This window comes from Pseudonocardia sp. GCM10023141 (assembly GCF_042653605.1).
The window spans coordinates 56,129-113,799 of record NZ_JBHSIR010000065.1 but is presented as its reverse complement, the minus strand read 5'-3'; the positions used below and the strand labels follow the sequence as shown (position 1 = coordinate 113,799).

General features: G+C 68.0%; 41 protein-coding genes and 1 pseudogene (1 of these 42 cut by a window edge). 27 read left to right on the top strand and 15 right to left on the bottom strand.

Translation table 11 applies throughout. From position 1 onward, the window contains the following. Positions 1–223: 223 nt before the first annotated feature. Positions 224–445, top strand: a complete 222-nt coding sequence (locus ACFPFQ_RS37050; RefSeq protein ID WP_379627454.1) for a chorismate-binding protein — start codon at positions 224–226, stop codon at positions 443–445. Here ACFPFQ_RS37050 and ACFPFQ_RS37045 read toward each other — a convergent pair. The 7 genes from ACFPFQ_RS37045 to ACFPFQ_RS37015 all read right to left on the bottom strand — a co-directional run bounded on the left by ACFPFQ_RS37045 (position 442) and on the right by ACFPFQ_RS37015 (position 7,943). Beyond that, positions 442–765 (bottom strand): YciI family protein, encoded by a 324-nt coding sequence (locus tag ACFPFQ_RS37045; RefSeq protein WP_379627452.1) that lies wholly within the window; start codon positions 763–765, stop codon positions 442–444. The genes ACFPFQ_RS37050 and ACFPFQ_RS37045 overlap by 4 nt on opposite strands. 33 nt (positions 766–798) lie before the next feature. Continuing rightward, positions 799–1,611 (bottom strand): fumarylacetoacetate hydrolase family protein, encoded by an 813-nt coding sequence (locus ACFPFQ_RS37040; protein ID WP_379627450.1) that lies wholly within the window; start codon positions 1,609–1,611, stop codon positions 799–801. Between the two features lie 109 nt (positions 1,612–1,720). Then, a complete protein-coding gene (locus ACFPFQ_RS37035; RefSeq protein ID WP_379627448.1) occupies positions 1,721–3,241 on the bottom strand; it encodes an aldehyde dehydrogenase (NADP(+)) in 1,521 nt (506 codons plus the stop codon). A gap of 50 nt (positions 3,242–3,291) precedes the next feature. Next, complete coding sequence (locus tag ACFPFQ_RS37030) at positions 3,292–4,482, bottom strand: enolase C-terminal domain-like protein (RefSeq protein WP_379627446.1); 1,191 nt, start codon at positions 4,480–4,482, stop codon at positions 3,292–3,294. After that, the gene (locus ACFPFQ_RS37025; protein ID WP_379627444.1) at positions 4,479–5,789 is read right to left on the bottom strand and encodes an MFS transporter; all 1,311 of its coding nucleotides are present in this window, start codon (positions 5,787–5,789) and stop codon (positions 4,479–4,481) included. The genes ACFPFQ_RS37030 and ACFPFQ_RS37025 overlap by 4 nt, the downstream gene beginning before the upstream one ends. A 47-nt stretch (positions 5,790–5,836) precedes the next feature. Next, complete coding sequence (locus tag ACFPFQ_RS37020) at positions 5,837–6,862, bottom strand: LacI family DNA-binding transcriptional regulator (protein WP_379627442.1); 1,026 nt, start codon at positions 6,860–6,862, stop codon at positions 5,837–5,839. A 169-nt stretch (positions 6,863–7,031) separates the two neighbouring features. Further along, entirely contained in the window at positions 7,032–7,943 is a 912-nt protein-coding gene (locus tag ACFPFQ_RS37015; protein WP_379627441.1) for an IclR family transcriptional regulator, read from the bottom strand. 180 nt (positions 7,944–8,123) lie between these two features. Between ACFPFQ_RS37015 and ACFPFQ_RS37010 the strand changes: the two genes are divergently transcribed. The 11 genes from ACFPFQ_RS37010 to ACFPFQ_RS36960 all read left to right on the top strand — a co-directional run bounded on the left by ACFPFQ_RS37010 (position 8,124) and on the right by ACFPFQ_RS36960 (position 20,122). Then, entirely contained in the window at positions 8,124–9,092 is a 969-nt protein-coding gene (locus ACFPFQ_RS37010) for an ABC transporter permease (RefSeq protein ID WP_379627439.1), read from the top strand. Further along, positions 9,073–10,653, top strand: coding sequence for an ABC transporter substrate-binding protein (locus ACFPFQ_RS37005; RefSeq protein WP_379627437.1), 1,581 nt, complete (start codon positions 9,073–9,075; stop codon positions 10,651–10,653). Before ACFPFQ_RS37010 ends, ACFPFQ_RS37005 begins: the two co-directional genes overlap by 20 nt. A gap of 9 nt (positions 10,654–10,662) precedes the next feature. Beyond that, complete coding sequence (locus ACFPFQ_RS37000) at positions 10,663–11,685, top strand: ABC transporter permease (protein ID WP_379627435.1); 1,023 nt, start codon at positions 10,663–10,665, stop codon at positions 11,683–11,685. Beyond that, positions 11,682–13,583, top strand: coding sequence for a dipeptide ABC transporter ATP-binding protein (locus ACFPFQ_RS36995; protein ID WP_379627433.1), 1,902 nt, complete (start codon positions 11,682–11,684; stop codon positions 13,581–13,583). Before ACFPFQ_RS37000 ends, ACFPFQ_RS36995 begins: the two co-directional genes overlap by 4 nt. Next, positions 13,574–14,860, top strand: coding sequence for a 3-isopropylmalate dehydratase large subunit (locus ACFPFQ_RS36990; protein ID WP_379627431.1), 1,287 nt, complete (start codon positions 13,574–13,576; stop codon positions 14,858–14,860). Before ACFPFQ_RS36995 ends, ACFPFQ_RS36990 begins: the two co-directional genes overlap by 10 nt. Position 14,861: 1 nt before the next feature. Next, positions 14,862–15,386 carry a 3-isopropylmalate dehydratase gene (locus ACFPFQ_RS36985; protein ID WP_379627429.1) on the top strand — a complete coding sequence of 175 codons (525 nt, stop codon included), beginning with the start codon at positions 14,862–14,864 and terminating at the stop codon, positions 15,384–15,386. Continuing rightward, the gene (locus ACFPFQ_RS36980; RefSeq protein WP_379627427.1) at positions 15,383–16,174 is read left to right on the top strand and encodes a fumarylacetoacetate hydrolase family protein; all 792 of its coding nucleotides are present in this window, start codon (positions 15,383–15,385) and stop codon (positions 16,172–16,174) included. Before ACFPFQ_RS36985 ends, ACFPFQ_RS36980 begins: the two co-directional genes overlap by 4 nt. Next, a complete protein-coding gene (locus ACFPFQ_RS36975; RefSeq protein ID WP_379627425.1) occupies positions 16,171–18,132 on the top strand; it encodes an aconitate hydratase in 1,962 nt (653 codons plus the stop codon). The genes ACFPFQ_RS36980 and ACFPFQ_RS36975 overlap by 4 nt, the downstream gene beginning before the upstream one ends. Continuing rightward, positions 18,129–19,046, top strand: coding sequence for a dihydrodipicolinate synthase family protein (locus tag ACFPFQ_RS36970; RefSeq protein WP_379627423.1), 918 nt, complete (start codon positions 18,129–18,131; stop codon positions 19,044–19,046). Before ACFPFQ_RS36975 ends, ACFPFQ_RS36970 begins: the two co-directional genes overlap by 4 nt. Before the next feature lie 714 nt (positions 19,047–19,760). Continuing rightward, on the top strand, positions 19,761–19,961 hold the full coding sequence (locus ACFPFQ_RS36965; RefSeq protein ID WP_379627421.1) for a hypothetical protein: 201 nt from the start codon (positions 19,761–19,763) through the stop codon (positions 19,959–19,961). A 2-nt stretch (positions 19,962–19,963) separates the two neighbouring features. Beyond that, the gene (locus tag ACFPFQ_RS36960) at positions 19,964–20,122 is read left to right on the top strand and encodes a hypothetical protein (protein WP_379627419.1); all 159 of its coding nucleotides are present in this window, start codon (positions 19,964–19,966) and stop codon (positions 20,120–20,122) included. Between the two features lie 3 nt (positions 20,123–20,125). Here ACFPFQ_RS36960 and ACFPFQ_RS36955 read toward each other — a convergent pair whose 3' ends face one another. The 3 genes from ACFPFQ_RS36955 to ACFPFQ_RS36945 all read right to left on the bottom strand — a co-directional run bounded on the left by ACFPFQ_RS36955 (position 20,126) and on the right by ACFPFQ_RS36945 (position 22,334). Continuing rightward, complete coding sequence (locus tag ACFPFQ_RS36955; protein WP_379627417.1) at positions 20,126–21,031, bottom strand: LysR family transcriptional regulator; 906 nt, start codon at positions 21,029–21,031, stop codon at positions 20,126–20,128. A 119-nt stretch (positions 21,032–21,150) separates the two neighbouring features. Then, entirely contained in the window at positions 21,151–21,981 is an 831-nt protein-coding gene (locus ACFPFQ_RS36950) for an ISAs1 family transposase (protein WP_379627534.1), read from the bottom strand. An 8-nt stretch (positions 21,982–21,989) separates the two neighbouring features. Next, positions 21,990–22,334, bottom strand: a complete 345-nt coding sequence (locus ACFPFQ_RS36945; protein ID WP_379627415.1) for a transposase family protein — start codon at positions 22,332–22,334, stop codon at positions 21,990–21,992. Here ACFPFQ_RS36945 and ACFPFQ_RS36940 point away from each other — a divergent pair. From ACFPFQ_RS36940 to ACFPFQ_RS36915, 6 genes are all read left to right on the top strand, one after another. Then, a complete protein-coding gene (locus ACFPFQ_RS36940; protein WP_379627413.1) occupies positions 22,305–22,694 on the top strand; it encodes a recombinase family protein in 390 nt (129 codons plus the stop codon). The genes ACFPFQ_RS36945 and ACFPFQ_RS36940 overlap by 30 nt on opposite strands. Then, positions 22,654–23,019, top strand: coding sequence for a recombinase family protein (locus tag ACFPFQ_RS36935; protein WP_379627532.1), 366 nt, complete (start codon positions 22,654–22,656; stop codon positions 23,017–23,019). The genes ACFPFQ_RS36940 and ACFPFQ_RS36935 overlap by 41 nt, the downstream gene beginning before the upstream one ends. A 171-nt stretch (positions 23,020–23,190) precedes the next feature. Further along, positions 23,191–23,406 (top strand): hypothetical protein, encoded by a 216-nt coding sequence (locus tag ACFPFQ_RS36930; protein ID WP_379627411.1) that lies wholly within the window; start codon positions 23,191–23,193, stop codon positions 23,404–23,406. Between the two features lie 548 nt (positions 23,407–23,954). Then, positions 23,955–26,231 (top strand): FHA domain-containing protein, encoded by a 2,277-nt coding sequence (locus ACFPFQ_RS36925; RefSeq protein ID WP_379627409.1) that lies wholly within the window; start codon positions 23,955–23,957, stop codon positions 26,229–26,231. 225 nt (positions 26,232–26,456) lie between these two features. Continuing rightward, entirely contained in the window at positions 26,457–28,988 is a 2,532-nt protein-coding gene (locus tag ACFPFQ_RS36920) for a DUF6777 domain-containing protein (RefSeq protein ID WP_379627407.1), read from the top strand. A 252-nt stretch (positions 28,989–29,240) separates the two neighbouring features. Continuing rightward, positions 29,241–32,336 (top strand): protein kinase domain-containing protein, encoded by a 3,096-nt coding sequence (locus tag ACFPFQ_RS36915; protein ID WP_379627405.1) that lies wholly within the window; start codon positions 29,241–29,243, stop codon positions 32,334–32,336. Here the strand turns inward: ACFPFQ_RS36915 and ACFPFQ_RS36910 are convergent. Then, on the bottom strand, positions 32,305–32,574 hold the full coding sequence (locus ACFPFQ_RS36910) for a hypothetical protein (protein WP_379627403.1): 270 nt from the start codon (positions 32,572–32,574) through the stop codon (positions 32,305–32,307). The genes ACFPFQ_RS36915 and ACFPFQ_RS36910 overlap by 32 nt on opposite strands. A gap of 241 nt (positions 32,575–32,815) precedes the next feature. Here ACFPFQ_RS36910 and ACFPFQ_RS36905 point away from each other — a divergent pair, with 241 nt between their 5' ends. The 3 genes and pseudogenes from ACFPFQ_RS36905 to ACFPFQ_RS36895 all read left to right on the top strand — a co-directional run. Beyond that, positions 32,816–33,649 carry a vWA domain-containing protein gene (locus tag ACFPFQ_RS36905; protein WP_379627402.1) on the top strand — a complete coding sequence of 278 codons (834 nt, stop codon included), beginning with the start codon at positions 32,816–32,818 and terminating at the stop codon, positions 33,647–33,649. Beyond that, on the top strand, positions 33,646–34,620 hold the full coding sequence (locus tag ACFPFQ_RS36900; protein WP_379627400.1) for a hypothetical protein: 975 nt from the start codon (positions 33,646–33,648) through the stop codon (positions 34,618–34,620). The genes ACFPFQ_RS36905 and ACFPFQ_RS36900 overlap by 4 nt, the downstream gene beginning before the upstream one ends. Positions 34,621–34,760: 140 nt before the next feature. Beyond that, positions 34,761–35,303, top strand: a pseudogene (locus tag ACFPFQ_RS36895) (class I SAM-dependent methyltransferase); the annotation flags it as partial. 295 nt (positions 35,304–35,598) lie between these two features. Here the strand turns inward: ACFPFQ_RS36895 and ACFPFQ_RS36890 are convergent. Beyond that, positions 35,599–35,754, bottom strand: a complete 156-nt coding sequence (locus ACFPFQ_RS36890; RefSeq protein ID WP_379627540.1) for a hypothetical protein — start codon at positions 35,752–35,754, stop codon at positions 35,599–35,601. 9 nt (positions 35,755–35,763) lie between these two features. Then, positions 35,764–36,009 carry a hypothetical protein gene (locus ACFPFQ_RS36885; RefSeq protein WP_379627398.1) on the bottom strand — a complete coding sequence of 82 codons (246 nt, stop codon included), beginning with the start codon at positions 36,007–36,009 and terminating at the stop codon, positions 35,764–35,766. Positions 36,010–36,173: 164 nt separating this feature from the next. Between ACFPFQ_RS36885 and ACFPFQ_RS36880 the strand changes: the two genes are divergently transcribed. The 6 genes from ACFPFQ_RS36880 to ACFPFQ_RS36855 all read left to right on the top strand — a co-directional run bounded on the left by ACFPFQ_RS36880 (position 36,174) and on the right by ACFPFQ_RS36855 (position 54,903). Continuing rightward, entirely contained in the window at positions 36,174–36,722 is a 549-nt protein-coding gene (locus tag ACFPFQ_RS36880) for a hypothetical protein (protein WP_379627396.1), read from the top strand. A 76-nt stretch (positions 36,723–36,798) separates the two neighbouring features. After that, the gene (locus ACFPFQ_RS36875; protein ID WP_379627394.1) at positions 36,799–37,863 is read left to right on the top strand and encodes a serine/threonine-protein kinase; all 1,065 of its coding nucleotides are present in this window, start codon (positions 36,799–36,801) and stop codon (positions 37,861–37,863) included. Positions 37,864–37,905: 42 nt separating this feature from the next. Further along, positions 37,906–40,758, top strand: a complete 2,853-nt coding sequence (locus tag ACFPFQ_RS36870; protein WP_379627392.1) for an SNF2-related protein — start codon at positions 37,906–37,908, stop codon at positions 40,756–40,758. Further along, positions 40,755–46,022, top strand: coding sequence for a class I SAM-dependent DNA methyltransferase (locus tag ACFPFQ_RS36865; protein ID WP_379627390.1), 5,268 nt, complete (start codon positions 40,755–40,757; stop codon positions 46,020–46,022). The genes ACFPFQ_RS36870 and ACFPFQ_RS36865 overlap by 4 nt, the downstream gene beginning before the upstream one ends. Further along, the gene (locus tag ACFPFQ_RS36860; protein ID WP_379627388.1) at positions 46,019–52,630 is read left to right on the top strand and encodes a DEAD/DEAH box helicase; all 6,612 of its coding nucleotides are present in this window, start codon (positions 46,019–46,021) and stop codon (positions 52,628–52,630) included. The genes ACFPFQ_RS36865 and ACFPFQ_RS36860 overlap by 4 nt, the downstream gene beginning before the upstream one ends. Then, complete coding sequence (locus ACFPFQ_RS36855; protein WP_379627386.1) at positions 52,627–54,903, top strand: UvrD-helicase domain-containing protein; 2,277 nt, start codon at positions 52,627–52,629, stop codon at positions 54,901–54,903. Before ACFPFQ_RS36860 ends, ACFPFQ_RS36855 begins: the two co-directional genes overlap by 4 nt. Here the strand turns inward: ACFPFQ_RS36855 and ACFPFQ_RS36850 are convergent. Together ACFPFQ_RS36850 and ACFPFQ_RS36845 are read right to left on the bottom strand one after the other, a co-directional pair. Then, positions 54,861–55,247: an SDR family oxidoreductase gene (locus ACFPFQ_RS36850; protein ID WP_379627384.1), complete on the bottom strand. Its 387-nt coding sequence runs from the start codon at positions 55,245–55,247 to the stop codon at positions 54,861–54,863. The genes ACFPFQ_RS36855 and ACFPFQ_RS36850 overlap by 43 nt on opposite strands. Positions 55,248–56,270: 1,023 nt before the next feature. After that, positions 56,271–57,671, bottom strand: partial view of a Z1 domain-containing protein gene (locus tag ACFPFQ_RS36845; protein WP_379627382.1) — the end only. 1,560 nt of this gene lie beyond the right edge of the window; 1,401 of the gene's 2,961 nt are visible here — the last part of the coding sequence; its start codon lies beyond the right edge, outside the window — the gene reads right to left on this strand; it ends in the stop codon at positions 56,271–56,273.

The window sequence follows — 57,671 nt, the reverse complement described above, 5'->3', positions numbered from 1 at the left end:
TCGCGTGAACCTCTTGTCGGGTGGTCAAGCGGCAACGTCTGCGTGGTACGTCCGTTGAAGGGTGGGCTATCTCCCTCGGCGGGCGGTGAGCGGAGCTCCGCGTTTGGTCACGGCAACGCCACCCGACACGGCACAGCGGCACGCTCACCCCCGGCTGACACCGTCAGCGGAACGCCGGAAGCACCTCTTTGCCGAACAGCTCAATCTGGGCGACGGCGCGGGCATGGTCGCGATGCGCGGCATCGCCGAGGGCGAGCAGCGCCCCCACGGCGTCTACTGCGGAGCCGTCGGCTACCTCGCCCCCGGCCCGAACACCGAGGCCCGGTTCTCCGTCGCCATCCGCACCGTGACCCACGACCCAGCACACCGATACCTACGACGCACTCCTCGCCCGCGACAGCTTCACCGTGTTCATGGCGGCGACCCGGCGCACCGACCTCGCTAACGGGCGGGCTGCTGCGCGGCGTTGACACCGTGTGCCGCTAGCGTTCGCAGGACCTCGGGCGCACCTCCGGCGGGGTGAACCTCCAGCACCTCGTAGGTGGCCAGGCCAGCGGTGGCGAAGGGATCGCTCGCGGCGATCCGTTCGATTTCCCCCCGATCACCGTCCGCAACAAGGATGAACGCACCCTCGCGCGGCACCCGCCTGCCGTAGAGCAGGAATCGTCCCGAGTCGCGGTGTTCGTCGACCCAGACGCGGTGCTCTTCCATCATGGCGTCGATCTGCGCGAGCGGAACCCGGTAGGTGGGGAGTAGTACGAACACTGAGAACCTTTCGATCAAACCGGGTGGGCGAGTTCAGCTACCGAACGCGGCAGCACCGCGGAGGACCGGGTTGGCGAGCGTGCCGATGCCGTCGATGTCGATCACCACCCGATCGCCCTCGATCAGGGTCACCTCGTCGGTCGGCACCGCGGAGGTACCGGTGGCGAGCACGACACCACGCGGGTACACGTCACCGCGGAACAGGTATTCGGTGAGCTCATCGAGTTTGCGGTGCAACCGGGCGGTCGAAGTCTCCCCGCGCCACAGCACCTGGGAGTCGCGTTCGATCCTCACCCGGATGCCCAGCTGGTACGGGTCCTCGACCGCGGTCGCCAGCCGGATCCACGGCCCCACCGCACACCCGCCGCGGAACATCTTCGCCTGCGGGAGGTACAACGGGTTCTCGCCTTCGATGCTGCGCGAGCTGACGTCGTTGCACACGGTGTAGCCGACGATGGCTGCCGCGGCATTGCACACCACGCCCAGTTCCGGTTCCGGGACGTCCCAGACGGAGTCTTCGCGCACGCCGATCGGATCATCGAGGCCCGCTACCCGCCAGCCGATCGACTTGAAGAACAGTTCGGGCCGCGCGGCGTCGTAAACCTTGTCATACATAGCCGAATCGGCGCTTTCGTGCATGCGGGCCTGCCGGGACACCTCGTAGGTGACCCCGGCCGCCCACACCTCGGTGTCGTCATCGACGGGGGCGACCAGCTGCAGCGCGGCAGCGGGGGCGCGCGGGATGTCGGCAAGCCGTTCGGTCAGCTCGTCCGCGCTCAGCGCCAGCAGGGACCCCAGATTGGTGCGCAGCGGCAGCAGGCCGAGGCCGCCGTCGTCGTCGAGCACGACCCACACCGGTGGCCCCTCCGTCTGCAGCACCTTCGCCAGCAGGGTAGGCGCGGTGGTGGTGGAGGTCATGGATCTCCTTTCAGGACAGGAACTCGGGCGGGACGGATCAGGCGAGTTCGAACTTGCCGTCGACCCGGCGGGGTAGCCCAGCCGGACCGTCCTCTCGCAACTCGGCCGGTAACACGGCAGGCGGCGCGGATTGGTAGGTGACCGGACGGAGCCACCGGCGGATCGCACCGGAGCCGACCGACGTGTGATCGGCGGAGGTGGCAGCGGGATACGGGCCGCCGTGCTGCATCGCCCAGCTGACGGCGACCCCGGTCGGGTAGCCGTTCCACAGGATCCGGCCTGCCAGCCGGCGCATCCGGGAGAACAGCGCCGAGGTCAGCTCGGGCTCGGTTTCGGTGCCGTGCACGGTCGCGGTCAGCGCGCCGGGCAGCTTTTCCAGCGCTGCCAGCAGGTCTTGCTCACCGGCGTAGCGCACGATGATCGCGAAGGGGCCGAACTGTTCTTCCAGCAGCCCATCCTCGCCAAGTCGATCCGTACCGACCTGCAAGAGAACCGGACCGGTCGCGGCTTCGCCCGTCAGCCCGGCGCGTGCCTCGAGCACCTCGACTCCCGGCAGACCGGCGAGCCGAGCGGTGCCTTCACGGAACGCCGCTCTGATGCCGGCGGTGAGCAACGCTCCCGAGGCCGCGACGCCGACGCCGGCGGCAAGTGCCGAGACGACCACGTCGCCGTTCTCACCTGCAGGCACGAACAGCAGGCCCGGTTTGGTGCAGAACTGCCCCATCCCCAGCAGCATGCTTCCCGCAGCGCCCTTGCCGATTTCCTCCGCCCGTTCGGCAGCCGCGCCCGGGGTGACTACCAGCGGGTTGACGCTGCCCAGCTCGCCGTAGAACGGGATCGGCTCGGGCCGGGACGCGGCCAGGTCGAACAGGGCGCGCCCGCCCCGCGTCGAACCAGTGAAGCCGACCGCACGGACCCGCGGGTCGGTGACCAGGGCGGCGCCCGCCTCCTGGCCGTGTACCAGGGTGAACACCCCGCTCGGCGCTTCGGCGGCCCGCAAGGCCCGCTCGATGGCGGCGGCACACAGGATCGCGGTTTCGGGGTGTGCCGGGTGTGCCTTCACCAGCACCGGGCAGCCTGCCGCCAGTGCGGAGGCGGTGTCCCCGCCGGGGACACTGAACGCCAGCGGGAAGTTGCTTGCGCCGAACACCGAGACCGGGCCGATCGGCACCAGCAGGCGCCGGAGGTCCGGGAGCGGCGGCGTCGAGCTGGGATCCGCATGGTCGATGATCACTTCGAGGTAGCCGCCGTCGCGCAGTACCTCGCCGAAGAACCGCAGCTGAAAGCAGGTCCGGGCGAGTTCCCCGGTCAGCCGCGCCGTGCCGAGCGCCGATTCGCGGTCAGCCACCGCGATGATCGTCTCGCCGTCTGCTTCCAGCTCGGCCGCTATCGCGTCGAGCAGGACGGCACGCCCGGCGCGGCCGAGTCCGTCGAGCCAGCCGGCGGCTTCGGCCGCGTCATGCGTCAGCTTCAGTACCTCGGCGGGCTCGGTTTCCTCGGCCACCGGGCCTTCGGCCACTCCGGTGCGGGGGTTCATCGACATCACGTCGGCGGTCACGCGCGATTCTCCTTGTGAGGCAGCGGATCTGACGGTCGAGTGGGACGGGGCTACCAGCGCGGCAGCAGCACCGGGCGCCCGCCAGGTTCGTCCCAGGACAGGAATCCGGTCTCCTGCCAGCGGTTGTGCAGTCGCTCGAGTTGGCCGGTGTCCACCTCCACGCCGAGGCCGGGGCCGGTGGGCACCTGCATCCGTCCGCCGGTGATCGGCAGCGGGTCGCCGGCGAGCACGTCGTCTTGCAGGTAGAGGTAGTGGCTGTCGGAGGCGTAAGGGAGGTTCGCCAGGCAGGCGGCCATTTGGAGCTGGGCCGACTGGGAGATCGCCGACTCCATGCTGCTGTGCACGCCGACATCGCGACCGAGCAGCTCGGCCATCCGGGCGGCCGAGAGGGCGGCGCGGAACCCGCCGTACCAGTTGAGGTCGATCAGCGGAACGTCGATCGCCCCGAAGGCCTGGTCCAGCGCCATGGTCTCCGGCGAAGCCACCGCCTGGTTGCTGGCCAGCGCCACACCAGGGGTCAGCTCACGGATCCGCGCGATCTTGGCCAGGTTGGCCGCCGGGTCCTCGGCGTACTCGATGCCGATCTCCCGCGCGGCGGCGAGCACCCGCACGCTGGTGCCGACTCCCCATGCACCGTTGGGATCGAGCCGGAGGCGGCAGTCAGGGAACTCCTCGCGCAACCGGGCGAGGGTGCGGATCTCCGCTTCCGGCTCCAGCACGCCGCATTTGTACTTGAGTGTGGTGAAGCCGTAGCGGTTCACCACATCGCGCGCGGAGGCGAGGAGGCGATCCGCGGCCTCTCCGTCCGGGGTCCCGCCGAAGTAGTACAGGTAGCCAGCGATCTCGATCTCTTCCCGGACGCGGCCGCCGAACAGATCGGTGACCGGTCGCCCGGTGGACTTCCCGATCAGGTCGAGACAAGCCATCTCGATCGCCGAGTAGGCCTGTACCGCGACCGTGCCGGAGAACAGTTCCACCAATCCTTGCGGAGCCATCCGCCAGCGCAGTGTCTCCAGCTGGTATGGATCGGTTCCGACAAGGCTTTCGGCAAGATCGGAGAGCAGGGTGTAACGCAGCAGGTCGCCACGGCACTCGCCATACCCGATCAGGCCGTCCGTTGTGGACAGTTCCACGACGATGCGCTGGAACGCGCCGACTCGGCCCTGGGTGTATCGGAGGGCATTCGCGATCGGCAGGGTCAGCGGCAGTACGCGGACCCGATCAATCCGCAGCCCGGTCATGCGAGCAACGTGCTGCTGCCGGCGACGATCTTCTCGGTGCTATGGCGTTCACGGACGAACGTGGTGAGCACGGCGGCCAGTGCCAAACTTCCCACCAGCACGTAGATCCCGGAGGTGAACGAACCTGTCGCGTTCTGCACGTAGCCCATCAAGTAGGGCCCGATGAAACTGCCGATGTTGCCGATGAGCGAGATCATCCCGATCGCCGCACCGACCAGATGCGGGGGCAGTGTCTCCATCGGGATGGACCAGAACGGAGCGTGCATGGCGAAGAGGAAGAACCCTGCAATGACAATGAAGGTGAGCGCCGCTGTGTGGTTTCCGCTGAAGACGGTGGAGATCAGCAGGAAGAGCGAGAAGGCCGCGAGGTCGAGACCGACGAAGAGCTTGCGACGCCGGGTCCGGTCGGCGAACTTGCCGATGACGACCAACCCGATCAGCGCCGTGACATAGGGGAGGGCCGAGAGGAACCCGGTGCCAGTTACACCGGCCGAGGAAATCTGCTTCATGATGGCCGGCACCCACGTGAAGAAGCCGACCGCGCCGAGCAACCAGAACAGGTAGATGGCCGACAGCAGCAGTACCTGCGGATGCAGGATCACCTGCCGGTAGCCGGTGACCTTCACGCGTTCCGCGGCGCCCGCCTGCCCGCTCAGGATGTGCTTTCGCTCGGCCTCGGGGAGCCAGGGTGCGCTCTGCGGCTTCGCCGCACTGAATGCCAGCACCACGAACGCGAACACCACCGCGGGAATGCCTTCGATGATGAACAGCCAGCGCCAGTCGGTGGCTTGCAGGATCAGGCCCGAGACCGGGCCCATGATCACGAACGAAAGCGGTAGGCAGACCAGCCAGATCGAGTTGGCGGTGGCCCGCTCACGGTCGGTGAACCACCGGGCGAGCACGACGAGGATCGCCGGCCACACCGCACCTTCGGCCAAACCCAGCACGAAACGCAGGGCGAGCAGCTGCGGCAGGTTTTGGGCGAGGCCGGTGGCGGCAGCGAGTACACCCCAGCTGATGGAGAGGGTCACAAGCAGCTTCTTCACGTCGAAACGTTCAGCGAGAATGCCGCCGGGAATCTGCAGGATCAGGTAACCGAGGTAGAAGACCCCGCCGGCGAGGCCCGCTTCGGCGTTGTCGATGTGCAGATCGGCGTTCATCCCGCCGATGACCGCGAAGCCGATGTTGTTGCGGTCGATGAAATTGGTCATATAGAGGAACAACAGCGGGATCAGGATACGCGCCCACCGCTTACCGGTGATGTGGACGGCGGCGTTGTTGAACGATGTCGACATGTCGGATGACATGGATTACCTCTTCGTTGGGGTGATATACGTCGGGAAGGTGATGCGGATCAGCCGGGTGGCGGCACAATCGAGTGGCGGTGCAGCAGCTGGCTGGCGACGACGTGCTGTCCGGTGGTGACCGGGTTGCCGTCAATGAGATCGAGGACGAGCTCCGCGGCGAGCTTCCCCATGGCTTCGACCGGTTGCCGTACCACGGTGATGGGTGGCTGGTAGAACTCCATCCACGCCGCATCGGTGAAACCGACCAGAGAAAGGTCGTGCGGGCAGGTCTTTCCTTCGTCCCGCATACCGGCGAGGATGCCCTCGGTCACCGGGGCGTTGAACCCGATGGCCCCGGTGATGCCGGGATGAGAGCGCAAGGCCTGCTTGATCGCATGGCGCGCGCCGACCCCGGTCTGGTCGGTGTAGTAGATCAGCGGCTCGCAGCCGGCGGCGGCCATCGTCTCTCGGTAGCCCGACTCGCGCCGTTTCGTGGTGGAGGCCGCGGCGGGTCCGAGCACGGCGACGATCTGGCGGTGCCCCGCGTCGAGGAGTGCGGTGGTGGCTTCGCCCATGGATTCGAGCTCGTTGGTGACGACCGACGGCACGTCAAGACCGGGAAGGGTGCGGCTTACCAGTACGGAGCTGCCGAACGCGGCGAGATCCGCCGTCTTCAGCGAGCTGTGCACGGCGGGCGCGACGAGCAGCCCGCTGGGCCGGTACGAACTCACCAGTTCCAGCTGTTGCCGTTCGGTCTCCGGGTCGTCGTCCGAGTTCAGCAGCATCAGCGTCAGCCCGCGTTTGCGGAAGACGGCTTCGATCGACTTGTGCAGGCTGGCGTAGAAGGGGTTGGTGATGTCGGTGATCAGCAACCCCACCATCGGTGTGCGGGTCGCACGGAGGCTGCGGCCGACGGCGTTCGGGCGGTAGCCCACGGCTTGCACCGCCGTGAGCACTTTTTCCCGGGTCTCCGCGCTGACATAGCCGGTGCCGCGGAGTACGCGCGAGACCGTCTGGGCGCTGACCCCGGCATGTGCGGCAACGGTCTTCACGGTGATGCTGGGCGGCTCTACACCGTCGGTTAACGTTGCCATAAGTTAACGTTGACACACTCGAACTCGGCGCGCAAGACCCGCACACCTCAGGTTGGCCAGACAGTGGTCAGACCACCATCGAGGGCCGCGCGAAGGACCTCATCGACCGCGGCGCTGAGAAGTCAACGCCGAGGCTGGGTGGTAGCCGTCGAGGCCCGCGTGGAGTCTTTCAGCCGGAGAAGCCGAGGCGGTGTGACAGATCCTGCGCTCCGGCCCGGACCTGTTGCTCCCACTGCTTCTCGAGCTCCGCCGTACGCCTGCTCACCGGTACCGAGATGCTCATGGCTGCCACCACGGCCCCCGTGTGGTCGCGGACCGGCGCCGCGACGCAGCCGACTTCAGGATCGACCTCGCGATCGACGTGCGCGAGCCCCTCTGCTCGGATCTCGCGCAAGACACACCGCAGGTGCGCGGGATCGGTGATGCTGTTCTCGGTCCTTCCAGGTAGTGGCGTGCCCAACGGGAACATGGCGTCGAGCTCTTCATCGGTGCATGACGCGAGCAGCATCTTTCCGACCGCCGTCAGGTGGGCGGGGAGTCGCCTGCCGACCGCGGAGACCGTTCGAACTCCACGGGTGCTGTCGATCTTCGCCACGTAGAGGACGTCCATGCCGTCGAGCGTGGCGACATGGACGGTCTCCTCGCACTGCGCCGCTACCCGCCGGGCGGCCTCTTGCCCCTCGTGTCCCAGATCGAGCCTCGCCTGGTAGCCGTAGCCGAGACGGAGCAGGGCCGGACCGAGGTCGAATCGTCGCTGGGCGCCGTCGACGACAGTGAGGTACGAGCGAGCCACGAGCGTCGTCAGGAGCTCGTGGACGGTGGTGCGCGGAAGGCCGAGCTCGCTCGCGACGTCGGTCGCGGTTACCGGGCCGTGCGCCTCGAGCACGAGTTCGAGGATGTCGCAGGCGCGAGTGACAGCCGGAACGTGCCCCGGCCGCTTCACCGGTCCGGTGGCGGCGTCGTTCAGTGGCCGCTGTCTGGTCGAGCGTGTCATGTGGTTACCCCTCGCCAACGTTGTACCGCCGACCACGGCGCGTAGCCCGTTCTGCATCTTCCCCTGTTGACGCGTGACGCAGGTCATGGCTACCGTTGTTCAGCATACCGGATGCCGTTCGATATTTCGAACAGCGCCGGAGATCTTCTCTCCGACCGGCACAACCTGCCGGGCGCGATTCCGTCGCCGACCGATCAACCGGGCGCCAACAGCATCCCGATCGCTCGGCACCCACATGCCCGTCTGACGACCCGGAGGAGGTCCGCCGTGCGCAAGATCGGGCTCGTCGGTACCCGCGGACGGTGGAGCACCGTCCTGCCGGCCTGCTTCCTGTTGTTGCTGGTCGTCGCCGCGGTCTTCGCCCCGCTCGTCGCACCGCACGACCCGGCGGGCATCAATGTCGCCCTGCGCAACAACCCCCCGGGCACGTCAGGAGCGGGTCTGACCTACCTGCTCGGCACCGACGCACTCGGCCGCGACGAGCTCAGCAGGCTGATCTTCGGAGCTCGGATCTCGCTCACGGTCAGCGCGCTCAGCGTCCTGTTGTCCGGCCTGATCGGTGTCGCGCTCGGTCTGGTGGCGGGCTTCTACCGCGGCTGGCGCGACACCGTCATCATGCGAGCAGTCGACCTGCAGATGGGGCTGCCCTCCCTGCTGCTGGCACTGCTTGTGCTCTACGTGCTGGGGCCGGGTTTCCAGAACGTGGTGCTGGTGCTGGCGCTGACGCGGTGGATGATCTACGCGCGGCTCGTACGCGGGATCATGCTGTCGCTGCGCGAACGGCAGTTCTTCGAAGCGGTGCAGCAACTCGGTGCGAGTGACGCCCGTGTCCTGCTCCGGCACGCGCTGCCCAACGTCATCCGTCCGGTGGCGGTGCTGGCAGTGCTGGAAATGGCCACCGTGATGCTGGTCGAGTCCTCGCTGGACTTCCTCGGACTCGGCATCCAGTCACCGGAGGCGTCCTGGGGGCTGATGCTCGCCGAGGGCAAGAACTACATGACGATCGCCTGGTGGCAGGTCACGCTGCCCGGACTGGCGATCATGCTGACGGCCTTGAGCCTGAACCTCGTCGCGGGCCAGCTCGGTCCCCGACCCAACCGGGTCGTCCGCATCGGCGGCCCCCGGTTGCCACGCCCGGGGTCTCGCCGCCACCGCGCCGCAGATGCGGTCGACGCGTCCCCAGCCACCGCACTCGCGGAAGACAGGAGGCATCGAGATGTCCGCACGGACAGATGACGATCATGGTTGGTGGGCCTTCGCGGCCCGCCGGACCCGGTACTTGCCCCTCGCGATCGTCGCGGCCTCGGCCATGCTGGTCGCGGCCTGCGGAGGCGGTCCCACCGGGAGCGGCTCGGCCCCGAGCGACGCGGTGGGCATCGTGCTGGCCCAGGAGCCACGCTCGATGGGCAGCTGGACGGCGTACTCCCAGGAGGGCGCGCCGTGGATCTTCAACATTGAGGAGTCACTGGTCACCCGCGACGGGAAGACCAATGCGCTGGTCGGGCTGCTGGCGACGGACTGGAAGCAGACCGACGACCACACGTGGCAGTTCAACCTGCGCCAGGGCGTCACGTTCCAGGACGGCACGCCCTTCGACGCGACCGCGGCTGCGACGGCCCTCAACTACTCTTGGTCCGAGAAGAACAACTTCGGCGTGCGGCAGTTCATGGGCCCGCAGATCACCGCGAGCGCGGTGAGTCCCTTCGTACTGGACGTGACCACGGCCAGCCCGGACCCAATCCTGCCCGCACGGCTGTACTTCAGCCCGATCTTCTCACCCAAGGTGCTCACCGACGGCACCTACGAGACGACGCCGGTCGGCACCGGGCCCTACTCGTTCTTGCAGTGGCAGCGGGGACAGAGTCTCGACCTGCAGCGCAACCCGTCGTGGTGGGGGAACAAGCCGGACAGCGGCCAGCAGCCGGCGACCATCGAGAAGGTGCACTTCAGCTTCAACTCCGAGTCCGCCGTCCGCTCGTCGTCGGTCCAGGCAGGTGAGGCGGCCGTCGCCGTCTTCGTCGAACAGAGCCAGTGCCTCCCTGCCTGCGCGACGTCGACATCCGTCCAGACGGTGTTCCTGAGACTCGACGCGGCCACCAACCCCGCGCTCAAGGACGTCCGCGTCCGCCAGGCCATCGCGCTGGGCATCGACACGCAGTCGCTGGTGAAGAACTTCATGTCGAACGGAACCCAGGCGACGCAGCTGGTGGCCACCGGGGCCACCGGTTTCGTGCCGAGCCTCAAGCCCTACCCGTACGACCCGGACCAGGCCAAGCGGCTGCTCGCCGAGGCCAAGGCCGCCGGCGTCCCGACCAACGTGAACCTGACGGTGATGGGGCGACAGGCGTACGTGCCCCTCGGCGACCAGATCGTCCAGGCCATCCAGGCGCAGCTGACCGCGATCGGCCTCACCGTCAACTCCCAGATGCAGGAGAACTCCCTGCTGCAGACCGGCCTGCGGCAGAAGCCTGCGCCGGCCGACCGAGGCTGGCTGTTGCTGTACATGCACGGGAACCAGCTCGGTGACCTCTCCGGCACCACCGCCACCTACTACCTCTGCGACGGCAGCGCCTCGGCGATGTGCGACCCGCAGGTGGACACGATGAACAAGGCCGCGCTCACGCTCGGCGGGGACCAGCGCCAGGCCGCCTACGCCCAGATCGCGCAACGGATCTACGACGACTACGACACCGTGCCCATCGGTTCGCCCGCGGACTTCTACGCGACCGCGCCCAACCTGCAATGGCAGGCACGACAGGACCAGCTGGTCCTCGTCAACACCATGCGACTGTCGTAGCCGCCGGCCATGACCCTGCTCGATCCAGTCAAGGTCGCTCCGGCCCCGCTTGCCGAGCCGCCGTCCGTGACCGCCCGGATGCGGACGGCATGGCGGCGGTGGCGGACCTCGCCGCGGCCGCACGTGATCGTCGCACGCAGGCTCGTGGACGGCGCCCTCATCGTCCTGGCCGTGCTCACAATCGTCTTCTTCCTCACCAACGCGATCGGGGATCCGGCGACGCTGATGCTCGCGCCGGAGGCTCCGGCAGCCCAGGTGGCCGCGCTGCGGCAGCAGCTGGGGCTCGACGCCCCACTGCTGGTCCGCTACCTCGACGCGATGGGCAGCTGGCTCACCGGCAACTTCGGGAACAGCCTGTGGCAGAACGTGCCTGCGCTGCCGCTGGCGCTCAGCGGCATGGTCAAGACGGCCTACCTCGCCCTCGCCACGCTCGTCATCGCCGTCCCCATCGCGCTGGTGCTCGGCCTCTGGGCCGGCATGCGGCCGAGGTCAGTGGCCGCGCGGCTGGTCAGGGCGCTCGCCGCGGTGAGCGTCTCGACCCCGACGTTCTGGGTCGGCCTCGTCCTGATCCTCGTGTTCGCCGTGAACCTACGAGTCCTGCCCACGAGTGGATACGGCGGTCTCCGGTACGCCGTACTGCCCGCGATCGCGCTCGCGCTCGGGCCGTTGGGCCGGCTGGCCCAGCTCACCAGCGCCGCGGTGGCGTCAGAGTCCGGCAGGCTCTACGTCACGGCCGCCCGCGCACGCGGTGTCGGTGATCGACGCATCGCGCGGACCCACGTCCTGCCCAACGCCGCCATCCCGGTCCTCACCCTGCTCGGCGACGAGGTGGCGACGCTGCTGAACGGGGCAGTCGTCGTCGAGGTGATCTTTGGATGGCCGGGAATCGGCAACACGATGATCCAGGCCATCGGCCGGCGCGACCTGCCGCTCATCCTCGCCTGCGTGGCGGTCGTCGCCGTCGTGGTCGTCGTGGTGAACCTGGTCGTCGACCTGCTCTACGTCGCCGTCGACCCGCGGGTGCGGCGATGACCGACACGAGCAGGCAGCGGCGCGGCCACCTCCGCTTCGACGACTTCCACGCCCATTTCGACACGCCGACCGGGCCGGTGCACGCCGTCCGCGGCGTCTCGTTCGACGTCCGGCCCGGCGAGCGGTTCGGGATCGTGGGCGAGTCGGGCTCCGGCAAGTCGGTGACCGCCCATGCGGTGTTGCGGCTAATGCCCGCGGCTCGGCTGTCGGGCCGGATCGCACTCGACGACGTCGATCTTCTCGGGTTGCGGGAGAAGGACCTTCGAACGGTGCGGGGACGGCGCGTCGCGATGGTCTTCCAGGACCCGATGACCGCGCTCAACCCGCTGCGCACCATCGGCAGCCAGGTGGTGGAGGCCGCCCGGCACCGTGGCCTGCCCCCCGCCGCCGCACGCGCCGAGGCGGTGGACCGCCTCACCGAGCTCGGCATCCCGCGAGCCGAGTCCCGTTTCGACGACTACCCGCACCAGTTCTCCGGCGGGATGCGGCAGCGGGTGGTGATCGCGGCCGCCCTCATGGGCGAGCCCGACGTACTCATTGCGGACGAGCCCACAACCGCACTCGACGTCCGGCTGCAGGCCCGCCTGCTAGACCTGCTCGGGCGGCTGTCGGAGGAGCGCGGGATGTCGATCCTGCTCATCTCCCACGACCTCGGGCTGGTGGCCGACTTCGCGCAGCGCGTCGCGGTGATGTACGCGGGAGCGCTGCGGGAGACCGCCTCCGCCCAGCAGTTCCTGCGAGCCCCCGCCCACCCGTACACCCGAGGCCTGCTCGGCTCGATCCCCCACATCCGGGCGACGGGAGGCCCCCGGCTGCAGTCCATTCCCGGATCGCCGCCGTCCCTGCGCGCAGCGATCCCCGGATGCGCGTTCGAGCCCCGGTGCGCCTCCCGCTCCGACGTTTGCGGCGCGACCGCCCCGGTGCTCGTCGCGGTCGGCGGCACCGAGCACGCCGTGGCCTGCCACCACCCCCACACGACCGGACCCGGCAACAAGGGCGGCGGAAGGGAACCGGGTCGCCGTGATCCGCGACCCGGGGTGTCCGGCACGAAGGCGCCTCCCGACCTGCTCGTGGTGGAGGACCTCGTCGTCGAGCACCTCCAGCGCGACGGCGGGGTGATGCGCGCGGTGGATCGGCTGTCGCTGCGCATACCGCGCGGTAGCTGCTTCGGCCTGGTCGGCGAGTCGGGGTCGGGAAAGACGACGGCCGCGCGCGCGATGCTGGGCCTGGTTCCGCCTGCGGCCGGTCGCATCTTCCTCGACGGGCAATCGATCACCGGCCGGTCGCGTCGCGAGCTCAAGACCCTGCGCAAGCGGATGCAACTCGTCTACCAGGACCCGCAGTCCAGCCTCGACGGCCTGATGACCTGCGGTGACGTCGTCGCGGAAGCTCTCGTGGTCCACGGCATGGTTCCCGACCGGGCGGCCCGCCGGAACCGGGTCCGCGAGCTGTTCGGGCAGGTGGGCCTGCCCGATGAGGCGCTCCGTGCTCGACCGGGCGAGCTGTCCGGGGGCCAGATGCAGCGGGTCGCCATCGCCCGAGCACTGGCCCTGGAGCCCGAGCTGCTGGTCTGCGACGAGGTCGTTTCGGCCCTGGACGTGTCCGTGCAGGCCACCATCCTGAACCTGCTCAAGGACCTGCAGGAGCAGTTCGCCCTCACGATGCTGTTCATCTCGCACGACCTGGGCGTCGTCAGCTACCTGTGCGACCAGGTCGCGGTCATGTACCGCGGCGAGCTGGTCGAGCACGGACCGACGTCGGACGTGCTCGTCGCGCCCACGAACCCGTATACGAAGGAGCTCCTGGAGGCGAGCCCGAGAACAGAGTCAGCCACCGATCGGGGCGACCCGACCGTGAATCCCCGTCCCGACCAGGTTGTGGAGCCCACATGGGAATGACCATCATCGAGAAGATCCTCGCGCGCGCCGCGAGCGTGGAGTCGGTGGGTCCCGGCGACATCGTCGTCTGCGAGGTCGATCGGATCGCGGTCCTCGACCATCATTTCCTGACCAAGAGCGAGCCGCTGCCCCGGCGCATCAACCACCCGGACCGTGCGGTGTTCATCATGGACCACGGCTCGCCGGCGGGTTCGGTCGGCGACGCCATCGCCCACCAGACCGCCCGCAAGGTGGCGCGCCAGTTCGGCATCGACGCGTTCTACGACGTCGGCCGGCACGGGATCGTCCACCAGGTGATCCTCGAGAACGCGCTCGGCCTACCGGGCACCGTCCTCGCCTGCTCCGACTCGCACACCTGCGCGTCGGGCGCGCTCAACTGCGCGGCCCGGGGTGTCGGGCGCGCCGAAGCGCTGTCGATCCTCTGCACGGGCCGCACCTGGTTCAAGGTGGGGCCGACCGTGCGCTACGAGTTCGTCGGCGCGCTACCGCCGGGCTCCTACGGCAAGGATGTGTTCCTGCACATCGCCGACCGGTACGGCGATCACTCCAACCAGAACCTCGAGTTCGCCGGACCCGGGCTGCCCGGTCTCGCGATGGACGACCGGGCCACCATCGCGACGATGGCGGCCGAGCTCAGCGCCGAGTTCGCCACCTTCCCCTTCGACGAGGTCACCGCCGAGTGGGTGAATGGGCGGACCACCCGGGCGTTCGCCCCCGTCGCCCCGGATCCGGACGCGCAGTACGCGGACATCCGCGTCGTCGATCTCTCGACCATCCCGCCCTACGTGTCGCGGCCGGACTTCGTGCCGCACAACACGGTTCCGGTCGAGCTCCTCGAGGCCACGGCGATCGACCAGGCCTTCGTGGGCTCGTGCTCCAACGGCAAGCTGAACGACTTGCGGGTGGCCGCCGCCGTCGTGCGCGGGCGGCAGGTGCGCGCCGGGGTGCGCTTCATCGTGACGCCGGCGTCGCAGCAGGTTTTCCTGGAAGCCACCCGTGCCGGGTACGTGCAGACGCTCGTCGAGGCGGGCGCGGTGGTCACCCAGTCGATGTGCGGCGGCTGCTTCGGCTACCACAGCGGCGCTCTGGCTCCCGGCGAGACCTGCGTGACCTCGAGTACCCGCAACTTCAAGGGCCGCATGGGCAGCGCGGACGCCGCGATCTACATCGCGTCGTCGGCAACGGTGGCCGCCTCGGCGATCGCCGGCCACATCGTCGACCCGCGGCCCTATCTCGCGGCTGCGCGCGCGGCGGGCGACATCGACGAGGAGGGATGAGATGACCACGGACCCGTTCCGGCTGACCGGCCGGACCTGGGTGTTCGGCGACCACGTCAACACCGACCTGATGTACCCGGGCGCGTCGTTCAGCGCGACCCCGGAGGAGCGGCGGGCGCTCGTGTTCAGCATGAATCGGCCTGGCTGGTCGGCGCTGGTCCGGGAAGGAGACGTGCTGGTGGCGGGCATTAACTTCGGCACCGGGTCGGGGCGGCCGGGGGCACAGCTGTTGCGGGAACTCGGGATCGGCGGGGTGGTCGCGGAGTCGATCAACGGGCTGTTCTTCCGGTCGTGCGTCAACTACGCGCTGCCTGCGATGGAGTGCCCCGGCGTCGGCGCGCTCGTCACCGAGGGCGACGTCGTCGACGTCGACTTCCTGGCCGGCACGGTCGTCAACACCGCGTCCGGAGCCCGGCTCGAGAACGGGTCACGCATCCCATCCGGTCTGACCGAGGTGATTCGCGTCGGCGGCCTGCTCCCGCATCTCGAGGCTGCGGGCTATGTCGAAGCGGAGCTCCCCACATGACCTTCACCGACGGTTCCTTCGTCCGGGTTCAGGAGAACGGCGCTGTCCACGACGGGGTGGTGGTAGGCGAGGTGATCGCGCTGCTCGCCCGGGCTCACCACCCGGAGACGTCGACGGGGCGGAGCCTCCCGCTGGCCGGGGCCGCCCTGGTCGCCCCGGTCAGCCCCAGCAAGGTCGTCGGGGTCGGCCGGAACTACCGGGCGCACGTCACGGAGATGGGGATGACTGTCCCGGACCGGCCGTCGGTCTTCCTGAAGCCGCCGAGCGCGGTCTGTGGGCCCGCCGACCCGATCCTGCTGCACCCCTACTCGGCGACCGCCGACGTCTGGTTCGAAGCCGAGCTCGCGCTCGTCATCGGACGGCACGTCCGGCACGTCAGCGAGGCCGACGCGCTCGACTATGTCGTCGGCTACACCGGCGCCAACGACGTGAGCGCCCGCGACCTTCAGGGGAACGGACACGGCATCACGCTGGCCAAGGGCCAGGACACGTTCTGTCCCCTCGGGCCGTCGATCGTCCCGTTCACCGGCGACGAGCCGATCCGCATCCGCTGCTGGATCAACGACGAGCTGCGGCAGGACTGCGGCTCCGACGAGCTGGTCTTCGGTTTCCGACAGATCGTCTCCTTCGTCTCGGGTTTCATGACGCTCCTTCCCGGCGACGTCATCCTCACCGGTTCGCCTGCCGGCTCCGGCCCGCTGTTCGACGGTGACATCGTGCGGATCGCTGTCGGCGGCGCAGGCTCGCTGACCAACCCGGTCCGCGCCACCGTGGGAGCAGCGGAATGAGCGGATCGTCCCTTGCCGAGAAGCTCCTCGACGCCCACACCGACACCCACACCGATTCGGCGGCGGAACTCCGGCTCAGGGTCGAGCAGGCCCTTGTCCACGACACCACCGGGCCGATGATCGCCCTTCAGCTGATGGCGATGGGGGTCCACCAGGTCCAGGTGCCGTTGACCGCCGCCTACGTCGATCACCAGGTGCTGCAGGTCGCCGGTCGCAGCACCGATGAGCACGGCTTCCTGCGGTCCGCGGCGGCCGCCTACGGGATGTGGTTCAGCCCGCCCGGCGGGGGAATCAGCCACGTCGCCCATCTCGAGGCGTTCGCCGTACCCGGCTGCTTCGTCCTCGGAGCCGACAGCCACACCTGCGGGATCGGCGGGCTGGGCGCGCTCGCGATCGGCGCGGGTGGCCTCGATGTCGCGCAGGCGCTCGCCGAGGGCACCTACTGCCTGCGCAGACCTGAGGTGTGGCGGATCGAGCTGTCCGGTGAGCTGCCGCCGTGGACCAGCGCGAAGGACGTGGTACTCGAGCTGTTGCGCCGTATGCGGGTGGGCGGGGCGGCCGGCTTCGCCCTCGAGTACGGCGGACCTGGCGTGGCCGGGTTGTCGGTGATGGATCGCTACGTCGTGGCGAACATGGGAGCAGAGCTGGGCGCGGTGTTCTCGGTGTTCCCGAGCGACGAGCGGACGGCGGCGTTCCTGACGGAGGTCGGCCGCGCTGCCGAGTGGCGGCCGCTGCAAGCCGACGAGGACGCGCGCTACGCCCGCACAACGGACGTCGACCTCTCGGGTGTCGAGCCGATGATCGCTAGGCCGGGCAGCCCGGACGACGTGGTGCGGGTCGCGGACGTCGCGGGCCTGCCCGTCGGCCAGTGCTACCTCGGTTCGTCGGCGAACCCGGGCCACCGCGACTACGCCGTCGTCGCCGACATGGTCGCGGGCAGGCAGGTTTTCGAGGGGACCTCGCTCGACGTCAACCCGGCCTCCCGCCACGTTCTGCGCAGGCTGGTCGCCGACGGGAGCCTGCTGAAGCTGGTGCAGGCCGGGGCTCGGCTGCACGACACCGGTTGCAACGGCTGCATAGGCATGGGCCAGGCACCCGGTCGGGGCGTGCCGAGCCTGCGCACGGTTCCCCGCAACTTCCGCGGGCGTTCCGGTACCGCCGACGACGAGGTCTACCTCGTCAGCCCGGAGACGGCAGCGGCGTCCGCGTTGACGGGCGTGATCACCGACCCGCGGGAGACCGTCGCGGATTACCCGTGGGCGCTGCGGTCCGACGTCGAGCACACGAGCACCCCGCGGTCCTGGATGACCCCGCCGCCGCCCGAGGAGGACCGCCCGCCCGGCGGACCGTTGCTGGCGGCCCACATGCGCCGGATCCCGCCACTGCCGGGGTGGGTGGACCGGATCGAGGCGCCCGTCGCACTGAAGGTCGGCGACAACACGACCACCGACTCCATCGTGCCTGCGGGCCAGGAGTTGCTCCCACTGCGTAGCGACGTCGAGGCAACCAGCGCATTCGTCTTCCGCAACATCGACGGTGCGTACGTCGACCGTGCGCTGGGCACGCGGACCACGAGCGGACACGTGGTTGTGGCCGGGCGGAACTACGGTCAGGGCTCCAGCCGCGAGCTGGCGGCGCTGGCCCCGCGCTACCTCGGTCTCCGCGTCGTGCTGGCACGCAGCTTCGCGCGGATCTATCGCGACAACCTCGTCAACTTCGGTGTCCTCCCGCTGGAGTTCGCGAGCGAGGACGGATTCGACGCACTCCGCCCGTCGGACGTGGTGGTGATCGACGACGTCGCGGGAGTGTTGAACAGTCCCACCGGTGCGATGGTCCACAACCTCTCGACCGGCCGCGCCGTCGCCGTTCGACACGGGCTGTCCGACCGGCAGATCGAGATCCTGCGGACAGGCGGAGTGCTGGGGGCACACCAGCGAAGCGAAGGAGTTCCGGCATGAGGATCAGCGGCCTGTGGGTGGCGCTCCTGACCCCGCTCGAGACGGACGGCCGCGTCGATCACGCGGCGTTGCAACGGCACATGGGCGCACTCGCAGCGGCGGGGGTGGACGGATTCGTCCCGCTCGGCACTACGGGAGAGTTCTGCGAGTTCTCCCGTCGCGAGCGGGCGGAGATCCTGGCTACTGTCGTGCGCGCGCGTGGCGCGCTTCCGGTGCTCGCCGGAGTCAGCGGCCTCTCGACGCGTGAGACGTGCGAGCTGGCCGAGGACGCGGCGACCGCCGGGGTCGACGGCGTGCTCGCCCTCCCGCCGCTGTACTGGCCGACGTCCGAGGAAGGTCTGGTCCGGCACTTCCGGGAGGTCGCTGAGGCATCCGGGCTCCCGCTGGTGGTGTACGACTTCCCGGGCACTACCGGGACCGCGGTTTCCGCTTCGGCAATTCTGCGTGCGGCAGCACTGGACGAGCGGGTGGTCGGCGCGAAGCTGACCGTTCGCTCCCCCGACCCGATCCTGGATCTGCTGGGCGCGGTTCGTCGCGAGAGGCCGGGCTTCTCGGTTGTCACAGGTTTCGAGGACATGATCCCGGCGACGATCGCGGCCGGCGGGGCCGGCGCGATCAGCGGACTGGCAAACATCTGCCCCGAGGTGCTGGTCATGCTCGTCAAGGCGCTCCACAGCGGAGGGCAGGAGGCTATGGAGCTGTACCGGCAGGTGCTCGCGATGTGCGACGTGTACGGCTTGACAACCCCAGCGATCCCTGGATTGAAGGCGGTCGCTGCTGCGCTCGGCCGGCTGCCGCGCAGCACCAGCCGGGTGACTGCCGAGCAGTCCGACGAGATTGACGAGATCGCCCATCGTTGGCTTGACAATGCGCTGGCCATCCGCGGACTGAGCGGGCCGCTGGCATTGCCGTGAGGCCCGTCCCGTCCGTCGCCGGTGCGGTTGGATACCGTTTGTCGCTGCCGAGACTTAGCTCAGAGGACGGCTCGCATGTCGAGGTCAACCCCGGCCAGGTCCACGTGCTGCTGGGCCCAACGGGTGCGGCAATACGACGCTGCTCAACGCGATGACGGGGCTCCTGCAGCTCGACCACGGCACGGACATGCGGTACCTGCGACGCGCCGGTCGTCCTGTCCGCCCCCGGGATCGCGCCGGCAGAGGGTCCCGTGGCCGATGCCGAACCGGTGGCACTTCAGCATGACGACACGGTCGATGAATCTCGACCCCCGCGTCAGCCATCGCTTCCAGCAGCTCGAAGGCACGCTGCACGGAGTGGATGCCGGCGGTCGAGCGGGCCGCTCGGGTGTCGTCCGAGGAGCCAGCGCTGTGCAATGTCGACCTTTCGGACTCGAACCCGCGGACACTCGTGGAGCCCACTAATTTATACGGACATTCGAGCAATCGCGTGAGCGCGTCCGGTTGATCACCGGCGGAGACCCCACGACCACCCGCGTTGACGGGGGTCTACTCCCGCAGCCGAACCGGCTACGCGCAACCCCCGGCCAGGCGCACCGCACCGTTCAGAAGCTCCAACGCTGACTCCCAGCAGTTTGCACTGTTGGACATCTGAATGACCAGCGACGACCGTGGAAGGAGCCATCACACCGCACTCACCACGAGGACCCCACCATGCACGCCCACAGCGATCTCACGCCGGAACACGCCAGCAGACTGGCCGTGACCGCGCTCGTCGCCGACCTCGAGTACTGGGCGCGTTCCGTAGCCGTCGACGGCCACCTCGCCGTCGTGGACCTGATCCGCACGCTCGATCTGGTCCGCGACACCACCGTGCCCGATCCCGTTCCGAGCTACGAACACACCGCGAGCTGACCGTGCAGGACACCACGTCGATCCTCAGCGAGCTCCACAACGACTACATCGGGCGGATCAACGCAGCCGTCGCCGAGGACCACGACGACCTCATTCTGTCCTTGAGCAGCGAGTTCACCGACGCCGCACTCACAGCGATCCTGGATCGCGCCGACGTATGAGCCTCAGCCAGAGAAGGGTGTCACCGCCGCAGCAACGCCGTACACCGCGATGCGACAGAACTGCGTGGTGGCGGGGCTCGATCGATCGCCCGCAGCAACGGCGAGCGCCACACACCACCGGGCGTCCGGGTCATCGGGCGTCGGTCGCGACACCAGATGTGCGGCCTTGTCCTTCTCCGCGATCGGGCGGGGAACCACCGCGACGCCCAGGTCGTGCCCGACCAGATCGAGCAGGCTGTGTACGTCGTTGACCTCGAGCGCCACCCGGCGGTCGATACCCGCCCGCGCGGCCGCAAGGTCGTTCAGCCGGCGGACGCTCCAGTCGGCCTGGAAGTCGACGAATGTCTCCTCGGCGAGGTCCGCCCAGGTCACGACAGCAGGCAGCGGGTGGTCGGCGTGGGCGATCACGACCATCGGAGTGCTGATGACGGGCGAAAGGAGCACCGTGTCGGGAACGGGCCCGGTCACCGCGACGAACGCCGCGTCAAGCCGGTTCGCGGCGACATGCTCGATGAGCGCCTGCGAGCTTTCGTGGCGAAGGCTGACCTCCACGCCGGGATGCGCCGCACGAAACCGGGCCAGCGCAGCCGGCACGTCGACACCGGCGATGCACTGCTCGCTGCCGACCGCCAAGGAACCGCGCAACAGACCCTGCACGGCCGCGGCGGCGTCCAGCGCCGCCGATGCACCCGCCAACGCACGTCGGGCCTCACGCAGGACAGCCCGGCCGACCTCGGTGAGCTCCACCCGGCGCGTCGACCGGACGAACAGCGGCGAGCCGAGCTCGCGCTCGAGCGCACGGATCGAGGCCGAGAGGCCGGACTGCGACACCAGTGACCGCTGTGCCGCCCTCGTGAAGTGGCGTTCCTCGGCCACGGCGACGAAGTACTCCAGCTGACGCAGCTCCATATTCAGAAGCATAAATGGTCATTCCGCTCGATCCCATCGACCGGACAGATCAACTCGCAGATCACACACGGAGACGACATGACACTTCCCACCGCAGCACCAGGGCCTCGGCAAAGTCGTCAGCGGGTGATCTTGAGGATGGCGAGTACTCGATAAGAGTTGCGGGAGCAATGGCGTAGCGCGGCGGCGATGTTGCTCGCGCCGGCGAGGCGGTGGGCGCTGATAGCGAAGTTGCGCAGGCTCGCCATGACCTGGGGTGCGTGGCCGGTGCGGACTTGCGAGGCGTCCTCGGCGTAGGTGACGTCACGGACCCAGTGCAGGCTGTTCTCGATCTGCCAGTGCCCACGGATCCAGCCGGCCAACTGATCGGGTCGGGCCTGGTGCGGGCGCAGGTCGGTGATCGCGTAGACGGTCTCGGTGTGCCATTTCCCGCTGGCCAGTGTCCGGCGGCGGCGGACGAGCTGGATGGCCTGCGCGGCGTGCGGGAACATGATCCCGGCCGCAATGGTGATCACTTTGAGGGTGCGGACCTCGCGGCGGCCGTGGCCGCGCTCGGCGCTGCGGTGCCCGACCTGCACCGCTCGCCAGGGCATCCCGGCGAGCTGTCGGCGCAGGGTCGGCTGGTTGCCTTTCACCGTCAGGATCCAGTGCGCACCCCGGGCGGTGAGGTAGTCGACGTGGGCTCGTTGGGTGTGCAACGCGTCCGCGGTGACCACCGCCTCGCGGAGCTCGAGCCCGTCCAACAGCGGGGCGAAGTGTGCGATCTCGCTGGTCTTGCCGTCCACCTCGACCTGGCCGACAACGACCCGGGCGTCGTGGTCGATCACGGCGAGCAGATGCCGCGCCGGACCGTGGAGCCCACCGGCGCTGGATGTGCGAGCTCCGCGCACGGTCTTGCCGTCCACCGCGATCGCACGCCGAGTCTGGTTGGCGGGGCGCCGTGCGTCGATCCAGGAACTCAGGACCAGGTCGAGCCCGTCGCCGTCGACCCGGCCAGAACCCGGCGGATCGTGGACTCACACGGTGGGCGGGTTCCCAGCGCCAACGCCTGCGCGATCTCGGTAGGCAGGTCAGCGGCCCATTCGGCGATCGCGACCAGTGAGCGGGCGCCGGCGGTCACCGCGCAGATCGACACCGCCAGGATCGTCACCAGCTGATGGCGGACCCCGCGGCGGGCTCGTGGATCGGTCACCCGGGCCAGGACGTCGAGCAGCCCCGGCAGTGCCGCGACCGGATCGGGTACCGCCAGCGTGGCGAACTGGGCACACAGGGCATGGATCGGCGAGGATGCGGGTGCGGGCATGACTCTCTTCAGGTGATCAAGGCTGGCGTGAGAACCGCCATGATCAACGCGAGAGTCGTGCCCGCACTACTACCCGTAGGTCTCGGCGTGTCGCCACCGTCTCGACCACCTCAAGCGACTTTGCCGAGGCCCTGGGTCTCGACCCGCGATCAGAGCACCGACCACCAGATCGATGCGCTCGCCGTGGCCGGAGTCTCGCCGGAGCACATGTTCATCGAGACGGTCTCGGGCAACCTCTCCTCACGCCCCAAGCTCGACGCGCTCCTGGCCGAGCTGCAGACCGGCGACGAAGGAGTGGTGACCCACCCGGCGCAAGCGCATCGGCCGGTCCCAGCAGCACCTGCTCGACCTCGTACGTGAGTTCAGTCGTCGCGAGGTCGACTTCGTCGTGCTCGAGCAGGGCATCGAAACCTCCACCCCTGGTGGAAGGCTCGTGTTCCATTTCCTGGCCGCGCTCGCCGAGTACGACCGGGAGATGATCGTCGAGGGCACCCTCGACGGTCTCGCGGCCGCCCGAGCCCACGGCCGGGTAGGCGGCCGACCCCCGGCGCTGTCTCAGCGCCAGCTCGACCAGACCCAACACATGTATGACACAGGCAAGCACACCGTCCGACGAGATCGCCGACACCTTTCGGGTCGGGCGCACCACCCTCTACCGCGCGTTGCACTCCTACGGCGACGGTGACGGTGACGGTGACGGCGTTCTGATCATCTACCGCAGCTCTCGGCGCGGGCCCAAGCTCGACACCGACACCCAGCGTCGCTTCGGTGAGACCGGTGCCGGGGAGAAGGTCCAGATCGAGGCCGACCGAAGTGGTGGAACATCGCTCCCGCCCGCCGATCCCGGCTCAAGGGCATGGTCTTCGTCGGCGACGGTGTCGTCACCCGCGTCCGCGCGGTCGACCCGGATCTGAACAAGTGGGCAGCGGACGACCGCGGCTACGCCGACGTGCCCCTCGGGCCCGCGTTGACGGATCTGCAGATCGCCCGCCAGTTCCCCATCCTGGGCATCGCACTCGTCGACGCCCGCCCGCATGTGCGCGGCAAGATCCGGGAGTACGTGACGCTGTAGCCGCGGATCATGTTGAAGCTAGCCCCAAACCACGAATCGCCCGTTCCTAAGCGACCGCATCCGGAATACGGCCCGCTGGTCGCGAGCGTCCAAATCCAACAGACCTGAGGAAACCTGGCCGTTCAAGACTATCCAGGAACGACGGAGGAGGACATGATCTTGAGCCGCGGTATCGCGCTTCGTGCAATGTCGAGATTAGGGACTCCTCGGAGCCGTTCATGTAAGGAGGTCAGCAACCCGGCGGTGGGGGCACCGTCCCGCGCTCCAGCTCAGAGCACGGAAGTTTGACGATGTTCGACGGCGAGCGATGTCGTCGGTCGGGATCTCCAAGGCTCGGGCAATGGCGGCAGAGCGGACGAAGCGGGCGGCGCAGCCGGGCCCTCCGGGCTGTGGTCAGCGGCGTCCATGCTCCTCCTGGTGACGCCAGGAGCCGATTCGTGGCACTATCGCCGCCTGCGGAGATTGGACACGATTGTCGACGTACCAACCAGGGCAGCGAGGCGTTGGCATTGAGCGCTGGTCCTTCCGAAGGTTCGGGTCCTGGTTCTGTGGAGCTGCGGGTGGGCTCGACAAGCTGGATGCTCACGCCGGGTGAGTCGGTGTCGATCGGTCGAGATGCAGCAGTCCGGGTTCGGATCGATGACGGACACGTCTCACGGCTACACGCAGTACTCGAGTCGTCTTCGCTGGGATGGGTACTAGTCGATCACAGCCGCAACGGCACGTTCGTCGGAGGGCGCAGAGTTGGGCGCGTGGCCATCACCGGTCCAACAACCGTCGAACTTGGGCGCCGCGGCGGCGTGGAGCTCGCGATCACTCCCACGGTGAGGCCGCATGGACCGGCGCCGCAGGTTCATCTCCACGGTCGCGGGCCATCGACCGTGCATCGGATCATCGGGGCGCGCATCCGGGTGGGTCGGCTGCCTGACAACGATGTCGTGGTCGATGACCTGCTGGTCTCGCGCCGGCACGCCGAACTGCAGCATGACGGGCAGGACTGGCGGTTGACCGACCTGGGGAGCCCGAACGGCACCTTCGTCAACGGTCGTCGGATCACCGAAACGACCGTCACCGAGCGGGACCTCATCGGTATCGGTCACAGCCTGCTGCAACTGGCTGGCGGCAGTCTCGTCGAGTACCTCGACTCTGGCGACATCGCGTTCGAGGCGGAAGGCCTGACCGTTACGACCAAAGAGGGCAGGACACTGCTGGAAGGGGTTAGTTTCTCCCTGCCCGGACGCTGCCTGCTCGCCGTGATTGGACCCAGCGGTGCTGGGAAGTCCACGCTACTGCGGGCGCTCACCGGATTCCGTCCGGCCGACACGGGCCGAGTTCGGTACGACGGACGCGACCTGTACAGCAACTTCGACGAACTCCGCCAACGCATCGGGCTGGTCCCACAGGACGACATCCTGCATCCACAGCTCACTGTCCGCCGGGCGTTGTCGTTCGCGGCACGGCTGCGGTTCCCGACCGAGGTGTCCGATCATGACCGGGAACAACGCATCGACGAGGTGCTGGCCGAGCTCGGCCTCACCGAACGCGCACAGCTGAGGATCAGCAAGCTCTCCGGCGGCCAACGGAAGCGCACCAGCGTCGCGCTGGAGTTGCTCACCAAGCCGTCGTTGCTGTTCCTTGACGAACCCACATCCGGATTAGATCCCGGGCTGGACAAGTCCGTCATGCAGAACCTGCGGGACCTGGCAGACGATGGACGGACCGTGGTCGTCGTCACCCACAGTGTCGCAAACCTCGATCTGTGCGACCGACTGCTGATCCTCGCGCCGGGTGGTCGCGTCGCCTACATCGGGCCGCCTGGCCAAGCACTCAACTATTTCGGGCAACCCGACTTCGCCGAGGTATTCCTCATGCTCGAGCGGGAGACTGACACCGATTGGGCTGCCCGCTTCCAGCAGTCCCCCGACTACTACCGCAACGTCGAGGCAACCCTGGCGATCCACCGGGGCTCCGCCAACGCCGCATCACCGGGTCGCGCGACCCGTCAGCAGCCCCCGTTGGTGCAGTTCTCCATCCTGTGCCGGCGCTACTTGGCTGTGATCGCCGCCGACCGCCCGTACCTGATATCCCTCGCTGTACTGCCCGTGATTCTGAGCCTCCTTGCCCGCGCGGTACCCGGAAGCGACGGCCTGTCCGTCGCCGGCGGCAGCACCAGACCGCTGCAACTACTTCTGATTCTCATCATCGGTGGAGCGTTGATGGGTTCCGCCGCCGCGGTACGGGAGCTGGTCAAGGAACGCGCCATCTACCTGCGCGAGCACGCCACTGGTCTGTCTTTGGGCGCTTATCTGGGGTCGAAGATCGCCGTTCTCGCCATGCTCACGGGCGTCCAGGCGGTGCTGTTCACCCTGCTGAGTCTGCTCGGGGTCCCCGGTCCGGACCGGCCCGTCGTCATTGCGTCCGGAACCACCGAGATCATGCTGGCCGTCCTCGGCGTGACCTGGGCGGCCATGGTCGTCGGGCTGTTGATCTCTGCAGCGATCGACAATGCCGACCGTGGCATGCCGCTACTTGTGCTGCTGGTCATGGCCCAGCTCATCTTGTGCGGCGGGCTCTTCCCGGTGAAGGGTCGTGCCGTGCTGGAACAGCTGTCCTGGCTCGTACCCGCTCGGTGGGGCTACGCCAGCGGGGCTGCCACCCTTGACATCGAGCATGCCCCCGGGACCACCGATGACCTGCTCTGGCATCACAACGCCGCGACGTGGGTGGCGGACGTTCTCTTCCTGAGCGGACTCACGCTCGTCCTGATCGTCGCGACGTGCCTGCTCCTTCGTCGTCTCGATTCTGCCCGCGGCCGATCGAGCTGACATCGAAGACTAGAGGTCGTGCAGCGTCCCCACCACGACCTCGAGTGCAACGCCGCCCGACGTGATGCCGCGGCAGTGCGGGGTAGTCAAGTCATCAACATCCTGCTGTCGGACAAGCACCGGCAGTAACACGACCCCGCCCTGCAACGACGGGTCCATCAGGCTCGGCATATCCACGCGAACAGCAGGCTCGCGTCCTGCTGTTCCCGGAACGGGAGACCGTCGGTGACCGAGGAGATGTTCGGCCAGTACCGCCTCGATGGTCTACTCGGTCGTGGCGGCATGGGCGAGGTCCATCGCGCCTTCGACACCGTCCGTGGACGCGCGGTGGCGATCAAGCGGCTACCCCTGAGGCTGGCCGCCGACGAGGAATTCGCGGCACGATTCCGCGCCGAGTCCGCGCTGGTCGCCCGACTCCGCGAACCGCACATCATCCCGATCCACGACTTCGGGGAGATCGACGGCAGGCTGTTCATCGACATGCGGTTAGTTGAGGGCCCAAACCTCGCCGCAATGCTGGACGACATCGGCCGGCTTGATCCACACCGGGCCGTGAACGTCGTCTCCCAGATCGCCGCTGCCCTTGATGTCGCGCACGCCGAGGGGTTGGTGCACCGCGATATCAAGCCGGGCAACGTACTGGTCACGCCCGCGACGGGCAGCGACGGGGACGGCGAGTTCGTCTACGTCGCGGACTTCGGGATCGCACGAGCGGTCAGCAGCGGATCGACGTCGCTCACCGCGACCGGTGCGACGGTGGGCTCGCTGGATTACATGGCCCCGGAACGGTTCACCGGCGGGCACGGCGACCACAGAGTCGACGTCTACTCGCTGGGCTGCCTGCTCTACGAGGCATTGACGGCAAGCAAGCCATTCACCGGCGAAGGCCTGCCGGCAATGATCAACGCCCACCTCAACACTCCAGCGCCCCTTCCGTCCGAGCACGTACCAGGGATACCTGCAGGCCTCGACGACGTCATCTCCCGAGCCATGGCTAAGCATCCCGACGACCGCTACGCGAGCGCCGGCGCCCTCGCGGTATCGGCGCGGGCTGCACTCGAAGGCAGTCCGGACGCAGTTACGGTGCCCAGGCCGGCAGCTGAGACGATTATTCCGTCCGCACTGCCCGGAGCGTTCGCCGCAGTTCAGCCCGTCGCGCCCCGCCCGGCCTCGATATCGACCGGTGCCGCACGTCAGCGGCGCCGCCGCGGGCTAGTTGCTGTGGCAGTACTGGCCACCGTCGTGACGCTGCTCGGTGGCGCTGCCCTCGCCCTCAGCCTTCAAGGCTCCCCGGCACAGCCGACGGTGCGCACCGAACCTGGCGGAGCGCCTGGCGACAACCCGTTCATGCCGCCACAGGGCAAGGACAGGCCAGGTGTCACGCCACCAGCAGGATCAGGAGGCACCTTCCCCGGCGGTACCTCCGGGCTCTACGGCGGCACCCTCAACAATGCTGCATGCGACCCCGCCGGGATGACAACCTTCCTCCAGCAGCACCCCGACAAGGAAGCCGCCTGGGCCAGTGTCCAGGGCATCCCCCCGGACGCCGTACCCGCCTACATCGCCGGGCTCACGCCCGTCATCCTGCGATCTGACACCGCCGTCACCAACCACGGTTACACGCAGGGCCGCGCCACCGTCATTCCTGCGGTACTGCAGGCCGGTAGTGCGGTACTCGTTGACCGGTACGGCGTCCCCCGCGCCCGGTGCGCCTGCGGCAACCCGCTGACCCCACCGCAACAACTGCAACAACCGCAGTACACCGGCGCGACCTGGACCGGCTTCACCCCCGCCGCAGTGACCACGATCGAGCCAACGACGACACCCATCACCGAGTTCGTCCTCGTCGACCCCGCCACCAACGGCGTGTTCCGACGACCCGCCGGGAGCAACGGCAGCCAGGACCGACCCGCTGATCCATCCTCCACCGAACCCACCGGCCCGCCGTCGGCCACCGTCGCACCCAGCACCGACCCTGGGCAGATACCGCCCGACCCTGGCACCGGCACGATCACCGGCCCCGTGACCACGCCCGTCGTCAGGACGCCCACCGAGACTCCGACCCAGCCGAAAGCCGATCTCACGCCCACCGCCATCGTGTTCAACCGTGCCGACCTCACCGTCGGGACCAAGATCTACTTCGACTCCGGCGTCACGAACCTGGGGAATGCGACAACCCCACACTTCAACATCAAGTGGTACGTCGACGGCCGCGAGGTTGGCGCCTACGGCGATCACAATGGAGTCGGCGCCAACACGACCGTCCTGGACGGCAACAGCCAGTTCACCTGGGCGTTCACCGAGCCCGGCACACACACAGTGACCTTCACCCTCGACGTCGACAACTTCGTCGCCGAATCCAACGAGAGCAACAACGCGACGAGCGCAACCGTCGACATCGCCCCGATACTGCAAGTGAGTCCCAAGCCAGATCTCGCGCCCACCGCCGTGACCTACACCGGAGCACTCGCGATCGGCAGTCGCATCGACTTCGATTCGGGCATCACCAACCATGGAAGCGCCGACACGGGCGTGTTCAACATCAAGTGGTACGTCGACGGCAAGGAGGTTGGCGCCTACGGGAGCCACTCCGGAGTGCCCGCGAACACCACGGTCATGAACGGCAACAGCCAGTTCAACTACACGTTCAGCGGAGCCGGGAGCCACAAGGTCACCTTCACCGTCGACGTCGACAACTTCATCGCCGAATCCAACGAAAGCAATAACTCACAAAGCGTAACCATCACGATCAAGTAGATGCCTGCCACCCGCGGCAGTGCGCCCGATCGCAAGTTCGGACGCACTGCTCCGCACCCACCCGGCCAGCGCAACATGTAACATCCCCGACCCCTCAGCGACAGTAATGCGGGACACGTTTCTTTTAGATCAAGTTCAGTTGATCACATCGCAAAGTCACATCAGAAGGGACGACGTCACCCTGCGGTGGCATCGCGCTCGTGCCTCACACCCATGCATGACTGGCTGAGGTTCGATGATCATGGAGGCTCGATGTCGGACTCTCAGTTCGGACCCTATCGCCTGGACAAGCTGCTGGGCCGGGGCGGAATGGGTGAGGTATACCTTGCCTATGACAGCAGGCATCAGCGCACGGTTGCCATCAAGATGTTGCTCGAATCGCTGTCGTTGGACCCGGACTACCGAGCCAGGTTCGAACGAGAGGCGAGGATCGCGGCCGGCCTGCGCGAGCAGCATATCATCCCTATTCATGGCTACGGAGAGATCGACAACCGGCTCTATATTGATATGCGGCTGGTCGACGGCGAGGATCTAGGGAAGCTCCTGTCAAGGAAGGGCTTCCTCAGCCCGCGACGTGCCGTGGGAATGGTCCAGCAGGTCGCGTCCGCTCTCGATGCCGCACATCTGGCAGGGCTCATACACCGTGATGTCAAGCCGGCAAATGTGCTCGTGGCACATACTGCACCGGGAACAGTCGACGCTGTGTACCTCGCCGATTTCGGCATCGCTCGCGAGAGTTCCGCACGCGCGCGCTCCAGGCTCACCATGGCCGGTGCCGCGGTGGGGACCCCCGACTACATGGCCCCGGAGACGTTCAGTACCGGTGCGATAGACCACCGAACGGACATCTACGCGTTGGGCTGCCTCCTCTATGAGACATTGAGTGGACTAAAGCCTTTCCTTGCTGACGAGTACCCAGCGCTGCTTTACAAGCACCTGAACGAGGATCCACCCAAGCCCAGTGCGGCCCGGTCCGACATACCATCGGCGATGGATGTTGTCATCAGCACGAGCATGGCGAAGGATCCGGCATCGCGATACGGAACTGCCGGAGAACTGGCCGCGGCCGCCGAGAGGGCTCTCACCTCGATCGTCGCGGATATCCCGCGCGTGCAGGCTCCCGCGCGCATGCAGTCGGGGGGACCCACTCGCGCCAAAGAGGTACTCGACTCGCAGGAGGCTCAACATCCGCCAACGCCAGCGGCCGCGGCACCAACGCAGCTCCCGCAGATGCGACGCCTCCCTACCGGGCAGCACATCCAGCCAGCCGGGCCCGGCAGCGCGGATCGCGGGCTGGAGCCCATCATGGCCCGGGGATCTTCTGCCGGGCAGGACTGGGCTCCGATCGCGATCGGGCGACGGTGGTCCAAGTGGTTCTACGACGTGGACCAGGCCGGCAATCACAGCCTCACACAGGCGTGGCCAACAGCGACTGACTACGTGCAGGCAGTACAGGCCACAGCAGAACCAGTTTCAGGGCCGGGCCTGCGGAGTGCGCGCATCGTCCGCGACATGCTCGGGATGCCGTCATCATCCAGCGGCCAGAACGCTGTCGTATTCGAGCTGAGTCACGCCGGTGGCGGACTTGCCTTGCGCTGCTTCACTCGATCACCGAACGATGCCGCCGCGCGGTACCGCGCCCTGGCACCCGTGCTCGCCTCGACCGGCTGCGACATTGTCGCGCCCGCACGCTGGCTGGACTCCGGCATCAGCGTGGGAGGCGAGAGATGGCCAGCGGTCATCATGCCCTGGGTACCGGGGCTGCCGCTCAACACCGTCGTCGAAGATCTGCTGGACCACCCTCAAGAATTGAGACACCTGGCCGATTCCTGGACAAAAGGACTCACGGAGCTGTCTGCCGCGGGCCTCGCCCACGGCGACCTGCAATGCGGGAACGTCCTGGTCGACCACGATGGCGAGCTACACCTGGTCGACCTCGACGGATTCTACGTACCCTCGCTCGCCAAGCCGCCAGCCGAGCTCGGACACCCAGACTTCCAGCACCCGCGCCGTGCAGCCAACGACTGGGGCCCTGACATGGACGCCTTCAGCGGGTTGGTCATCCACCTCAGTCTGCGCGCCCTGACGACCGATCCTGATCTGTGGCGCTTCAACTCCGCCGAGAACCTCATCCTGACACGAGAGGACTACGAGCGGCCCGACGAGACACCCGTCTGGTCGCAGCTCCACTCCAACACCGACCCCGAAGTCGTGCGCCTGACCGGGCTGCTGTCTCGGTGCTGCCGGTCCTCGACACCGCCAACCGTCGCTGAGGTGTTCGGTCCAGTCCGGGACCCAGGTAGCCAAGCAGCTACCTTCGCACCGCGCCCCGCCCGGGCATCCGCCGAAACACTCATCCCGTCCTCCCTCAATGTCGAGAAGTGGTGGGTCGATGAGCCTCAATCCGCTCTCCCGTCGGTCGAGCCGGCCGTCCGTCCGCGCCGTGGGGGTTGGTTCGGCCGCAACTCGGTGATCACCGGACTCACGTCCGGGCTAGCATGCGCGGCGCTGGTCATCGCGATCTACCTCGCCGTCGGCACGTCGATCCCGCAAGTTGCTCGGGCACCGCTTCTGGTCGCGCTGGCCGGAAGCATCCTTACTGCCGCATTGGCCGCACTCCCCCGCGCGACGATGGGCGCCCTGCGGAATGCCGCCAAACTCGGGCTCGCCGGGGCTGGGCTCGGCGCCGTGCTCTCGCTCACTGGGCTCGGCGCGTTCGAGCTCGTGGCCTACAACAGCATCGACGGCGGCCGTGCCCCACTTGCCCTGGTAGCGGCATGGACCCTTTGCGCGGTATCGATCGGAGTTGCCACCGGCATCTTGCGCAAATCCGCGCGAGCCGTCGTCAGCGGGCTACTCGGCGGAGTCATCGGTGGCCTGGCCGGTGGCGCGGTTCATTGGACGTCCGGGCCCACATTTGTCAGCACAGGCGATCATCGAGAGTGGACCCTCGATCTGAACGTGCTGAATCCTCCGACTCTGATCGCGATCCTTCTGGCCTGCGCCGCGATCGGGACATCGATCGGCATCGTCGATCGCGTCCGCAGACGCTCCTGGCTGACGGTCATCGAGGGCAACCTACGCGGCCGCGAGATCATCTTGGATCGCCGTGAAGCAACGATTGGGACGGCGAACACCGCCACCCTGCGGCTGGCAGCCGACGGGTGTATTGCCCCGACACATGCCGTCCTGTCCGGTGAAGGCGGGAGCTACTCCCTCAGCAGCTACTCATCCGTCGAGGTAAACGGCGTTGCGAGCGCAACGCCGGGTCCGATCCCTCTCCGCAATGGAGACGTACTGCGAGTCGGCGGGTCGTTCATCCGCTTCGAGCAACGGGAATCCCGATGACCGCACAGTCGAGGCGCGTCGCCAGAGGATTGCTGGCCGGTATCGCCAGCATGACCGTGACCTCCATCGCGATCCTCATCGCGGGGGAATCCTCCACCACTCCGTCAACGCCGGCCGTCGAAGCCGCGTCGGTGATACCGCCCAGCAGCGTGCCACCGACGCCGCCGCCCTCGCCGACCACGACGATCCCCCGGATCCCAGCGACACCGACCGCCGCGCCGGGCGATACGCCGGACAACCCAAACCAACCACCTACAGGCGTGAGGCCACCGCTCAGAAGTGGGCACAGATCGGCACCGACAGCCCCGACTCCGGCCATCCCTGACGGGCCGAACACTGTGGCTACGACCACGTTGACACCTGACGCAGACGGACCGTCCGGGGCAACGAGATCGCGTACATCGGTCCGGGACAACCACGAACAGTGCGAGCATGCGCGCTCGGCGACATCAGGGCTCGGGAGACACAGGCGATGAGCAATGACCTATAGCCGCCGTATAGACCGCCTCAGCCCAGCACTGATCATCGTGCTCGTTGACCAGTCGGACTCGATGGCCGAACTCATCGCAGGAGCTCAGGCATCGAAAGCCCAAGCCGTCGCAAATCATATCAACACGCTGCTGTACGAACTCATCCTCCGCTGCGCCAAGACACCCCGCGAACCACCACGCGCGTACTTCTACGTCAGCGTCCTCGGCTACTCAACGACCCCCGACGGCAGATCAATCATCGAACCCGCACTCACCGTGGCCAACGCAGACGGGGTCATCTCCACAACGGACCTCGCAACAAGCACACTTCGCGTAGAGAGCCGACACGGACCGACCGGAAGCACCATCAACTCCCCCGTCTGGATCGAGCCGGTCGGACGCGGCGGAACCCCAATGTGCGCCGCCCTCAACCGCGCCGGCCAACTCGCCGCTTCATGGGTCGCCCAACATCCAGACGCCTTCCCTCCGGTCGTCGTCAACCTCAGCGATGGCGAAGCAACCGACGGCGACCCAGCCGTCTGGGCAGGCCGATTGCGAAGCCTCTCAACCTCCGACGGCCACGTACTGTTGTTCAACCTGAACCTATCCACCGATCCGGGGACAGCGCACCTCTTCCCATCCGACATGAACGGTCTATCCAGCCAACACGCGGCCAAACTCTTCGACATGTCCAGCCCCCTGCCAGATTCCATGATCGACATAGCAAGATCACAGGGCATTGCTATCCGCCCAGGCGCACGCGGATTCGCCTTCAACGCCGACATAAAGGCGCTCACGTTATTCCTCAACGTGGGAACCAGCATCGGACGGATCGCCCGATGAGCGAAACCCGAACAGGAAAATCTTGGACACTCCCGGCAGCGATCGGCATCCTACTCGTGGGGCTCTTCGCCATCTTGCTTACTATCAGCTCGACGCTGCAACACTACTGGCCACTCCTGATCATTGCTGCCACGGCGGCAGCCGCTCCGTTCTTGATACGCGAACCGGTGACCCCGCGCCGCCGCCCGCTTCCGATTTTCACTCCGAGGACAGCTGCGGACGAAACACTGGGATCGCCGACACTTAGTGCGTCGTCAGTCACCGTGCCCAAAGCAAGCTCGACCGGCGGCGAGAACGAGGACGCGCACGCGATCGACCTCGACTCCGGCTACCTTGCCGTCGCAGACGGGGCATCCTCTTCCTTCCGCGCAGCTGAATGGTCACAATTTCTCTGCGAAGCATTTACGCAAGAACAACCACTCGGAACGATGCCTTCACAGACCTGGATCACGAACGCGACTGTCAAGTTCCGCGAATCCGCCCCGGACGACTCCGATTGGTGGAGCAATGAGGCCGCAGAACGTGGCGCACATGCTGCTTTCGCAGGCTTAGCGATCCTTCGTCACGAACAACGGTTGAGCTGGCGGGCGACCGCGATCGGTGACTGTGTTCTGGTTCATCTTAGACCAGTACTCACGGGTCAACCGCCGATAGTGACGGCGTTTCCTATTGCACACAGCGCATCGTTCCCACAGAACCCATCCCTCTTGTCCAGCGCTTCCGACGGCCACCCACCCGTCTCGTACATCGAGGGCTCTGCACAGCTCGGCGACACATGGTTGCTGATGACAGACGAACTTGCACGGTGGGCCATGCGTAGGTACGAGTCAGGGGATCCAGTCTGGACTCTCCTATCGTGTGGCACCGACGTCGACCTCACCTCCGCGATAGCAGTGGCGAGAGAATCCGGCCACATTGCCGACGATGACATGACCATCGTGCGATGCGAGGTCGTCGCTGGCCAATACTGAAATACCAGCGACCAGCAGTATTTGAGTTGACAAAATTCGGCCGGCCCGGAGTCAAGATCTTGTCGCAGCGTCGAGCTTTTGGTGGACCATCGAGAGGGCCGTGAGCGTCACGGTACCTGCGGCACGGCAGCGAGGAAGATGTGGCCGTGAACTTCTCGCCGAGGGCTCGCAACGTCGACCCCGAACCCGGCCCGGCCACCACCGCGAGTCCGCCCGCAGAGGCTGCCAATTCGCCGGGCGGGGCCTCGGGGCCGAGTGTGTTGGGGTCTGCCCCTGATCACCGCTACCTCCTCGACAACGCTCAGGCCGAGGCGGGTGAGCGGTTCGTCGCGCTGGCGGAACTGTTCGACGGCGTGACCCGCGGGCACTTTGACCGTCTGGGGGTGGGGCCGGGGTGGCGCTGCTGGGAGGTCGGGGCCGGAGGTCGCACCATCCCCGAGGCGCTCGCCGCAGCCGTCGGACCGACCGGGTATGTACTGGCGACGGACATCAACCCAGCGTGGCTGGACCCGCATGGGACCTACGAGGTACGCCGGCACGACATCGTCGCCGATCCGCCGCCGGGGAGGTTCGACCTGGTGCACGCCCGGCTCGTCCTCGTCCATGTGCCCGACCGCGCCCGAGCACTGGCAACGATGGTGGCGGCGCTGCGGCCCGGCGGCTGGCTCCTCGTGGAGGATGCGGACACCGAGCTGCAGCCATTGGTGTGCCTCGACGAAAGCGGACCGGCGCAGCGGCGAGCATGCAGGGGTAGGCGCTTGCCGAAGGCCGTCATTGCTCAGTTGCGGCAGGAAGATGCAGCTTCTCATACGGCTCCCCAGAGAGAGAGCGATCCGGACAGTGGCGTCGAGCCGATGCCGAAGTGTGGCTCGGCTGACTCTCGTGGCAGGTTTGCGGCTGCTGGGCGCCCCCGTTGTCGGTCGTGGCAGTACCGAGCGCGTCGGAGGGTCCGCCGTACTGCGACCAGAACCCCCACGCTCACGGTGAGTACGAGCCCTTGCCCTCCTCGGCAAGCTGCCAGAACGCCTTCTCGTCACCGAGACCCCGAACCATCGCGTCAGACCCATGGGCCACGACGGCACGGCCGTCTTCCTCGTAGGTGACCAGCGCGAGCAGCAGCTCCGCCCAGCGCACCAGCCGGCGTCAGCCCACCGTGTCGAGCTGTTCACGTTCGGCCAGGTCAGCAATCGCCCAGTACAGCGAGTAGTAGCGAGCGAATTGGGTCAGCGTCGAGAGGCCGGGTACGAGCGTGGCCACCATCGACAGCACCGGCGCCTCGACAGCCAGTGGGGAGCGGCCCTCTCGCTGGTCGAGCCCCTGCTGCGCCCACGCCGGACCATCGATCACAGTGCGCATCCCCACCAACGCAATTGCCCATAGCTGGTTCACCCGACTGAGCGTGACCGCGACCCTACCGAGCGAGTACTGGTCACGTGGCTCTAACGTCACTCCACCCGAGCCTTCGACGCTGATCAGCCGTTCTGATCGAGATCGGATGGGCTTCGGGGATTTGCTCGCCGACCAGTGATGCGCCGCGACCATCAGGAGCCACGATGACCGATTCGCACCTCAGCCACACCTGGAGGAGCGGCTGGCTCGGCCTCAACGCCTACGGGGTCGAGACCCACGGCTTCGTCGACCTGTCCATGGACCCGATCGGCACCGCAGAGGCCAAGATCCATTGGCTGGCTGACGACGGCGAGATCTACAGCCCGTTCCGTCTCCGCTACGCCCCTGAGCATCAGCGCGTGGATCTCCTGGCGTGCTTCGGTGACCAGCCTATGGAATCCGACGAGGACGACGAGGAGCCTACGGACGACCCTTTAGGAGGCTGGTCCCTGGAGTCTTCGGACCCGGCCCCAGGTCACCTCACCGCCACGTTGAGCATGACCACTTCCCCGGAGCAAATTTTCACCTCGCTGGCCGCGGTGCACGCGGACATGTTCGAGATCCTCGACGATTGGTACGCGGGCGCGTTGGCCTGGGATCATCGCTGGATGGCAGGACCAGGACCCGCCGAGCTCTGGCGGCCGGCCGGGCCGGCGGGCGTATCCGACCGGTTCTCCAGCCGACCCTGCCCGCCGCCCGATCTGGACTCCTGACCGCTGGGCGACAGCATTTCAGCGGCACGGTGCGCCGCCCGTAACGTGCGGGCCCGAGGAGCCGACGGAGGTAGTAATGATCGACGTGCCCACACTGATCGGCAAGTACACCGTCGATCGCGAGCTCGGCTCCGGTGGCATGGGCGAGGTCTTCCTCGCCTACTCCCCCGCCGGCGATCCGGTGGCGGTCAAGCTGATCCGCGCCGACCGCCTCGATCCTGTCACCCGCGCCCGCTTCGAGAAGGAAGCGCTCATCGCCCGCACCGTCGTGGGCACCAATCGCGTGGCGCGGTTCCTGGACGCCGACCCCTACGCCGACCGTCCCTGGCTCGCGATGGAGTACGTGCCGGGCACCACGCTGGCCTCGCACGTGGAGGCCCACGGCCCGCTGCCCGCTGCGCTGGTGGCCAGCCTGGGCGCGTTGCTGGCGGAGGGGCTGGCGGTTGTACACGCCACAGGGTTGCTGCACCGCGACATCAAGCCCCAAAACGTGATCATGGGCGAGTACGGTCCCGTTCTGATCGACTTCGGGCTCGGGGCCTTCCTCGACGCGGCCACGGACACCCTCTCGCACAGTGGGATGATCATCGGAACCATTCGCTACATGCCACCTGAGCAGGCTGGCGGGCAGATCCAGCTCACTCCCGCGGCCGATGTCTACGGGCTGGGCGCTGTGCTGCTGTATGCGGGCACCGGACACCATCCCTACGACGGTTCGCGGTGGGAGGCGATCGCCGGCCAGGTCTCCGATCCTCGGCAGGGGGCGGATCTGCATGGCCTGCCCGATCCCTTGGTTCCGATGATCTCGTCGATGCTGGCCCACGATCCAGCGAGCCGGCCAACCCTCGAGGCAGTCACGGCGGCCTGCACGGAGCTGCTTGCCACGCTGCGGACATCCGCGGTGCAAGCACGGCACGCCCTGATCGATCGAACGGCCGTTGACCCGCCACTGGCTCCGATCCCTCCGCCGCCACGGATCGAGGACCCGCCCGCGGACGCCGACGACGCACTCGACGTCCGCCCGGATCCCCCCGTGGTTCCCGACGTGGAGGAGCCGGCCCCGACCGGCGGCAGGCGTCCCGCATCGCAACGGGTGGCCGACGACCTGCGCAGGCGCTACGCAACCCGAGCCGACCTCTAGCCAGATCGGTACCGTGCCCAGATTCGACGAATGGAGCATCACGTGAGTGGGGGGACGGACGGGGGCGCGACGCCGGAGGCCACGACCGGGTTCGCTCCCGGCGCCCAGGTCCGGGTCCGCGACGAGCAGTGGCTGGTCAAGAAGGTCGTCGCCACGCGGTACGACGGGTGGATGCTGGAGGTCTATGGTGTCTCGTCGTTCGTCCGCGACACCGAAGCGGTCTTCTACACGAAGATCGACCACGTCGAGGTGCTCGACCCGAGCCGCACCCGCCTCGTCGGCGACGACTCCGCCCACCACCGCCGCGCGCGCCTCTACCTCGAAGCCGTGATCCGCAAGACCGCCCTTCCCCAGACCGAGCACGGCCTAGCGCTGTCGGAAAGCTTCCTGATGGACAGCCAGACCCATCAGCTCCGCCCGGCGGAGCTCGCCCTCTCGATGCGCAATCCGCAGCCCCGCATCCTCATCGCCGACGTGGTCGGGCTGGGCAAGACCCTCGAGATCGGGTTGTTGTTGGCCGAGCTGATCCGGCGCGGTCGCGGGGAGCGCATTCTCGTGGTCTCCCCCGCGCATGTGCTGGAGCAGTTCCAGCGCGAACTGTGGACGAGGTTCTCCATCCCCCTGGTGCGCCTTGACTCCACCGGCATCCAGCGCCTGCAGCAGGAGATCCCCGCCGGCCGCAACCCCTTCGCCTACTTCAAGCGGGCGATCATCTCCGTGGACACGCTCAAGAGCGAGACCTACGCCCACCATCTCGGCAGCACGGACTGGGACGCCGTCGTCATCGACGAGTCGCACAACCTCGTGAACGCCGGCACCCGCAACAACACGCTCGCCCGGACGCTGGCCCGTCACACCGACGCCCTGATCCTCGCCTCCGCCACCCCGCACAACGGGGACGCGGAGTCGTTCGCCGAGCTGATCACGATGCTCGACGAGGCGGCGATCGCGGATCCGAAGCAGTACGACGTGAAGAATTTGGAGCATTTGTACATCCGGCGGACCAAGACCTCGCCGGAGGTGCGCGACTCGCTCAAGGGGTCATGGGCCGATCGTGGCCCGTCGCTGCCAGTGCCGGCCGCGGCGTCGGCCGCCGAGCGCGCGGTTCTGCAGGAGCTCGCCACCCGCTGGATCACGCCGGAGAAGTCGGTCAACGACCGCGCGCTGTTCTCGTGGACGCTGTTCAAGTCGTTCCTGTCCTCGCACAAGGCGCTACTGGCGACGATCGCCACACGGCTCACCACCACCGAGAAGGCCGGGCCGAGCCGCGAGCGGGCCGCCCTGACCGACCTCCAGACCCTCGCGCAACGGATCGACGGTTCGGCCAAGCTAGAAGCCCTCGTGGAGGTTCTCCAGAAGCTGGGGGTGGGGCCGGACTCGGATACCCGGGTGGTGGTGTTTTCCGAGCGCATCCCCACGCTGACGTGGCTCGCGGATGTGGTGCCGCAACGGTTGGGCTTCCCGGCGAAGGCCGCGATCGACGAGAAGAAGCCGTGGAAGCAGTACGGCGGCGCCGTCGAGCTCATGCACGGCGACGCCACCACCGTCGACGACCAGAAGAAGACGATCAGCGACTTCGGCCTGCGCGAGCACCCCATCCGCATCCTGTTCACCGGCGATGTCGCGTCCGAGGGCGTCAACCTGCACAACCAGTGTCACCAGCTCGTGCACTACGACCTGCCGTGGTCGCTGATACGCATCGAGCAACGCAACGGTCGCATCGACCGCTACGGGCAGCACACCTCACCGGAGTTCCGCGCGATCCTGATGACCAGCGACGTCGAGATTCCCGGCCCGGACGGCGAGCCACGGCCGTTCGACGACCGTCTCGTCGGTGCGAAGCTGCTGGCCCGGGAGGAGGAGGCGCACCGCATCGAGGGCTCGGCCGAAGCCGTCACCGGTCTCTACCGGCCCAAGGAGGAGGACGGCCGCCTCACCCGCGACCTGATCATCGGACGCACGGTGGAGGCGTCCCTGGACCGCACACCCGGATCCGGGCTGCTGGCCGACCTGCTGGGCACCGTCAGCGCCGGGCCGGTCGATGCCGACGTGGCCATGGCCGACGTGCCGTCGCTGTTCGACTCCACCGCCGAGTACTTCGACGAGGCCCTGCGCCAGATCTGCCCGACCGGCCCCGAGGACGAGCTGTCGCTGCGCCGCGACGACGACGGCACCATCGCCTTCGTCCCGCCGCCCGACCTGGCCTACCGCTTCCGGTCGCTGCCGCGCTCCTACCTGCAGGAGCAGGGCATCCTGAGGCGACTGGTGATGACGTTCTCGAAGCAACTGGCCGACAAGCGGCTGCAGGCCGCTCGCGACTCTTCGAAGACACAGTGGCCCAACGTCTGCTACGTCTCCCCCGTGCATCCGGTGCTCGACTGGATCACCGACAAGGCGCTCGCCTCGATCCGTCACGACGAGGCGTTCGTGCTGGCCGCCGACGTCGACGCCCCGGTGTTTCTCGTGCAGGGCATCTGTTCCAACGCGGTGGGACGCCCGACCGTCGTCGAGTGGATGGCCGTGCGCGGGCTGCCGGACCACCCGCAGGTCGAGCCGATGGACGCGGCGTTCCTGCGTCGCTGCGGGATGGACCCGGAGATGCCCGGACGCGCTCGACCCCACGCCGCCGAAATTCTCCAAAGGCTTGTGCCACGCGCGATCGAGGTGGCCCGACAACATCTGGCCGAGCAGGAGGGTGAGTACGCCGCGCGCGTCGAGCAGGTGCTGAAGCCCTACGAGGAGCGGGTGCAGGTGTGGCGGCAGGCGGCACTGTTCGGGGCCGACGCCGAGACGGTCAACCGCACGGCCGAGCGGCGCCATGCCCTCGTCGAATCACTGCGCACGTCCGGCGCCCCCATGCTCCGGCTGCTGGCCGTACTGGAGCCCCTCCGATGAGCGCCGAGTTCGACTCGTTCACCAACCGCGGTGAGTACCTGGCCGCGCACTACTTCGCCGAGCAGATGCGCACCGACCTGGCGAAGGGCCTGTTCGACACCTGGGCCATGCGCGAGGGCGACGACCGGCACATGGCCGAGACGCCCCGGGAGAGCGTGCGCAAACTGCGTGGCGAGTACCTCAAGTCGGAAGTCCGCACGTTCTTCGCGGAGTCCACGGCGCGTGATGCCGACGCCGGGGACGACGCACGCGTCCACACCCACGGCACGCCGGGCTGGATCAAGACGCTGACGGAGTGGCATCGCCGCGTGCTCCGCGCGCTGGGTTTCGCCGACGGTTCCCAGCAGCTGTCGGTGCACCGCGCGGGTCGCGAACACCTCGTCGAGGTCGCGTGGCACGGCGAGGGCATCGTGGCGCTCGACTGCGGATGGGCGTCACTCACCGACTCGGTGCTCGACGCGGGCGGCCCGGGGAGGCTGCTGCACCCGCTGCGGGTGAGCGCGAGCGAGTCGTACGAGACGGGCGCGGCGCTGGCGAGCTGGCTGTTCGGGAGCGAGCTCGGTGCGCCCGGCGGCGACCCACCGCGCTTCGTGCTGCTGCTGTGCGGCGGGGTGGTAATGCTCGCCGACCGCCAGTCCTGGGCCGAGGGCCGTTTCCTCGCCGCCAACCTTGACACCGCCCTGGAACGCAACGACCGCAGGCAGCTCGGCGAGCTGGCCACGATCGCCGCGCTGTTCAGCCACGACCTGCTGGCGCCGCGCAAGGACGGCAAGGGCCCGCTGATCGACACATTGCTGCACGCGTCGACCAACAACGCCGTGGGCGTGACCGGCGAGCTACGTGACGGCCTGCAACGCTCGGTAGAGATCATCGCGAACGAGGTATTGGCCCGGCTCGACGCCGCCGGTGTGGAGCCGGCCGCGATCGAGAACCGGCGGATGCCGTTCGCCCGCGAGCTGACCCGCGAGACGCTACGCTACCTCTATCGCGTGCTGTTTCTCCTTTACGCCGAGGCCCGCCCCGAGCTGGGGATCTTGCCCTCCGACGATGCCTCTTACGAGGCCGGCTACTCGGTCGCCCGCCTACGTGACCTGGTGGAGCGCGACGAACAGCTCGTCGAGGAGGAGGCCCGCAACGGGTTCCACCTGTTCGAGTCCCTCAATCTGCTGTTCCGGAAGGTCAACGAGGGTCACCGGTACCTGGACGACGGCTCCGAGGACGACGCCCTCCCCGGCGAGGACCGCGGCCTTCGCTTCGAGCCGCTGCGCAGCGAGCTGTTCGAGCCGAAGTCGATCCGGCTGATCGGCACCGGTGTCGACGTCGGTGACCACCCGCTCGACCTGCGGCTGCGCAACGCTGCGCTGCACGAGGTGCTGCGCCTGCTGACGAAGAAGAAGGGGGCGCGGCGCAGCGAGCGCGGCGGATTCATCTCCTACCGCAACCTGGGTATCAACCAGCTCGGTGCGGTGTACGAGGGCCTTATGTCCTACACCGGTATCATCGCCGCCGAGGAGTTGTGCGAAGTCGCGAAGCGCGGCGAGCCGGAGAAGGGCTCGTGGCTGATCCCCGCGCACCGGCAGAGCGATTACCCGGAGAACACGCTGGTCACCTACAACCAGCACGACATCCAGCGCGGCCTGCGCGGGCCCAAGCGCTACCGGCCCGGCACCTTTGTATACCGCTTAGCTGGGCGGGATCGGGAGACCTCCGCGTCCTACTACACGCCCGAGTCGCTGACGAAGGTCACCGTCGAGCTCACCCTCAAGCACCGCCTCGACCAGGAGACCGGCCCGGACGGCAAGCCGGTCCGGACCCGCGCGGCGGAGCTGCTGCACTACACGATCTGCGAGCCGGCGCTGGGCTCCGGGGCGTTCCTCAACGAGGCGATCAACCAGGTGGCCGAGGAGTATCTGCGCCGACGCCAGGACGAGCTCGGCATCTCCATCACCGCGGCCGACGCGTTGACGGAGAAGCAGCGGGTGAAGGCCTACATCGCCCTGCATAACGCGTACGGCGTGGACCTCAACGCCACCGGCGTCGAGCTGGCGGAGGTCTCGCTGTGGCTCAACACCATGCACCCCGGCATGCAGGCCCCGTGGTTCGGGCTGCACCTGCGGCGCGGTAACTCATTGATCGGCGGCCGGCGCGCCGTGTACTCGGGCAAGGACCTCCTTCCGCCGGCGAAGGAGTGGCTGAAGGCGAAAGGCGGCCTCGCCCCGACCCCGTTGCCGTTCCCGACGGCGCTCCCGGACGGCGCGGTGCACCAGTTCCTGCTTCCCAGCCCCGGCTGGGCCGCCGTGGCCGGGTCCGCGGAGGCCAAGAAGCTCGCAGAGGTACCGGTCAAGGCGCTCGCCTCATGGAAGAAGGGCTTCCTGCAGCGCCCGACGAAGAAGCAGTACGACCGACTGAGGGGCGCCGCGCGGCGCGTCGAGTACCTGTGGAAGCTCGTGGCCCGACGCATGGAGATCTCCGAAGGCGCGATCGCCCGGCGCATCCCGGTCTGGGGTGCTGACCCCGCCGACCCCGAGTTCGCCTTCCTGCAGCGGTCGCAGGAGCCGGTAGCCAAGGAGCAGGTGTTCGCCGATCTCTTCCACGCCGTAGACGCTCCCTACTGGCGGCTCAAGAAGGTGATGGACGCCTGGTGCGCGCTGTGGTTCTGGCCGGTCGGGAGCACCGGCCTGCTCGACGGAACCGACTCCGCTTACACCGACCGCCCCATCGAGCAGAGCCCCGCCGCCCTGCGTGCGCTCCTCACCCAGGCGGCGCCGGAGCAGGAGATCGTGCACGAGGTGCCCGCGCTGTTCACGGTGACCGGCGAGCAGCTCAGCCTGGCCGACGCCCAGCACGTCGTGGTCGAGACCGAGCGCGCACGCCCGCTCTCGAAGCCGAAGAAGGTCCGGCCGGTCCGCCGTGCGGTGATCCCGCTGGTCGAACTGGACGACTGGCTCGACTTCCTGGAGTCGATGCTCGGCACCGACGACGTGCCTGGGAAGGACAGCCTGATCGACCAATTCGAGACCCTGGACCAGCTCACAGACTACGAGGACCAGCTCCCCGGCTGGATGGGCATGGACGTCGGAGACCCGGAACAGCGCTTCCCGTGGCTGCACGAGGTGCGCGAGATCGCTGACGCTCAAGGCTTCCTGCACTGGGAGTTGGAGTTCGCCCGTGTCTTCACCGAGTCCGGAGGCTTCGACCTGCAGGTGGGCAACCCGCCCTGGGTGCGGCCGCGCTGGAACGAGGACGCAGTCCTCGCCGAACACGAGCCGTGGTTCGAACTGGAGGACAAGGCCTCCACCACCAACAAGGTCCAGCGACGTGAGGAACTGTTGGCTTCACCCGCGGTGCTCGCCTACGTCCTCGGGGAACAGACGAGCACGAGCGCACAGGTCGCGCTCCTCGGATCGCCGCAGATCTACCCGCTGCTAGCCGGCACCCAACCTGACCTATACCGGGCGTTCATGTGCCAGACGTGGGACCATTCCGCTTCTGTCGGCACAGTCGGGCTCGTCCACCCCGACACCCACTTCACCGGCGACAAGGAAGGCCGGCTTCGGGCCGCGGCCTACCGACGACTCCGAATCCATGGGGACTTCGTCAACTCCGGGCAACGCTTCTTCCCCGAGCCAGTCGGACACACTGCACACTTCGGTGTGCACATCTACAAACAGCCGTCCGATATCGACTTCGAACACCTATCGTGGCTCGTCTCCGTCGACGCTTTTCGCTACTCAGCTGATGACGACGGATCGAGCGAGGTACCGGGGATCCGGTACCTCAACGCAGAGTTTGATGAGCGCCCCCACAAGAAGCGGGTTGTTCGAGTCAACCCGGATCTGCTTGCGGTCTGGCAGCGCCTTCTCGGCGAGACGGACGTCCCTATCGACCAGGCCCGACTGTTGTTCCCGGTCAGCACCGCCGAGGCAGCCGCCATCGAGGCTCTCGCGAACTATCCCGTGCGCTTAAGCGTTTTTGCGCCGCAAATCAGCTCCGGTTATCACGAAAGCGGAGCAAAGAAGGCTGACCTCATCGACTACAATCGCTTAGATGCGGCGAGCCGCCGCGAGTACCAGCCCGATTCGTGGCGTCGGGTAGTCCTCAAAGGCACGCAGCTCAGCGTGGCAACTCCGATATTTAAGCGACATGACGCCAACAGCAACGATCCTTACGGAACGAATCTGGCCGATCTCCCACCTGACTTTGTGCCCGACACGGAGTACGTGCGTCCACCCGATCGGTCAGCCGCCTACATCGCGGCGCAAGACCGCTGGATCGACCACCGGACCCTTGCCCGGCTACGGAACGATAAGAGAGCGCTGGTGCGCGCTCGGCAGCGGATCGCCGAAGCAGATGGCATCCCTGAATCGCAAGTCGACCCAAGCAGGATTGACGCCCTGCTCATTAATCGCGCCCGACGGCGTTACTCGAGCTTCCACCGGATTGCTTGGCGAGAAATGATCGCACCCAACACCGAACGCAGCTTCTACCCAGCTCTCCTTCCCCCAGGACCAGCCCATACCCACGGGGTCCGCAGTGCGTGGATCTCGAATAACCGGACCACCGCGTTGATGGCTGGGCTATGTGCCGGCCTGCCGATGGACTACCTGCTTCGCGCGACAGGCACGGGCCACCTCGATGTGGGGCGTGCAAACGGCCTGCCTGCAGTATCTGCAGGGCATCCATTGGAGTCGGCGCTTCTCATCCGCACCCTGCGTCTGAACTGTCTTACCACCGCCTACTCACGGCTGTGGGCCGAGCTCTACGACCACACATGGCCGGGTTACGAAGGCTGGGCCCTCGAATGGCCCGGCCTACAACCGCTCCACGATGTAGGCCCGTCCTGGCGACCCGATACGCCGCTTCGCTCCGAGCGGGCCAGGCGCTCCGCGTTGGTCGAGATCGATGCGTTGGTCGCAGTCTGGCTCGGTATGGACGCCGAGGCCCTCATCGCCGCCTACAAGGGCCGGTTCCCGGTACTCCAGAAGTACGAGGCCGTCACGTGGTTCGACGTTGACGGTTGGAAGCTCGCCGGGAACGCGCGCACCATTGGGCAGCTCCAGACCAAGCAGTCATGGGCGCAGTTCCAGGCCCACCTTGCGGACCCCAACTCCGCTTCCCCGCCTGAGGGCTACACCGCTCCCTTCCACAAGGCCGACCGCGAGCGGGAGATGCGGGAGGCGCACGCCGTCTTCCAGGCCCGGCTCGACGCCGCCGTCGCCCGCGGTGAGTGGGACCCGATTACGCAGGAGGTGCCCCACCCGTGAGACCGACGCTCGAAGCCCGGGGGCTGAAGGAGAGCCTGTTGCAGTACCTCTCCACCACATACGCCCTGTCCGACGAGGGCGCGCGGGAGTCGCTGCACCGCTTCCTGGGCAACGAGGACGCCGGCATGTTCCGGGGCCCGTTCTTGCGCATCCGCACCCCGTTCACCGCGGACGACGAGAGCTGGCGGGAGCTGCTGGACTGGCGGCGCGACGGCTTCGCGCCCTACGCCCACCAGGCCGCGGCGTTCGCGCGTCTGAGCTCCGCGGGCGGACGTACTCCGCAGCCCACGCTCGTTACCACCGGCACCGGGTCGGGCAAGACCGAGGCGTTCCTCTACCCCGTGCTCGACCACTGCGCGCGGGAACGGGCCGCTGGGCACCAGGGCGTGAAGGCGGTGTTCCTCTACCCGATGAACGCGCTGGCCACCGACCAGGCGCAGCGCATCAACGGCCTGCTCGTCGGGGAACCCGCGCTGCAGCGTCTACAGGGTGGGCTCTACATCGGTGACCGGGCCGCCACCCGCTACGAGAAAGTGTTCACCGACCGCTCCGATATGCGGGTCACCCCACCCGACATCCTGATCACCAACTATAAGATGCTCGACCTCCTGTTGCAGCGCTCGGCCGATCGCGAGCTGTGGGCCGACGCCAACATCCGCTACATCGTCGTCGACGAGTTCCACACCTACGACGGCGCGCAGGGCACCGACGTGGCGATGCTGCTGCGCCGCCTCGCCGCCGCGGTCGGCACGCCCGAGGAGGGTCGGCCGCTGGGCCCGATGTGCCCGGTCGCCACCTCGGCCACCCTGGGCTCAGGCACCGACTCCGACGGCCGGCGCAGCCTGCTCGAGGTGGCCACCGACGTCTTCGGCACCCCGTTCACCGACGATGCGGTGATCGGTGAGAACCGGCAGTCCGTGGAGGAGTTCCTGCCGCCCACGGCGTGGAATCCGATGCTGCCGGTGCCGTCTCCCGACCAGCTCGCCGCGCTGCCCGATCCCACGACAGACGCCGGGGCACTGGCCGACCTCGTCGAGGCCGTCACCGGCACGCGCGATCCTGACCCGTTCGTCCTGGCGGAGAACCTGGCCCGGCACTCGCTCACCTACGCGGTGATGAAGGCGCTCGATGGTCGAGTCCGCACGAGCGGCGAGGTCCTCGATCTGCTGTGGCGCTCCGGCGCACCGACCTGGGCGCAGACGATCACGCATCAGCCCGAGGTGGCGGCCGTCGCGCTCGCCCGGGTCGTCGCGTTGCTGTCGATCGCGCGCGTGCCCGGGGCGACCGGCGGTCTGCCGAGCCCATTCGTGCACGTCGAGGTGCACCAGTGGGCGCGGTCGGTCTCCCGGCTGGTCCGCGGCGTGCTGCCGTGGCCGCGCGCGGAGTTCCGCTGGGACACCCCGGGCGTCACCGACGGGTCGGGCGCCTTCCACGCCCGCAACGCGCCGCTGACCGTCGTGACGTCCGGCCAGAGCGCCAACCTGTTCCTGCCCGCGGTGTATTGCCGCGACTGCGGTCGCTCGGGGTGGGCAGTGTTCTCCCCGGAGAGCGACGACCAGGCCGTGCAGTTCGAGACCCACCGCATCCGGCGGGCGTCGACGAGCCAGGACAAGGTGCGCGTCCGCAACCTCATCGCGGCCACCGACCGCGAGGCCCGCGAGGGCTCTGGCGTCGCGCCGATGGCCGTCGCCGGGGCAGCGCTCGGCCACACGGGCGGCGGCGTGCTGATGGTGCTCGACGGCCCCGACTACCGGCTGCGGCTCCCTAACCCGCGTGGAGACTACGACACTGAGACCCACGAGCCCCGCCTCACCGCGCGCGACGCCGCGTTCGTGTTGGCCACCCTGGGCGACAACGCCAACACCGCGGCGGCCGAGGACTGGTGCCCGGCGTGCGGGGAACGCAACGCCATCCGCTACCTCGGCACCGGCGCCGCCGCCATGGCCTCGGCGTCGATCACACAGCTGTTCACCGGCGGCGAGCTGGACGAGGACATCGACGAGGACAAGACGTTGATGTTCAACGACTCGGTGCAGGACGCTGCGCACCGGGCCGGGTTCGTCGCCAGCCGCTCGTACACGTTCTCACTGCGCGCGCTGCTCACCAACCACCTCGTCGAGGACGGCCCCACCGCACTCAACGATTTGATCGCCGACGTCGTCGCGGCCACGACCGACCCGCGCACGCTGGCGGCAGTGGTACCGGCCGATCTGCACGACCACCGCGGTGTCCCCCGCTTGCTCTCGGGCGACAAGCGCGGCGATTCACTCAAGACCTGGCAGCTCATCGGGGAGCGGCTCGCGTTCGAGACGCTGATGGAGTTCGGGTTCCGCTCCCGCAACGGGCGCACCCTCGAGCTGACCCGCACGGCGGCCGCGCAGGTGCGCATCCCCGATCCCGACGCCGCGATCGCGATCGTCCGGTCCGTGCACCTGGAGCTCAGCGGCGTCGCACCCGCAGCCCAGGACGACGCGCGCTACCTCGCGTTCCTCCGCGTCCTGTTGGAGCGGCTGCGCACCCGCGGCGCGCTGAACCACCGGTGGCTCAGCGGCTACCTCACCGAGGCCGGGACCAGCCGCTACCAGATATGGGGCGGCCGACCGCTGGGCATGAAGGCCTTCCCCAAGGGGGTGGGCGCGCCGCGGTTCCTGCTGGCCCAGCCGAAGAAGGGCAGCGAGTTCGACGTCGCCGCCGGCCGGTTGACCTGGTACGAGCGGTGGGCGCAGCGCTGCCTGGCGATCACCCGCGAGCAGTCCCCGGAGCTGTGGAACCGGCTGCTGCCCGAACTGGCGGCGGCGGGACTCGTGGCCACCCGCACCCCCAACGACACCTCTGTGCGGATCTACGGCCTGCAACCAGGCCACGTCGACGTCAGGTTGCTCACCGACGAGGGCGTGAACGCGGCGTTCGTGCGCTGTCCGGTGTGCGCGTGGGAACAGACGGTGCACCCGGACCTGCACGCGCAGTGGCACGGCCAGCCCTGCCCGTCCTACCGCTGCCACACCGGCCGGCTGGTGGCGGGAACGCGTCCCGCGGCTCTCGGGATGCACCACCGCGACCGCGACTACCGCTCCGACTACTACCGGCGCCTCTACCGCCGAGCGGGGACCTACCAGATCGTCACCGCCGAACACACCGGACTTCTGACCCGCCCGCAGCGCGAACGGGTGGAGGCGGCGTTCAAGGACGGCAAGGGATTCAGCGACCCCAACGTCCTGTCGTGCACCCCGACGCTGGAGATGGGCATCGACATCGGCGACCTGTCAGCCGTGGTGCTGGCCGCCCTGCCCCGGCGGCCCGCCAACTACGCGCAGCAGGTCGGCCGGGCCGGGCGGCGCACCGGCAACGCGTTCCTGCTCACCATCCCCGACCGCAGCCGCCGCGACCAGTACTTCCTCGACGAGCCGCTCGAGATGATCGCCGGGCTGATCGTGCCGCCGGGCTGCTACCTGTCGGCCGTGGAGATCCTGCGCCGCCAGTACCTCGCGCACCTGCTCGACCTCGCAGCCGGCGGTCGCCTCATCCGACCGGACGGGCGTCCACTCGCTGCGCTCCCCCCCAAGGCCCCCGCCCTGTTCGGCCCGTCCGGCTACCTGGCCGACCTCGTGGACGCCGCCATCGCGGACGGAGAAGCGCTGGTCACGGCATTTCTGGCCCTGTTCCCGACCGGCGTCAACCCCTCGGCTGCCGACGACCTGCGCGACTACGCGACGAGCGGCCTGCGCGGCGCCGTCGAGGACGCGGAGCAGGCTTGGCGACACATCGAGGACGGCCTGCGGGCCCGTCTCCGGCTGGTCGACGACGCGCACGGCGAGCTGCACGACTCCGATCCGGATCAGGCGCGGCAGAAGGCCGAGCTGGACGCCGAGCGGCGCACCGTCGGCAAGCGGCTGGGCCGCCACGGCGACACCGACGCCCAGAGCGCGCTGTGCGATCTCGGGCTGCTGCCCAACTACGCACTCAGCGACGCGGCGACCACCCTCAACGCCACCCTCTACTGGTCCGACGGTCCCGACCCCGCCAGCGGCCGGGAGCGCTTCACCTCGAAGCTGTTCGCCTACGACAGGCCCCAGCGCTACGCGCTCTCCGAACTAGCGCCGGGCAACACGTTCTACGTCAACGGGTTCAAGCACGAGATCACCGGCATGGAGATCGGCACCGCCGACAGGCCGGAATGGCGCCACTGGCGGTTCTGCCCGGACTGCGGCCACGTCCGCACCGAGAACGCCCGCGAGGACCGCACCGCGTGCCCGCGATGCGGCAGCTCCCGCATCGCCGACGACGGGTCGTGCCTGCACCAGGTGGTGGAGCCCACCGTCGCCACCTCCCGCGGCAAGCGCGAGGACGCCCGTATCGGCGACGAGCGCGATGACCGTGACCAGCGCTTCTACACCGTGATCGACGCCGTCGACATCCCGCTGGAGCAGATCGAGAAGGGCTCCTGGCGGCACACCACGGCCACGTTCGGCGTCGACTTCTGCCGCAGCGCGGTGATCCGACGCATCAACGTCGGGCAGACCCGCTTTGACCAGAAACCGCAGGACGCCCTCGCCGGACAGACAGTTCGGCTGAGCCCGTTCCACGTCTGCACGAGCTGCGGCGCGGCCACCGCCGACGGAAAGCCGGTGTTCGACCACGACACCGACGCCGTCGACTCCTCCGCCGCCCGCAACCCGACGACAAAACACCACCAGCCCTGGTGCCCGCTGCGGCGCGGAGCCAAAGCCGACACGGTGGTGCAGGAGCCGGTGCTGCTCGCCCATCAGCTCCGCACCGAGGCGCTGCGTGTGTTGCTGCCCGCCGCCACGGTCCTCGTCGACGAGAAGATCCACTCGTTTCGGGCGGCGCTGCGCCTCGGCGTCGACCGGCACTTCGGCGGCGATCCACAGCACCTCGACACCACGCTGGCGTCCATGCCGGACAAGGCGACCGGCGCGAAACGGCACTTCCTGGTGCTGTTCGACCGGCTCCCCGGCGGCACCGGGTACCTGCACCGGCTCGTGCAGCCCGACGCATTCCGCGACACGCTCGTCGAAGCCCGCCGGGTACTGCTCGCCTGCCCGTGCCAGGGCGAAGGCCGACGCGCCTGCCACCGCTGCCTGCACCGGCACACCGAGGAACGCCACCAGGACATCGTGTCCCGCCGGGAAGCCCTCGACATCCTCGGCGACCTGCTGGGCCCGGTCGACGAGAACGGCGACTCCCTCAGCGACGGTTGGGCCACCACCACGCTCGACCACACCGGCCTGATCGGCCTCGACAAGCAGGTCGAGTCCGACCTGGAGGCCCGGTTCCTCGCCGCCCTGCGCGACCGGATCGCCACCGACGACGACGCCGTACTCGACGAGGACAGCGCGTCGAGCGGCTACCTGCGTTTCACCGACCCCGACGGGGTGGTGCGCTGGCGGCTCACCGCCCAGCAGGACCTCGGCCACACCGTCACCGACTTCACGTTCCAGCGCGTCGACGGGCCGCCCGCCACCGTCACCGTCTACCTCGACGGCCGCCGGAACCACGCCTCGCGCGACCGCAACCGGATCGCCGAAGACGCCGAGAAACGCACCCGGCTACGCGCCGAAGGGCGCACCGTCTTTCAGCTCACCTGGGACGACATCGACCTGTTCGAGAAACGCACCACCCGCGCCGAGCCGGTGTGGCCGCCCTACCTCGGGCTCGCCCAGCAGCGGGCCAAGGAGACCTACGAACAGTTCGGCGGCTCCCGCGCCCACCTGGCCGACGCCGTTTTCGTCAACCCGATGGACACCCTGCTCGCCTACCTGCGCGAACCGGACCCCACGGTCTGGGCGAGGCGTGCGTCCGCCGCGGTGGCCGGGCTGACCGTCGGCGCCTCGGTCGTCGCGTCCGGGGTCGACCGGACCGGCGCGGGCACGGCCCTGCGCGCCGCACTGGCCGGGCACCCGGCGCCCGTCGGTGGCCCCGGACCGATCCACGTCCTGCGCACCGTCGACGGGTCGGGGCTCCCGCTGGTGCACGCGATCGACGCAACCACTCCCGAGCACCTGACCTGGACGGCGATCGCGGTCCTCGACGACGGTGACGCCGTCCTGGACACCGACGCGCACGCGCAGGCCTGGCGGGCGTGGTTGTACTGGTCGAACCTGCTGCAGTTCCTCGACCACGCCGGCGGCGGCGGGGTGCAGCTGGCCACGAGCCGCGCCGCCCAGTTCGCCGTCGAGACATTGGCGGTCTGCCGCGGAGCGACCGCCTCCAATGTCGTGGATCCGGCAGTGGCACCCGCACCCGCCGAGAACCGCGACGCGGCGTGGGACGAGGACATCCTGCCGCTGCTCGACGACGATGAGGAGTCGATGATCCGACTCGCACGGGTGCTCGCCGAACACGGCAAGCGTGCCCCCGTGTTCGGCCACGAACTCGGAGAGAACCGTTGGCTGGTCGACTTCGGGTGGCCTGCGGAAAATCTCCGGATCGGGGCGCGGAACAGCAACGGCGCGCACGACGAGGAGGCGCTGCGACGCGACGCGGCCTACCGCGCGGCGGGCTGGACCATCCGCAGCGCCACCGAATGGCTCGACCATCTCGATGCATTGCTCGAACGGCTTCCCGACGCAGAAAGTGGTGCCCGATGACCGCCCGGCTGAGCCTCCACCACAAGGCCGAAGCGGAGATCTACAAGCTCGAACGCTCGGTCAAGGGCGCCTTCTACGACTTCTGCCACGACTTCCGGAACAACCCGGACCACCCCGGCCTGGACCTCAAGCCACTCAAGGGCAACCGAGATATCTTCCGGGCCAAGGTCAATTCTTCGTTCCGCGCGTTGCTCGTGCGCGCTGGCGTCGACGCCAGCGGCACGCAGAGCTGGCTGGTGATCGCCGTACGGGACCGCAAGAACGTCTACGAGGAGCTGACGGTCGCGGTCAACCGGGTCACCGGCGAGATCGAGTTCGTAGATCTCGCGGTGGTCGGGGACAGCGTCCTGCGCCGCGCCGGGGTCACCCTCACCCCCACCGAACCGGAGACCGTCGAGACCCCGACCCAGCACGTGCCGCCGGCCGAGCCCGTCGTGCCGTTGCTCGCCGGCGTCACCGCCGACGAGCTGCGCGGGCTCGGGGTGGCCGAGCCACTGGTCGAGCTCGCGCTGACCGTCGCCGACAGCACCGAGCTCGATCAGCTCGTCGCCGACGCCCCGCTGCTCAGCAAGGACGTCCTCTACGGGATTGCCGCCGGCATGAGCGTCGAGGAGGTCCGGACTGAGATCACCGCTCCCGTCGCGGTGGAGCTCGCCGACGCCACAGATCTGACCGCAGCCATGGCGCGCACCACCGTGATGACAGTGGACGACGACATCCGGGCGGTCATCGAAGGCGGCGACTTCGGTGCCTGGAAGATCTTCTTGCACCCCACCCAGTCCACGCTCGTCAAGCGCCGCTACAACGGGCCCGCACGGGTATCCGGTGGCCCCGGCACCGGCAAGACCATCGTGGCGCTCTACCGCGTCAAGCACCTTGTCGAACAGCTGGAACCGGGCAGCACGAAGCCGATTCTGCTCACGACGTTCACCAAGAACCTCACCACCGACCTGCGTGCCCGGCTATCGCTCCTCCTTGAACCCGACCAGCTCGCACGCGTCGACATCGCGCACATCGACCAGCTCGCCGCGCGGGTACTCAGCGAGAACGGCGGCCCCGGATCGCGCAGGCGCCGGATCGACGACGTCCAGGCCCTCGGCATCCTGCGCCAGGTGCTGGCCGAGATCGGCGACCAGCGCTGGACCGCCGAGTTCCTCCTCGAGGAATGGGACCAGGTCGTCCTCGGCCAGTCACTCGGCAGCCGCAAGGACTACTTCGACGCCCGCCGAGCCGGCCGCGGCAGATCCCTCACCCGCCCCGAACGCAATCAGGTGTGGAAGCTGCTGGAGCAGTTGACGGCCCGCCTCGACCGCGACGGCGTCGAGACATGGGGACAGGCCTCCGAGCGGGCCGCCCGCTACGAAGCGGCACGCGCCGCCATGATCACCGAGAACGGTGAACACAATGGCGAGAGCTCCGGCACCCGCTACCGGCGCCACCGCTACCTCCATGTCGTCGTCGACGAAGCCCAGGACCTCAGTGCCGCCCACTGGACCATGCTCCGCGCCATGGTCCCCCCCTCCCCCGACGACATGTTCATCACCGGCGACACACACCAACGCATCTACGACAACCGCGTCACCCTCGGCACCGTCGGCATCCACATCCGCGGCCGATCCTCCCGGCTGACCCTCAGCTACCGCACCACGAGGGAGATCCTCGCCCGGGCCATCGGCATCGTCGCCCCCGGCACCGTCGCCTATGACGACCTCGACGACGGCACCGACACCCTCAACGGCTACCGATCCGTGCTGCGAGGCCCGGCCCCCGAACTCGTTGGCTACGAATCGTGGTCCGACGAACTCGACGCCCTCGTCGCCGTCATCGCCGCGTGGCGGGAAGACATCGCCACCGGCGGCGACCAGGTCCGCCGCGACCCACGCGGCAACATCGCCATCTGCGTCGCCGAGCGGGACAAGGTGACCGAGGTCGCGGGCCGTCTCACCGCCCACGGGATCACTTCAGCAGAACTCACCAAGGAAGGCCCCCAGGGAGACGGCGACATCCACATCGGCACCATGCACCGGTTCAAGGGCCTGGAGTACCAACGCCTCGCGATCGTCGGCGCATCAGCCGGCGTCATCCCCCGCGCAGCGGCGATCGAGCGCTTCCGCGTGGAGGACCCGCAGCTCTACCTGCGCGAGGAGCGCAAAGCCCGCTCTCTGCTCTTCGTCGCCGCCACCCGCGCCCGTGACACCCTGCGCATCAGCTGGCACGGCAAGCGGAGCCCCTACCTCTCAGGGCTGACGGGTATGAACAGGGCACTTCGATGACAGCTCGTCGTGTCGGACCGATCCGGTGAGGTGGCGGGACCGATCGGAAGCGATGAAGACCACGACGACTCCGACGCCGCCGGGCGTGGCAACCCCGAGCGTGCTCCGTTCGACGACCTTCTCGTACTCTGCCGCCGGTGCCGGTCGCTCACGGTTCGGTTGGCGTCGAACGCCGCCAACCAGGATGGTGGGCCCCGGACGATCGTCACGCAGACGCAGTTCACCCGGATCCTGGCCACAGCCAGCTCCATCGCCAGCGCCCTGGTCGCCATGATCGAGCCTCCGGAGAACGTGGCCATCGCGGTCTGACCCGGTGTCAGGGTGCGTCCACCCGTCGACGTCACGAAGACGACGCTGCCGCCTCCCCCGTTCCCGCAGGTACGTAGCCGCGGTCCGCACGACGTTCAGCTTCGCCGCGACCGCTGCTCCGACGAAGGTGGTTACCCGGGAGAGGTCGAGCTCGGGGAAAAGGCCTCGGACCGCCAGGTCCCGCGCCTCGTGGTCGTTCCCACCGGCGGAGGGCACCACGACGTCGACGGCACCGAACCGGGCCATCGTCTCGTGGACCAGTTGGTCCATGTCCTCTCGCGAGCGGACTTCCTCGAGAGTCTTTGGCCCCAGGCGAACGATCGCTTCAACTGGATCGTCCGGTATCGCTCATTCATTGCATAGACAGCGGCTTCCAGGTCGTCCGCGACGTTGGCGCTCCTCGAAGGTAGGACCTGCTCTGCGCTTAGCCCGAGCAACCTCCTACGGGCAGCCACGACGGACTCCGGAGAGCCCAACGGGAGCTCAGCCAACACGCCTCGGTCCGCATGGCCGAGGCTGTAATTCCATTTGGCCAAGATCACTACGTCTTGCAGGAAATCCCCGAGCCAGAGGCTCGGATGAGCGACCTCAAACCCAGATGACGCACTTGCCGGGGCGAAGCCTGCGTTAACAAGGTCGAGAGCTTCACAAGCTGCTGAAAGATGGCGGTGACCGTGCCAATACCGGCATTGCGGAAGGCCAGCAGATTCTCGACTGGAAGGTCTGCCAAGTCCCCCGCAACAAGCAGCTACTCACAGTAAGGGCATTCTTCGCGGGGACCGGAAGGTCGAGCACGGCGAGTACGATATCCCCGGGGAGCCCTGGGAACACCTCCCCAATCGTCGACTTTCCGAGCCGATCGATCGCCAAAGAAACGATGTTCCCGACGATGGCATCACGAGCGACCGCGTCCGTGTCGTCTATCGACAGGTACCACCAGGTATTCTGCTCCCTGACCACATGGACCGCCTTCCCGGGATCCAGGAGAAGGCGTCTGCCCATACGTGTAGGCGCAGGGCCAGGAATTCGATGTTGAAGTTCGTCACCACGGTCTCCCGTCAGTCTGCCCTGGAGACTTCAACGGCAACGTCGTCGGCTTTGTCTGCGATCACGACCCCGTACTGGATGAGTTCTCGCTTGCTGCGGATCGACTTGTCGGGTACCCGCAACGAAATGAGTCCGACTACGTCGTCCCGGACTACGGGCGCATCCTCGGAGGTCTCCTCCTGATCAGCAACGAGGGAGATCACGAGCACACCGCGAGTTTCACTAACTCCCAGGCCAAGGACGTTGGCGCCCTCCGGGACCGCGCTGGCTGACAGGATGTTGCGCTTGTTCTCACCAGTGAAGTCGATGCGAGGCGCTTGACGGCGTTTGCGCTTCCAGATCGGCACATCCATGCCGAGTTCCTGGATTGGGAGCATCCGACCTGGCGTCTGACGTTGTGGCCAGATAACCGCCCAGTCCTCAATTCGACCCTTATCGGTCGCAGTCGCTATGAACGTGCGTAGCGGCGTGATGACACTGTCGTAGTCCGGATTCCAGCTCAGCTTGCCGAACAGGGCCAGGAATTCTTTCGCTCCGATCAGGCCGACACGTGCATGTTGTTGCTTTGCCTGCTTGTCCGCCGGATCGACGTACCCCAGCGTCACCGGAATTTCAGCGAGCTTGAGGAGAGGCAGCACCACCTTTTCCAAATTCGCCTTGTGCTTTGCCTTCTCGTCCCGCTGTGGGATCGATGACAGCTGGTTGAAGGTCCCGACCGACGCTCGCGCCTTTACCACAGCATTGAACATCTTGTTGCGGGCTGTGGGCTTCAGCCACGGTAGGTGCTGGCTGACCAAGGGCGGGATCTGGCGAGGCTCGAAGATGGGCTTTCCGTCTTCGTCGAGGCCGGCGTACTTGCCGAGCTCGTCGCGGAATGCCTCCTCGTCGAGGAGGAGTGCCTCGAAGGCCTCATAGAGATCCACCTTGTGATCCCGGCGGATGTAGAGCCGGACGAGGTCGCGATAGCCTTCGCGGAAGCCGAACCAACGACCGGCCTGCATGAGCGTGTCGGCCTGGCCAGCCTTGCGGCGGAAGTACGAAACTGTAAGCCCCTCAACGGTGAAGCCTCGGCTGAGCTTCGTTCCGCCGACGAGCACGCGCCAGACCTTGCCCTTGTCGAAGTCGAGGGCCTGCTGCTGGTCCTGGATGCTCTTGTCAGAGTTGACGATCAACACGGGGTCGGCCCCGCAGCTGGTCATCTCGGCGACCGCCTCGGCGATGTGCTTCTTGATCTCGTCGAACGACGTCGGCAGCGGCTCGCCTTTCGCGCGAGCCGCCATCACCTTGGCGTGGTCGTTGTCGAACAGCTTGCGTAGCCGGGCCAGGCCCTCACCTGAGGTGAACTTCCCGTTGTTCCACAGACTTCGCACGACGACGGTGGAGTCCAGGTGTGCGGCGTTGCTGACGTCCTC

Coding starts and splice junctions, on each gene's coding strand:
- ACFPFQ_RS37050 (WP_379627454.1), top strand. CDS start 224: ATGGTCGCGATGCGCGGCATCGCCGAGGGCGAGCAGCGCCCCCACGGC.
- ACFPFQ_RS37030 (WP_379627446.1), bottom strand. CDS start 4,482: ATGACCGGGCTGCGGATTGATCGGGTCCGCGTACTGCCGCTGACCCTG.
- ACFPFQ_RS37025 (WP_379627444.1), bottom strand. CDS start 5,789: ATGTCATCCGACATGTCGACATCGTTCAACAACGCCGCCGTCCACATC.
- ACFPFQ_RS37020 (WP_379627442.1), bottom strand. CDS start 6,862: ATGGCAACGTTAACCGACGGTGTAGAGCCGCCCAGCATCACCGTGAAG.
- ACFPFQ_RS37015 (WP_379627441.1), bottom strand. CDS start 7,943: ATGACCTGCGTCACGCGTCAACAGGGGAAGATGCAGAACGGGCTACGC.
- ACFPFQ_RS37005 (WP_379627437.1), top strand. CDS start 9,073: ATGTCCGCACGGACAGATGACGATCATGGTTGGTGGGCCTTCGCGGCC.
- ACFPFQ_RS37000 (WP_379627435.1), top strand. CDS start 10,663: ATGACCCTGCTCGATCCAGTCAAGGTCGCTCCGGCCCCGCTTGCCGAG.
- ACFPFQ_RS36995 (WP_379627433.1), top strand. CDS start 11,682: ATGACCGACACGAGCAGGCAGCGGCGCGGCCACCTCCGCTTCGACGAC.
- ACFPFQ_RS36990 (WP_379627431.1), top strand. CDS start 13,574: ATGGGAATGACCATCATCGAGAAGATCCTCGCGCGCGCCGCGAGCGTG.
- ACFPFQ_RS36985 (WP_379627429.1), top strand. CDS start 14,862: ATGACCACGGACCCGTTCCGGCTGACCGGCCGGACCTGGGTGTTCGGC.
- ACFPFQ_RS36980 (WP_379627427.1), top strand. CDS start 15,383: ATGACCTTCACCGACGGTTCCTTCGTCCGGGTTCAGGAGAACGGCGCT.
- ACFPFQ_RS36975 (WP_379627425.1), top strand. CDS start 16,171: ATGAGCGGATCGTCCCTTGCCGAGAAGCTCCTCGACGCCCACACCGAC.
- ACFPFQ_RS36970 (WP_379627423.1), top strand. CDS start 18,129: ATGAGGATCAGCGGCCTGTGGGTGGCGCTCCTGACCCCGCTCGAGACG.
- ACFPFQ_RS36965 (WP_379627421.1), top strand. CDS start 19,761: ATGCACGCCCACAGCGATCTCACGCCGGAACACGCCAGCAGACTGGCC.
- ACFPFQ_RS36955 (WP_379627417.1), bottom strand. CDS start 21,031: ATGGAGCTGCGTCAGCTGGAGTACTTCGTCGCCGTGGCCGAGGAACGC.
- ACFPFQ_RS36940 (WP_379627413.1), top strand. CDS start 22,305: ATGGATCGGCGAGGATGCGGGTGCGGGCATGACTCTCTTCAGGTGATC.
- ACFPFQ_RS36945 (WP_379627415.1), bottom strand. CDS start 22,334: ATGCCCGCACCCGCATCCTCGCCGATCCATGCCCTGTGTGCCCAGTTC.
- ACFPFQ_RS36930 (WP_379627411.1), top strand. CDS start 23,191: ATGGTCTTCGTCGGCGACGGTGTCGTCACCCGCGTCCGCGCGGTCGAC.
- ACFPFQ_RS36915 (WP_379627405.1), top strand. CDS start 29,241: ATGTCGGACTCTCAGTTCGGACCCTATCGCCTGGACAAGCTGCTGGGC.
- ACFPFQ_RS36905 (WP_379627402.1), top strand. CDS start 32,816: ATGACCTATAGCCGCCGTATAGACCGCCTCAGCCCAGCACTGATCATC.
- ACFPFQ_RS36900 (WP_379627400.1), top strand. CDS start 33,646: ATGAGCGAAACCCGAACAGGAAAATCTTGGACACTCCCGGCAGCGATC.
- ACFPFQ_RS36880 (WP_379627396.1), top strand. CDS start 36,174: ATGACCGATTCGCACCTCAGCCACACCTGGAGGAGCGGCTGGCTCGGC.
- ACFPFQ_RS36875 (WP_379627394.1), top strand. CDS start 36,799: ATGATCGACGTGCCCACACTGATCGGCAAGTACACCGTCGATCGCGAG.
- ACFPFQ_RS36865 (WP_379627390.1), top strand. CDS start 40,755: ATGAGCGCCGAGTTCGACTCGTTCACCAACCGCGGTGAGTACCTGGCC.
- ACFPFQ_RS36855 (WP_379627386.1), top strand. CDS start 52,627: ATGACCGCCCGGCTGAGCCTCCACCACAAGGCCGAAGCGGAGATCTAC.